55 protein-coding genes and 3 tRNA genes (1 of these 58 running past the window's edge) are annotated in these 55,706 nt (G+C 67.0%); 17 read left to right on the top strand and 41 right to left on the bottom strand.

The features are described from left to right. The 10 genes from ACFRAU_RS18175 to dxr form a co-directional block, all read right to left on the bottom strand. Positions 1-240, bottom strand: partial view of a pyridoxal phosphate-dependent decarboxylase family protein gene (locus ACFRAU_RS18175; protein WP_378000948.1) — the beginning only. The gene continues 1,227 nt to the left of window position 1, outside the view; only the first 240 of its 1,467 coding nucleotides appear in the window; it begins with the start codon at positions 238-240; its stop codon lies off the left edge, out of view. 48 nt (positions 241-288) lie between these two features. Continuing rightward, positions 289-1,083: a sulfite exporter TauE/SafE family protein gene (locus tag ACFRAU_RS18170; RefSeq protein WP_378000947.1), complete on the bottom strand. Its 795-nt coding sequence runs from the start codon at positions 1,081-1,083 to the stop codon at positions 289-291. A 15-nt stretch (positions 1,084-1,098) separates the two neighbouring features. Continuing rightward, the gene (locus ACFRAU_RS18165; protein WP_378000946.1) at positions 1,099-2,910 is read right to left on the bottom strand and encodes a proline--tRNA ligase; all 1,812 of its coding nucleotides are present in this window, start codon (positions 2,908-2,910) and stop codon (positions 1,099-1,101) included. A gap of 286 nt (positions 2,911-3,196) precedes the next feature. Continuing rightward, positions 3,197-4,084, bottom strand: coding sequence for a GNAT family N-acetyltransferase (locus tag ACFRAU_RS18160; protein WP_378000968.1), 888 nt, complete (start codon positions 4,082-4,084; stop codon positions 3,197-3,199). After that, positions 4,047-5,213, bottom strand: coding sequence for a flavodoxin-dependent (E)-4-hydroxy-3-methylbut-2-enyl-diphosphate synthase (gene ispG / locus ACFRAU_RS18155; RefSeq protein ID WP_377994196.1), 1,167 nt, complete (start codon positions 5,211-5,213; stop codon positions 4,047-4,049). The genes ACFRAU_RS18160 and ispG overlap by 38 nt, the downstream gene beginning before the upstream one ends. Before the next feature lie 39 nt (positions 5,214-5,252). After that, positions 5,253-5,546 carry a YciI family protein gene (locus ACFRAU_RS18150; RefSeq protein WP_377990890.1) on the bottom strand — a complete coding sequence of 98 codons (294 nt, stop codon included), beginning with the start codon at positions 5,544-5,546 and terminating at the stop codon, positions 5,253-5,255. Positions 5,547-5,571: 25 nt separating this feature from the next. Next, a complete protein-coding gene (locus ACFRAU_RS18145) occupies positions 5,572-6,093 on the bottom strand; it encodes a hypothetical protein (protein WP_377994195.1) in 522 nt (173 codons plus the stop codon). Continuing rightward, complete coding sequence (locus tag ACFRAU_RS18140) at positions 6,090-6,800, bottom strand: MarR family transcriptional regulator (protein WP_377994194.1); 711 nt, start codon at positions 6,798-6,800, stop codon at positions 6,090-6,092. The genes ACFRAU_RS18145 and ACFRAU_RS18140 overlap by 4 nt, the downstream gene beginning before the upstream one ends. Positions 6,801-6,887: 87 nt before the next feature. Continuing rightward, on the bottom strand, positions 6,888-8,219 hold the full coding sequence (locus ACFRAU_RS18135) for a M50 family metallopeptidase (RefSeq protein ID WP_377994193.1): 1,332 nt from the start codon (positions 8,217-8,219) through the stop codon (positions 6,888-6,890). 19 nt (positions 8,220-8,238) lie between these two features. After that, on the bottom strand, positions 8,239-9,453 hold the full coding sequence (dxr, locus tag ACFRAU_RS18130; protein ID WP_377994192.1) for a 1-deoxy-D-xylulose-5-phosphate reductoisomerase: 1,215 nt from the start codon (positions 9,451-9,453) through the stop codon (positions 8,239-8,241). A 231-nt stretch (positions 9,454-9,684) separates the two neighbouring features. Between dxr and ACFRAU_RS18125 the strand changes: the two genes are divergently transcribed. Continuing rightward, positions 9,685-11,130 carry a lipase maturation factor family protein gene (locus ACFRAU_RS18125; RefSeq protein WP_377994209.1) on the top strand — a complete coding sequence of 482 codons (1,446 nt, stop codon included), beginning with the start codon at positions 9,685-9,687 and terminating at the stop codon, positions 11,128-11,130. Positions 11,131-11,211: 81 nt separating this feature from the next. Here ACFRAU_RS18125 and ACFRAU_RS18120 read toward each other — a convergent pair whose 3' ends face one another. The 7 genes from ACFRAU_RS18120 to ACFRAU_RS18090 form a co-directional block, all read right to left on the bottom strand. After that, a complete protein-coding gene (locus ACFRAU_RS18120; RefSeq protein WP_377994191.1) occupies positions 11,212-12,042 on the bottom strand; it encodes an HpcH/HpaI aldolase/citrate lyase family protein in 831 nt (276 codons plus the stop codon). 15 nt (positions 12,043-12,057) lie between these two features. Continuing rightward, entirely contained in the window at positions 12,058-12,585 is a 528-nt protein-coding gene (locus ACFRAU_RS18115; RefSeq protein ID WP_377994190.1) for a MaoC family dehydratase, read from the bottom strand. Further along, entirely contained in the window at positions 12,582-13,322 is a 741-nt protein-coding gene (locus ACFRAU_RS18110; protein ID WP_377994189.1) for a CoA transferase subunit B, read from the bottom strand. The genes ACFRAU_RS18115 and ACFRAU_RS18110 overlap by 4 nt, the downstream gene beginning before the upstream one ends. Before the next feature lie 2 nt (positions 13,323-13,324). Continuing rightward, complete coding sequence (locus ACFRAU_RS18105; protein WP_377994188.1) at positions 13,325-14,167, bottom strand: CoA transferase subunit A; 843 nt, start codon at positions 14,165-14,167, stop codon at positions 13,325-13,327. A gap of 72 nt (positions 14,168-14,239) precedes the next feature. Continuing rightward, positions 14,240-15,415, bottom strand: coding sequence for an acyl-CoA dehydrogenase family protein (locus ACFRAU_RS18100; protein WP_377994187.1), 1,176 nt, complete (start codon positions 15,413-15,415; stop codon positions 14,240-14,242). 2 nt (positions 15,416-15,417) lie between these two features. Then, positions 15,418-17,613: an acetyl/propionyl/methylcrotonyl-CoA carboxylase subunit alpha gene (locus ACFRAU_RS18095; RefSeq protein WP_378000945.1), complete on the bottom strand. Its 2,196-nt coding sequence runs from the start codon at positions 17,611-17,613 to the stop codon at positions 15,418-15,420. A gap of 7 nt (positions 17,614-17,620) precedes the next feature. Then, on the bottom strand, positions 17,621-19,228 hold the full coding sequence (locus tag ACFRAU_RS18090; protein WP_378000944.1) for a carboxyl transferase domain-containing protein: 1,608 nt from the start codon (positions 19,226-19,228) through the stop codon (positions 17,621-17,623). A 144-nt stretch (positions 19,229-19,372) separates the two neighbouring features. On the opposite strand from ACFRAU_RS18090, the gene ACFRAU_RS18085 reads away from it, so the two are divergent. Next, positions 19,373-20,047 carry a TetR/AcrR family transcriptional regulator gene (locus tag ACFRAU_RS18085; protein ID WP_377994184.1) on the top strand — a complete coding sequence of 225 codons (675 nt, stop codon included), beginning with the start codon at positions 19,373-19,375 and terminating at the stop codon, positions 20,045-20,047. A 90-nt stretch (positions 20,048-20,137) separates the two neighbouring features. On the opposite strand, the gene ACFRAU_RS18080 is transcribed toward ACFRAU_RS18085, so the two are convergent. From ACFRAU_RS18080 to pdhA, 3 genes are read right to left on the bottom strand one after another with little or no spacing between them, the layout of a single operon-like run. Beyond that, positions 20,138-21,550 (bottom strand): dihydrolipoamide acetyltransferase family protein, encoded by a 1,413-nt coding sequence (locus tag ACFRAU_RS18080; RefSeq protein ID WP_378000943.1) that lies wholly within the window; start codon positions 21,548-21,550, stop codon positions 20,138-20,140. Further along, entirely contained in the window at positions 21,547-22,557 is a 1,011-nt protein-coding gene (locus ACFRAU_RS18075; RefSeq protein ID WP_378000942.1) for an alpha-ketoacid dehydrogenase subunit beta, read from the bottom strand. Before ACFRAU_RS18075 ends, ACFRAU_RS18080 begins: the two co-directional genes overlap by 4 nt. After that, on the bottom strand, positions 22,557-23,732 hold the full coding sequence (gene pdhA, locus ACFRAU_RS18070) for a pyruvate dehydrogenase (acetyl-transferring) E1 component subunit alpha (RefSeq protein ID WP_378000941.1): 1,176 nt from the start codon (positions 23,730-23,732) through the stop codon (positions 22,557-22,559). The genes ACFRAU_RS18075 and pdhA overlap by 1 nt, the downstream gene beginning before the upstream one ends. 196 nt (positions 23,733-23,928) lie before the next feature. Between pdhA and ACFRAU_RS18065 the strand changes: the two genes are divergently transcribed. From ACFRAU_RS18065 to ACFRAU_RS18050, 4 genes are all read left to right on the top strand, one after another. Continuing rightward, positions 23,929-24,402: an Lrp/AsnC family transcriptional regulator gene (locus tag ACFRAU_RS18065; protein ID WP_377994180.1), complete on the top strand. Its 474-nt coding sequence runs from the start codon at positions 23,929-23,931 to the stop codon at positions 24,400-24,402. A 141-nt stretch (positions 24,403-24,543) separates the two neighbouring features. Next, a complete protein-coding gene (locus ACFRAU_RS18060) occupies positions 24,544-25,257 on the top strand; it encodes a hypothetical protein (protein WP_378000940.1) in 714 nt (237 codons plus the stop codon). Positions 25,258-25,384: 127 nt separating this feature from the next. Continuing rightward, a complete protein-coding gene (locus ACFRAU_RS18055) occupies positions 25,385-25,789 on the top strand; it encodes a DUF4383 domain-containing protein (RefSeq protein ID WP_378000939.1) in 405 nt (134 codons plus the stop codon). Positions 25,790-25,807: 18 nt separating this feature from the next. After that, positions 25,808-26,419: a hypothetical protein gene (locus ACFRAU_RS18050; RefSeq protein ID WP_378000938.1), complete on the top strand. Its 612-nt coding sequence runs from the start codon at positions 25,808-25,810 to the stop codon at positions 26,417-26,419. Positions 26,420-26,557: 138 nt separating this feature from the next. On the opposite strand, the gene ACFRAU_RS18045 is transcribed toward ACFRAU_RS18050, so the two are convergent. Beyond that, complete coding sequence (locus ACFRAU_RS18045) at positions 26,558-28,174, bottom strand: cation acetate symporter (protein ID WP_378000937.1); 1,617 nt, start codon at positions 28,172-28,174, stop codon at positions 26,558-26,560. Continuing rightward, positions 28,171-28,566 carry a DUF485 domain-containing protein gene (locus ACFRAU_RS18040; RefSeq protein WP_378000967.1) on the bottom strand — a complete coding sequence of 132 codons (396 nt, stop codon included), beginning with the start codon at positions 28,564-28,566 and terminating at the stop codon, positions 28,171-28,173. Before ACFRAU_RS18040 ends, ACFRAU_RS18045 begins: the two co-directional genes overlap by 4 nt. A gap of 164 nt (positions 28,567-28,730) precedes the next feature. On the opposite strand from ACFRAU_RS18040, the gene ACFRAU_RS18035 reads away from it, so the two are divergent. Genes ACFRAU_RS18035 through ACFRAU_RS18020 form a run of 4 tightly spaced genes read left to right on the top strand, consistent with a single transcriptional unit; the run spans position 28,731 to position 32,528 of the window. Then, positions 28,731-29,945 (top strand): sensor histidine kinase, encoded by a 1,215-nt coding sequence (locus tag ACFRAU_RS18035; RefSeq protein ID WP_378000936.1) that lies wholly within the window; start codon positions 28,731-28,733, stop codon positions 29,943-29,945. 15 nt (positions 29,946-29,960) lie between these two features. Continuing rightward, positions 29,961-30,680, top strand: a complete 720-nt coding sequence (locus ACFRAU_RS18030) for a LytR/AlgR family response regulator transcription factor (protein ID WP_377994173.1) — start codon at positions 29,961-29,963, stop codon at positions 30,678-30,680. Further along, a complete protein-coding gene (locus ACFRAU_RS18025; protein ID WP_378000935.1) occupies positions 30,677-31,039 on the top strand; it encodes a hypothetical protein in 363 nt (120 codons plus the stop codon). The genes ACFRAU_RS18030 and ACFRAU_RS18025 overlap by 4 nt, the downstream gene beginning before the upstream one ends. 22 nt (positions 31,040-31,061) lie before the next feature. After that, positions 31,062-32,528, top strand: coding sequence for a cation acetate symporter (locus ACFRAU_RS18020; RefSeq protein ID WP_378000934.1), 1,467 nt, complete (start codon positions 31,062-31,064; stop codon positions 32,526-32,528). Positions 32,529-32,556: 28 nt separating this feature from the next. Here ACFRAU_RS18020 and ACFRAU_RS18015 read toward each other — a convergent pair whose 3' ends face one another. From ACFRAU_RS18015 to rpsB, 6 genes are all read right to left on the bottom strand, one after another. After that, the gene (locus ACFRAU_RS18015; RefSeq protein ID WP_378000933.1) at positions 32,557-33,144 is read right to left on the bottom strand and encodes a DivIVA domain-containing protein; all 588 of its coding nucleotides are present in this window, start codon (positions 33,142-33,144) and stop codon (positions 32,557-32,559) included. A gap of 63 nt (positions 33,145-33,207) precedes the next feature. Further along, positions 33,208-34,131, bottom strand: coding sequence for a phosphatidate cytidylyltransferase (locus tag ACFRAU_RS18010; RefSeq protein ID WP_378000932.1), 924 nt, complete (start codon positions 34,129-34,131; stop codon positions 33,208-33,210). Continuing rightward, a complete protein-coding gene (gene frr, locus ACFRAU_RS18005; RefSeq protein WP_377994168.1) occupies positions 34,131-34,688 on the bottom strand; it encodes a ribosome recycling factor in 558 nt (185 codons plus the stop codon). The genes ACFRAU_RS18010 and frr overlap by 1 nt, the downstream gene beginning before the upstream one ends. A gap of 97 nt (positions 34,689-34,785) precedes the next feature. Continuing rightward, positions 34,786-35,523, bottom strand: a complete 738-nt coding sequence (pyrH, locus tag ACFRAU_RS18000) for a UMP kinase (protein ID WP_236807821.1) — start codon at positions 35,521-35,523, stop codon at positions 34,786-34,788. A 124-nt stretch (positions 35,524-35,647) separates the two neighbouring features. Next, the gene (tsf, locus tag ACFRAU_RS17995) at positions 35,648-36,484 is read right to left on the bottom strand and encodes a translation elongation factor Ts (protein ID WP_377994167.1); all 837 of its coding nucleotides are present in this window, start codon (positions 36,482-36,484) and stop codon (positions 35,648-35,650) included. A 126-nt stretch (positions 36,485-36,610) separates the two neighbouring features. Beyond that, complete coding sequence (gene rpsB / locus ACFRAU_RS17990) at positions 36,611-37,495, bottom strand: 30S ribosomal protein S2 (RefSeq protein WP_377994166.1); 885 nt, start codon at positions 37,493-37,495, stop codon at positions 36,611-36,613. 423 nt (positions 37,496-37,918) lie between these two features. On the opposite strand from rpsB, the gene ACFRAU_RS17985 reads away from it, so the two are divergent. Next, positions 37,919-38,452, top strand: coding sequence for a M23 family metallopeptidase (locus ACFRAU_RS17985; RefSeq protein WP_378000931.1), 534 nt, complete (start codon positions 37,919-37,921; stop codon positions 38,450-38,452). 31 nt (positions 38,453-38,483) lie between these two features. On the opposite strand, the gene ACFRAU_RS17980 is transcribed toward ACFRAU_RS17985, so the two are convergent. The 7 genes from ACFRAU_RS17980 to ACFRAU_RS17950 all read right to left on the bottom strand — a co-directional run bounded on the left by ACFRAU_RS17980 (position 38,484) and on the right by ACFRAU_RS17950 (position 44,261). Beyond that, the gene (locus ACFRAU_RS17980; RefSeq protein WP_377994164.1) at positions 38,484-39,674 is read right to left on the bottom strand and encodes an acyl-CoA dehydrogenase family protein; all 1,191 of its coding nucleotides are present in this window, start codon (positions 39,672-39,674) and stop codon (positions 38,484-38,486) included. 108 nt (positions 39,675-39,782) lie between these two features. Beyond that, positions 39,783-40,109: a hypothetical protein gene (locus ACFRAU_RS17975; protein ID WP_378000930.1), complete on the bottom strand. Its 327-nt coding sequence runs from the start codon at positions 40,107-40,109 to the stop codon at positions 39,783-39,785. Positions 40,110-40,235: 126 nt separating this feature from the next. Beyond that, a tRNA-Ile gene (locus ACFRAU_RS17970) sits at positions 40,236-40,309 on the bottom strand. 180 nt (positions 40,310-40,489) lie between these two features. Beyond that, positions 40,490-41,686, bottom strand: a complete 1,197-nt coding sequence (locus tag ACFRAU_RS17965; RefSeq protein WP_378000929.1) for a glycosyltransferase — start codon at positions 41,684-41,686, stop codon at positions 40,490-40,492. A 106-nt stretch (positions 41,687-41,792) separates the two neighbouring features. After that, complete coding sequence (locus ACFRAU_RS17960; RefSeq protein WP_377994161.1) at positions 41,793-42,701, bottom strand: DMT family transporter; 909 nt, start codon at positions 42,699-42,701, stop codon at positions 41,793-41,795. Further along, the gene (locus tag ACFRAU_RS17955) at positions 42,701-43,324 is read right to left on the bottom strand and encodes a CDP-alcohol phosphatidyltransferase family protein (protein WP_377994160.1); all 624 of its coding nucleotides are present in this window, start codon (positions 43,322-43,324) and stop codon (positions 42,701-42,703) included. Before ACFRAU_RS17955 ends, ACFRAU_RS17960 begins: the two co-directional genes overlap by 1 nt. Positions 43,325-43,379: 55 nt before the next feature. Then, positions 43,380-44,261 (bottom strand): phage holin family protein, encoded by an 882-nt coding sequence (locus tag ACFRAU_RS17950; protein WP_378000928.1) that lies wholly within the window; start codon positions 44,259-44,261, stop codon positions 43,380-43,382. A gap of 180 nt (positions 44,262-44,441) precedes the next feature. Between ACFRAU_RS17950 and ACFRAU_RS17945 the strand changes: the two genes are divergently transcribed. The 3 genes from ACFRAU_RS17945 (at position 44,442) to ACFRAU_RS17935 (ending at position 46,460) form a co-directional block, all read left to right on the top strand. Further along, complete coding sequence (locus ACFRAU_RS17945) at positions 44,442-45,662, top strand: multidrug effflux MFS transporter (protein WP_377994158.1); 1,221 nt, start codon at positions 44,442-44,444, stop codon at positions 45,660-45,662. Positions 45,663-45,774: 112 nt separating this feature from the next. Then, positions 45,775-45,954 (top strand): hypothetical protein, encoded by a 180-nt coding sequence (locus ACFRAU_RS17940; protein WP_102970802.1) that lies wholly within the window; start codon positions 45,775-45,777, stop codon positions 45,952-45,954. A gap of 98 nt (positions 45,955-46,052) precedes the next feature. Further along, positions 46,053-46,460, top strand: a complete 408-nt coding sequence (locus ACFRAU_RS17935) for a hypothetical protein (protein ID WP_377994156.1) — start codon at positions 46,053-46,055, stop codon at positions 46,458-46,460. A 111-nt stretch (positions 46,461-46,571) separates the two neighbouring features. On the opposite strand, the gene ACFRAU_RS17930 is transcribed toward ACFRAU_RS17935, so the two are convergent. From ACFRAU_RS17930 to ACFRAU_RS17905, 6 genes are all read right to left on the bottom strand, one after another. Further along, positions 46,572-46,644: transfer RNA gene (locus tag ACFRAU_RS17930), tRNA-Asn, on the bottom strand. 125 nt (positions 46,645-46,769) lie between these two features. Next, positions 46,770-46,842, bottom strand: a tRNA-Asn gene (locus tag ACFRAU_RS17925). Between the two features lie 56 nt (positions 46,843-46,898). Continuing rightward, a complete protein-coding gene (dnaG, locus tag ACFRAU_RS17920; RefSeq protein ID WP_378000927.1) occupies positions 46,899-48,953 on the bottom strand; it encodes a DNA primase in 2,055 nt (684 codons plus the stop codon). Between the two features lie 72 nt (positions 48,954-49,025). Further along, positions 49,026-50,339, bottom strand: a complete 1,314-nt coding sequence (locus tag ACFRAU_RS17915; protein ID WP_377994154.1) for a deoxyguanosinetriphosphate triphosphohydrolase — start codon at positions 50,337-50,339, stop codon at positions 49,026-49,028. Next, positions 50,323-51,504: a tRNA dihydrouridine synthase DusB gene (dusB, locus tag ACFRAU_RS17910; RefSeq protein ID WP_377994153.1), complete on the bottom strand. Its 1,182-nt coding sequence runs from the start codon at positions 51,502-51,504 to the stop codon at positions 50,323-50,325. The genes ACFRAU_RS17915 and dusB overlap by 17 nt, the downstream gene beginning before the upstream one ends. 124 nt (positions 51,505-51,628) lie before the next feature. After that, a complete protein-coding gene (locus ACFRAU_RS17905) occupies positions 51,629-53,077 on the bottom strand; it encodes a YibE/F family protein (protein ID WP_378000926.1) in 1,449 nt (482 codons plus the stop codon). A 110-nt stretch (positions 53,078-53,187) separates the two neighbouring features. On the opposite strand from ACFRAU_RS17905, the gene ACFRAU_RS17900 reads away from it, so the two are divergent. From ACFRAU_RS17900 to ACFRAU_RS17890, 3 genes are all read left to right on the top strand, one after another. Then, positions 53,188-53,949, top strand: a complete 762-nt coding sequence (locus tag ACFRAU_RS17900) for an alpha/beta hydrolase (RefSeq protein ID WP_378000925.1) — start codon at positions 53,188-53,190, stop codon at positions 53,947-53,949. Between the two features lie 69 nt (positions 53,950-54,018). Then, positions 54,019-54,834, top strand: coding sequence for a DUF1295 domain-containing protein (locus tag ACFRAU_RS17895; RefSeq protein WP_378000924.1), 816 nt, complete (start codon positions 54,019-54,021; stop codon positions 54,832-54,834). A 15-nt stretch (positions 54,835-54,849) separates the two neighbouring features. Continuing rightward, positions 54,850-55,668: a lysophospholipid acyltransferase family protein gene (locus ACFRAU_RS17890; RefSeq protein WP_378000923.1), complete on the top strand. Its 819-nt coding sequence runs from the start codon at positions 54,850-54,852 to the stop codon at positions 55,666-55,668. Positions 55,669-55,706: the final 38 nt, after the last annotated feature.

Genomic DNA, 55,706 nt, shown 5'->3' with positions numbered 1-55,706 from the left:
GCCGAAAAAGCGTCCGGACGGCATGGCCATGAGGCCCGGTTCGGCGTGACTGGCCAGGTAGTCCACTACGTCGGCCGGGGCCATGCCGGACTGTGGCAGCGCTCCGTCGAACGCTGCGGCAAGTTCCCGGGCTGCCTTCTGCGGACCTACCCGGCGGCTGGGCTGGCTTTCCAGCCAGCGCATGGCGTGCCGGACGGCTGCGGCCAAGGTGTCCCGGTACGGTTCCGCACCTGCTGACATAGAGGCATGCTACGCCGTCCCGGGACCGCCCGCGAGGACGCGTTCAGCTCAGGCGAAGTTCTCCTGCCAGACATCGAAGGCGAGCTTGACGATCAGGGCAAAAACCACCACGAGGAACACCACGCGCACGAATTTGCTGCCCTGCTTCACAGCAGTGCGCGCGCCGAGGTAGCCACCGGCCATGTTCGCCGCGCCCAGCAGCAGGCCGACCCCCCAGAGCAGGGAGCCGTGCGGGAGGAAAAATATGAGCGCCCCGGCGTTCGTGGCCACGTTGACGATTTTCGCCTTGGCACTTGCCTCCAGGAACGCATACCCCATCGCCGAGACCAGCGCGATCACCAGGAACGATCCGGTGCCCGGTCCAATCAGGCCGTCGTAGAACCCGATGACGGCGCCGATGGCACAGGCCACTACATAATGCGTGTGACCGTCGTGCCGGAGCTCGGTGACGTGGCCGGCGTCGGGCTTAAGAGCCGTGAACAGCGCGACGGCGACCAGGGCCACCACGATGATCGGCTTGAACACCTCCGCCGGCAGCCGGGTGGCCAGCAGCGCCCCGCCAAAGCTGCCGGCCAACGCGATCACGGCCATCGGCAATGCCGTCCGCAGATCGGGTCGGACGCGGCCGTAGTAGGTCACGGCGCTGGTGGTGGTGCCGAAGATGGAGCCCATCTTGTTGGTGCCCAATGCCTGTACCGGGGTGATCCCCGGCACGAGCAGCAGCGCCGGCAGCTGCAGCAGGCCGCCGCCGCCCACGACGGCGTCCACCCAGCCTGCGGAGAAGCCAGCCACCACTATCAGGACGATAGTGGCGAGCTGGATCGATTCGAACCCGGAAACCACTTAGGGGGTCGGGCGTCAGTTGCTGCGGACGGCGTTGACCACGTAGTCAACGGCCTTGTCCACGGCCACGTTCTCAGCCTCGCCGCTGCGGCGGTCCTTGATTTCGACGACGCCGTCCGCCAGTCCCTTACCGACGGCAAGGATGGTGGGCACGCCCACAAGCTCGGCGTCGCCGAACTTGACGCCCGGGGACACCTTGGGCCGGTCGTCGTAAATGACCTCCAGGCCCGCGCCTTCCAGCTCGAGGGCGAGCTGCTCAGCAGCGGCGAAGATCTCCTCGCCGCGGCCGACTGCGACGACATGCACGTCGGCCGGAGCCACGGAGCGGGGCCATACGAGGCCCTTGGCGTCGTGGTTGGATTCCGCCAGGGCGGCCACGGCACGGGTAACGCCCACGCCGTAGGAGCCCATGGTGACCACCACCTGCTTGCCGTTCTGGTCAAGGACCTTCAGTTCCAGCGCTTCGGCGTACTTGCGGCCCAGCGCGAAGATGTGTCCCATCTCGATGCCGCGTGCAGTCTCGAGCGGTCCGGAGCCGTCCGGGGCTTCGTCACCGGCGCGCACTTCGGTGCATTCGATGACGCCATCCCAGGTGAAGTCGCGTCCCGCGACGAGCCCGAACACGTGCTTGCCGGCCATGTTGGCGCCGGTCACCCAGGCCGTGCCGTTGACGACGCGCGGATCCACCAGGTACAGGAGCTTGGCGGCGCCTTCCAGGCCAAGGAGGGGGGCGTTCTGGGACATGCCCGGGCCGAGGTAACCGCGCACGATGAGCGGGTTGCGGGCCAGGTCCTCCTCGCCCGCGGCTTCAACGGCGATTTCACCGGCGACAGGGAGGTAGGCGCCGATGCTGGCCTCGACGCGCTTGAGGTCGACACCCCGGTCGCCGGGGACGCCGAGGACCACGATCTGGCGCTCCCCGGTGGGCAGGGTGACGGCGAGAACAACGTTTTTGAGCGTGTCAGCGGCAGTCCAGGGACCGCCGTCGGCCTCGCTGCGCGGCACGAGTTCGTTGGAGGCAGCCACGAGCGTGTCGATCGTGGGGGTGTTCGGGGTATCGCGGATTTCCGCCGCCGGAGCATTGGTGAAGTCGATCTCGGCCGGAACCACCGTGGTCACGGCTTCGACGTTGGCGGCGTAGCCGCCGGCCGACCGCACGAAGGTGTCCTCACCGACGTCGGTGGGGTGCAGGAATTCCTCGCTCTTGGAGCCGCCCATGGCACCGGCCGTGGCCGTCACGGGAATCACTTCCAGGCCCAGCCGCTCGAAGATCTTCAGGTACGCCGCCCGGTGGGCGGCGTAGCTGGCGTCCAGCCCGGCGTCGTCGACGTCGAACGAGTACGAGTCCTTCATGATGAATTCGCGGCCGCGGAGGAGGCCGGCGCGCGGACGTGCCTCGTCGCGGTACTTGTTCTGGATCTGGTAAATGCTCAGTGGCAGGTCCTTGTACGAGGAGTACAGGTCCTTGACCAGAAGAGTAAACATCTCCTCGTGCGTGGGGGCCAGCAGGTAGTCGCCGCCCTTGCGGTCCTTCAGCCGGAACAGCCCTTCGCCGTATTCGGTCCAGCGGTTGGTGGCCTCGTAGGGTTCCTTCGGGAGCAGCGCGGGGAAGTGGACTTCCTGGGCGCCGATTTCTGCCATCTCTTCGCGGATGATCTGTTCCACCTTCCGCAGGACGCTCAGTCCCAGCGGCAGCCAGGTGTAGATGCCCGGAGCCGCGCGGCGGATGTAGCCCGCGCGCACGAGCAGCCGGTGGCTGGCCACCTCGGCGTCGGCGGGGTCTTCACGCAGGGTGCGCAGGAAAAGCTTGGAGAGTCGAAGAACCACGGGTAGGTGTCCGTTTCTGGGGGAAGTGCTGATTGTCTGGGTACTAATCTACCGGCTGGGCAGCAGTACAGGTTTCCGGACCCTGTGGCTGCTGAACAGAAAAGCCACGCCCCGCAGGAGAAGCCCCTGGCCGCTTCCGGCTGGTCATCCCTGTGGTGGCGTGGCTTCGCGGCCGGTCATGCCGCTAATTCTCTGAGACCACCCGAGTCCGAAAACGCGGTTAGAAAGAACCTATGTGATAGCGGTCACCGATTCAAATCCGGTTTGGCCGGGGTCTTGGCCGCAGCTAGAAGAGAACTGTGGCGAAGGTCCCCACCTGCCGGAAACCTACGCGTTCGTACGTCGCCCTCGCCCGGGAGTTGTAGTCGTTGACATACAGGCTGGTCACGGGCGCCATTTTCTGGGCCAGCAGCACCACGGCCGCCATGTAGCCGGCGCTCAGCCCGAGTCCACGGTGGCCGGGGTTCATCCATACGCCCTGGACCTGGGTGACCTCGGCGGTGACAGCACCCAGCTCGGCCTTGAACACGACTTCGCCGTCCTTCAGGTGGACCAGGGAGTGTCCCTGCCGGATCAGGCCTGCCACCCGGCGGCTGTAAAAGTCGCGGCCCCCAAGGTAGGGCGAGTAACCAACCTCTTCCTCGAACATCGCTGCACAGGCAGGGAGGATGGCGTCGAAATCTGCGTACTGCCCGTACCCCAGCGCCCAGTTCGGTTCAACGGCCGGGGGGCCGGAAATGGTCATGAGGGGCTGGTCGGGCCGTACCTCGTGGGCCACGTGCCCCAGCTCCTCCAGCCGGCTGTGCAACGCAAGCACCGTTCCGGCCGGTCCGAAGATCGACGCGTACCGGCGCCCGGAGCGGTGGGCCGCATCAGCCACCGGTCCGGCAAGCTCGGGGTCGAGCTGGACGGGGACCAGATTGGCGCCTGCCCAGCAGGCGCCAACCAGCACGTCGTCGTCGAAAACGCCCAGGACGTTGGCTCCGCCCGGGGTGGGCGCGGCAGAGTCTGTTGACTCCAGGTGCGCCAGGATGAACACGTTGGCAACGGGATCGATTTCTGCCAGTTCGCGCAGTTGTCGGGTGTCCCCAACACCCAGTACCCGGACGGTGGCACCGTCCGGGGCGGCGCCGTCCTTATGAGACGCTAACCACGGGGCTACCCTTGACAGCATCTTCGCCATCGGCCTCCCCCATCTCTTCCGCGATACGCATGGCCTCTTCGATCAGTGTCTCAACAATCTGGCTCTCGGGGACAGTCTTGATGACCTCGCCCTTCACAAATATCTGGCCCTTGCCATTGCCGGAGGCGACGCCGAGGTCAGCTTCCCGTGCTTCGCCCGGACCATTGACGACGCAGCCCATGACGGCGACGCGCAGCGGGATCTCCATCCCCTCGAGGCCGGCGGTGACCTGCTCGGCGAGGGTGTAGACGTCAACCTGGGCGCGCCCGCACGACGGGCACGAGACGATTTCCAGCTTGCGGGGGCGCAGGTTCAGCGACTGCAGGATCTGGTTGCCCACCTTGATCTCCTCGACGGGAGGGGCGGACAGGGAGACGCGGATGGTGTCGCCGATGCCTCGCGAGAGCAGGGCGCCGAAGGCTGTGGCTGACTTGATGGTGCCCTGGAACGCCGGGCCCGCCTCCGTGACGCCCAGGTGCAGCGGCCAGTCGCCCTTCTCGGCAAGCATCTCGTACGCCGCCACCATGATCACCGGGTCATTGTGCTTCACGGAGATCTTGAAGTCGTGGAAGCCGTGTTCCTCGAACAGTGAGGCTTCCCAGACCGCGGATTCCACGAGGGCCTCGGGGGTTGCCTTGCCGTACTTCTTCAGGATGCCCGGTTCCAGCGAACCTGCGTTCACGCCGATGCGGATGGACGTGCCGTGGTCCTTGGCCGCCTTGGCGATCTCCTTGACCTGGTCGTCGAACTTGCGGATGTTGCCCGGGTTGACGCGCACCGCAGCGCAGCCGGCCTCGATGGCCGCGAAGACGTACTTCGGCTGGAAATGGATGTCGGCGATGACCGGGATCTGCGACTTCCGGGCGATGATCGGAAGCGCTTCAGCGTCATCGGCGGACGGGCAGGCCACACGGACGATGTCACAGCCGGAGGCCGTCAGCTCGGCAATCTGCTGCAGCGTGGCGTTGATGTCCGTGGTGGGCGTGGTGGTCATCGACTGCACGCTGATGGGGAAATCGGAACCGACGCCGACGGAGCCTACCTTGATCTGACGCGTCTTGCGTCGCGGGGCAAGGACGGGCGGCGGTGCGGATGGCATTCCCAGGCTGACCGAGGTCACGTGGACTCCTTGAATTCGAAAATCGGTGGTGCGGGGCGGCTAGGCTGCGTGCTCAGCCAGGAGACCGGTCACGGGTGCCCATTCGGTGGTTCGCGTGCCGGAAATGACGCCAGCTGCCGCGAAGGGATCCTGCCGGAGGATCTCGTTGAGTGCGGCTTCGTCGGCCGCCTTGAAAATGAGCAGGGCGCCTGCGCCGTCGCCGTAGGGTCCGCTGGCAAGAAGGGTGCCGTCCTGCGCCAGTCCTGCAGTCCACTCACGGTGTGCGGGGCGGGTGGCCGCGCGCGTTTCGGAGGACTCGGCGTCGTATACGTACTCAACAGCAAAAACAGTCATAGAGACACCCTATCCCGCAGCAGGGCTAGCCGAGGAGCACGACCTTTGTGAAGGCGGCAACTCCCGCCGCCCAGAGCATGGAGGCCAGGGTGCCGATGATGAACCGCTCCGCAGCCACGGGCGTTTCCTTGAGCTCCGCGAACCGGCCCAGGCCCTTGATGGCCACCACATACGCGATGGCCACGGGCTGCCCGGCGAGGATGGCCAAGCAGACAGCCAGCCGCTCGAGCACTCCGATGATGGCCCCGCCCCGGAGAATCCGTGTGGCCGGAGCCGCGCCTCCGGGTTCCGGCGCGGCGGCGCTCCCGGCGTCCACCGTGATGTCACCGTTCACCGTGTTGCCCCTATCGTCTGCGGCCCGGCTGTCGGCAGTGGCGGGACTGTCCACGGTCACGTCCGCCGACGGATCGTCAGCGCCGTCCCTGCCTGTGGCGGCGGCATCGGCTTTGTCGTCGATAGTGCGGGCCAGGCGGAAAACCAGCGCTGTGACAGGCCAGCCTACGAACCCGGCCGTCAGCAGGGCGGCTGCGATCCAGACAGCGTTCACGGTTCTCCTCGGTTGTCGTCGCCGTCCTGGTTTCCAGAGATGGGGTTCTCGGGGGTGGGGTTCTCAAGATTGAGGCGGTGGGCGGTCGCCAGCAGCATTTTCACCGCTGGCCTTGCCGCCCATTCTTCCTGCCAGCCCGACCGGAGGACGGCCCGGCTCACCGACTGCTCACTGATTCCCAGTTCCCCGGCGGTCTGTTTCTGCAGTCCGTGGCGTCCAGGACCCTGCTCGGTGCCGGCCCCGCCCTTCGCCCGGAGGGCATCCACCACACGCCACTGGGCCTCAGTCCGCTCCTGCACCAGCCTCCCGACCAGCCGCAGCACCGCCTCGGCGTTGGCGCACGCCTCGGCCGCCTCGTGCCCGCGGCTCCCCGCAACCACGGCCGCGGGGACATGGCTCGCGGCCGACTTGGCCCGTTCCACCGCCCTCCGCGCCGCGACAAACGCGGCTCCGGATCCTTCCCGGGGGCTGGCATCCGGTGGCAGGGTTCCCGGACCCACGCCGATTCCCACGTACCAGTGGCCGCTTCGCAGGGCCTGCAGCGCCACGTCGACCACGAGGGCCGGGTCCTGCAGAACCCCCTGCACTTCGTCGCCGACGGAGCGTTCAAAGCGGACACCGGGATGGCCAGCGAGGGCTCCGAGGAGCTCGGGCACACGGTCCACGTCATTGGTGCTGCCACGCTGGTCGATGGTTAGAACGTACATGACTAAACCGTATCCGGCTTATATTCACAGATCAATCATTTCGAGCTGATTTTTGATAATCAGCCGGAAAGAGCTTATAAAAAAAGATCAGCCGAAGAGATTCACCGGCTTAACGATGTCCGCATAGATCAGCAGCGCGCCCATTCCCATGAGCAGCGCGGCCACCACATAGGTCACCGGCAGCAGCTTCGCGATGTCAAACGCGCCCGGGTCGGGTTTGCCGAACAGCTTCGCGACCCGCCGCCGCACGGCCTCGAAGAGTGCGCCGGCCACGTGGCCGCCGTCGAGCGGGAGCAGCGGGATCAGGTTGAAAACGGCAAGGGCAAAGTTCAGCCCGGCGAGGAGTCCCACCAAGGCGGCAAGCCGCGCCTGGGCCGGCACTTCCTCCATTGCGGCCACCTCGCCCGCCACGCGGCCCACGCCCACCACACTGATGGGGCCGTTGGGGTCGCGGGGTTCTTCGCTGAACGCCGCCTTGGCAACTCCAACTACCCGGGCCGGCAGGTTGAGCACCACCCCGGCCACCTGTTTGATGTTCTCCCCTGCCATGGGCAGGACGGACGACGCCGGCTGGGGAACCAAGGCGGTCTGCGCACCGATGCCCAGGAAGCCGACGTCCTGGTACAGGAGCTTTCCGGCGTCGTCCTTCGCCTGGCGACCGTCCGCCCCGACCACCGGGCGTGCGGACAGCACGGGGGTGACGGTGCTGGTCACCGGCGAGCCGTTGCGCACCACGGTGATGGACACTTCCTTGCCGGCGGAAGCACGGATCCAGCCCGTCAGCTGGTCCCAGCTGGTGACGGTTTTCCCGTCGAAGGCGGTGATGACGTCGTTGGGCTTGAGCTGGGCTGCAGCTGCCGGTGTCGGCTTGCAGTCCGCCGAGTTTGGATCGACGGTCTCCCCCACCTTCACCTGGCACTTGGAGACATCGGCGATGGTGGTGGTGGGCTCGGAAATGCCGAAGCCCATGAGGAGCACCGCCGTGAGTACGAGGCCGATCAGCAGGTTCATGGCCGGGCCGCCGAGCATGATGATGATCTTCTTCCAGACCGGGAGCCGGTAGAACACGCGGTGCTCATCCCCGGGTCCCACATCCTCGTGCGCCATGGAACGGGCCTCGCTGGCCAGCGTCTGGAACATGCCGGTGCTGGACGGGCGCACGGAACCGTCCACCTTGTTGGGCGGGTACATGCCGATCATCGACACATAACCGCCAAGCGGAAGCGCCTTGAAGCCGTACTCGGTCTCACCCTTTTTGGTCGACCAGATGGTGGGACCGAAGCCGATCATGTACTTGGTGACGCGCACCTTGAACAGCTTGGCGGGCACCAGGTGGCCCACCTCATGCAGCGCAATAGATACCGCGATGCCGACCGCCACAAAGACGACACCAAGGATAAAGAGAATGACGGGACTCATGCTTGAGATCTGCTGCTTCCTAGAGACTGCTCACTGCTAAACGTTCGTGGGTGCGCGCACGTGCCCATTTCTCAGCATCGAGCACGGATCCGACCGTCAGCCCGGAGGAACCCGAGTGTTCGCTGAGGACGGCCTCGATGGTGTCCACGATGTCCGTGAACCGGATCCTGCCTGCGTGGAAAGCCACGACGGCTTCCTCGTTGGCGGCGTTGAACACTGCGGGATAGGTGCTTCCCAGTCCCGCGGCGTCCTTGGCAAGCCGGACGGCGGGAAAGGCTACGGCGTCCAGCGGCTCGAACGTCCAGCTGGTGGCACGGGTCCAGTCGCAGGGCGTGGCCGCGCTGGGCACCCGGTCCGGCCAGCCCAGGCCCAGCGCAATCGGCAGGCGCATGTCCGGCGGCGACGCCTGGGCAATGGTCGAACCATCCACGAACTGCACCATCGAGTGGATCACGGACTGCGGGTGGACCACCACGTCGATCCGGTCCAGGGGAATGTCGAACAGCAGGTGCGCCTCAATGACTTCCAGGCCCTTGTTCACCAGGCTGGCCGAGTTGGTGGTGACCATCAGGCCCATGTCCCAGGTGGGGTGGGCCAGCGCTTCTTCGGGGGTCACGGCGAACAACTCTTCGCGGGTACGGCCGCGGAAGGGCCCGCCCGAGGCAGTCAGGATGAGCTTGTCCACCTCTGCGGCGGTCCCGGAGCGCAGGCATTGCGCGATGGCCGAGTGCTCGGAGTCAACCGGCACGATCTGCCCCTCCGCTGCGGCGGCCTTGACCAGCGACCCGCCAACGATCAGGGATTCCTTGTTGGCCAGCGCCAGGGTTGCGCCGGATTCCAGTGCGGCGAGCGTGGGCGCCAGCCCGATCGAGCCCGTAATGCCGTTGAGCACCACGTCCGCCTTCACGGCAGCGATCCTGGCCGAGGCGTCGGGGCCGGCGATGATCTCGGGACGGTACTGTCCGATCCCCGCTGCGCGCGCGGCGTCATTGATCAGGTCCCGGAGGCGCCCGGGATCGCCGTCGGCGATGCCCACGGCACCGGCCCGCGTATGCACGGCCTGCCGGGCAAGAAGTTCGAGGTTGCCGCCCCCGGCGCTCAGCGCCACAACCTCGAAAAGGTGCGGGGCGCCGTCGACGACGTCAATCGCCTGGGTGCCGATGGAACCGGTGGATCCGAGAATGACGATGGTGCGCGGCTGGCTGGCTGGACGGCTGGAGCCGGAAGTCTGCATGCCTTAAGTATCTCGCACCGCCGCCGGCCGCCGAACGCGGAGCGCTTCCACGGCCGGCGTAGCTGGGTGTTGATCGAATTGCCATAAAGGGCCGCAGGAGGGACTTGCGGAGCGGCCATTTTTGGCAATGTGGTGAGCATCCTCCGAGCCGCAACACCAACGGCAGGGAAGCCCATCCAGGGCAACCGGCAGCACCTTGACGCGCTTCCGGGCCGGGGTAACGTGGTGCCCGTGGACTGGGCCGCGTGGTTCGATGCGCCGGACTATGAATTCGCCCGGCAGGTGCTGCAGCGCGGTGTCGCCGCACTCTATCTCGTTGCGTTCCTCTCCTCCCTCAACCAGTTCCCCGCACTTCTCGGCGAGCGCGGCCTCCTTCCGGTTCCGGACTACCTCAAATCGTTCAGCCGGATGCGCAGGCCAACCCTGTTCCGCTGGCGTTACTCAGACCGGCTGTTCCGGGCCGTCTGCGCAATGGGGCTGGCCATCTCCGGCCTCCTGGTTCTCGGCCTCCCCCAGCTGGGCCCGCCATGGCTGCCGCTCATCGCGTTCCTGGCGCTGTGGCTGCTCTACATGTCGGTGGTCAACGTGGGGCAGACGTTCTACGGGTTCGGCTGGGAGATGCTGCTGCTGGAGGCCGGCTTCACCGTGGCCTTCCTGGGCTCCGACCAGACCGATCCGCCCCGGACCATCCTGATCCTCGTGGCCTGGCTGGTGTTCCGGCTGGAATTCGGTGCCGGCATGATCAAGATCCGCGGCGGCCGGGAGTGGCGTGACCTCACGGCCCTGTACTACCACCACGAGACCCAGCCGATGCCGGGCCCCCTAAGCCGGCAGGCGCACCTGCTGCCGAAGCCATTCCACCGGCTCGAGGTGGTGGGCAACCACTTCGCCCAACTGGTGGTGCCGTTCTTCCTCTTCGCGCCCCAGCCGCTGGGCAGCATCGCGGCGGGCGTCATCATCTTCACCCAGCTGTGGCTGGTGTCCAGCGGCAACTTCGCGTGGCTCAACTGGATCGCGATCGTGCTGGCCTTCGCCGGCGTCAGCGACTCCGTGGCGCATGCGGTGCTGCCGATCATTCCGCTGGACTGGCACACCACCGGGGAGACGCCGCTGTGGTGGCTTCTCATCACGCTGGCCGCCTCGCTGCTCCTGGTGGTCCTCAGCTACTGGCCCATCCGCAACCTGTTCTCCCACTACCAGCTGATGAACGCCAGCTTCAACCGCTGGCAGCTGGTGAACACGTACGGCGCGTTCGGCACCGTGACGAAGCAGCGCATCGAAGTGGCGGTGGAGGGCACCCTGGACGACGAACCGGACGACGCCGCCGACTGGCGCGAGTACGGCTTCAAGGGAAAACCCGGCGACGTGCGCCGGCTGCCCCGCCAATGGGCTCCCTACCATCTGCGGCTGGACTGGCTCATGTGGTTCCTGCCCCTGCGCACCATCCACGAGGAATGGTTTTACGCTTTCCTGGGCAAACTGCTGGAAGCTGATACAGCGATGCTGCGGTTGCTGCGCCGTGACCCGTTCGACGGCGAACGCCCCCGCTGGGTACGCGCCCGCACCTACCTCTATCGCTTCGCCACCCGGGCGGAGTTCCGGGAGACCGGCCAGCGCTGGATCCGGACGCCGCTCTACGAGGCGATCCCGCCCATTTCCCTGCGGGCAGGGAAATGATGGCGTTCCAAAGATAGCGGGGCCGACGGCGGCCTGCCGGGCCCTGATACACGGCTCACGGCAGGCTACCGGGCCCTGGGGCTACTTTGATCTGCGCAGCACCGACTCCGCGTGCCGAAGGATGGGGCCGTCGATCATCCGGCCCTGGTACTGGAACACGCCCGCCCCGGCTTGCTTTGCTGCCTCCAGCAGGTGCGTGGCGGCGGACACCTCCTCGCCCGAGGGTGCGTAGGCGGCCCGGACGGCGGCCACCTGGCTGGGGTGGATGCAGGCCTTGGAGCCAAACCCGGACGCCGCGGCGTCCCGGGCTTCCGCGGCGAGCCCGTCAAGGTCGGGGATGTTCACGTAGACCGCGTCCACGGCCTGCTTGCCGGCTGCGCCCGCTGCCAGGAGCACCGAGGAGCGGGCGTGCAGCGCAACAGCGCGGTAGCCGCCGTCGTCGTTCCTGCTGGACGTGCCGCCGAGGAACGCAAGCAGGTCCTCCGCCCCCCACATCATGGCCACCACGTTGGGTTCGGCGGCAATGGCGGGTGCGTGGACCACACCCGCGGCCGTCTCGCACAGGGCTATCACGTGGAAGTCCGGAAGGGCCCGGAGTTGGCTGGCGCTCTCCGCCTTCGCCAGCATGACGGTGCGGTAGGGGGTGTGGGCCAGGCAGTGCAGGTCCTTTTCGAAGTCCTCGGTGCCGGCCGGGTTGATCCTGATGATGGTGCGGCTGGGATCCAGCTCCGGGCCCTCGCCGGAGCCGCCGAGCTGGGCCAGGATGGCGCCCCGTGCCCGCTGCTTGTCCGGCGCCGCTACGGCGTCCTCGAGGTCCAGAATGACGGCGTCGGCGCGTTCGGCGGCCTTTTGGAAGCGTTCGGGACGGTCGGCAGGGCAGAAAAGCAGGGCGGGGCCCATCACAAAAGTCATAGACTCATTGTCCGATTATTTGCCCCGCTGCGCCTCTATATGCGCATCGCGCGTCCACATGAGGCAGCTCCGCGTGGCCAGCGCCACCACCGTTCCGCCCTGGTTGCGCCCCGTGTGCTGCATGGTGACTACGCCCTGCCCCGGCCGTGAGCCGGACAGCCGTTTCCCGGTAATGACGGTCTCCGTATAAAGCGTGTCACCGTGATAGAGCGGGTGCGGGAAGGAGACGTCCGTCAGCCCCAGCTGCGCAATGATGGTGCCCTGGGTCAGCTGGCCGACGGACTGCCCCACCACCGTCGCCAGCGTGAACATCGAGTTCACCAGCCGCTGGCCGAAGGGCTGGCCCGCGCTCCAGGCCGCGTCCAGGTGCAGCCCCTGCGTGTTCATGGTCATGGTGGTGAACAGCACGTTGTCCGTCTCCGTGACGGTCCGACCGGGTCGGTGGGCGTAAACGACGTCTTCCTCGAGCTCCTCGAAGTAGAGCCCGCGCTGCTCGATGACACGCGCACCGCCGGTGGTTGAGCCTGTCGAAACCGCGCTCATACGGTGAGTTCCTGGTCTTCCTCGAACAGCTCCGCACCGGTGGCCGCGGCAACATCCTCCGCCGACACGTTCGGGGCCAGTTCGCGCAGGACCAGCCCGTCGGGGGTGACGTCCAAGACAGCGAGGTCGGTGATGATCCGGTCCACGCAGGCCTTGCCCGTCAAAGGCAGCGAGCAGCGTTCCACGATCTTCGGTTTCCCGCTGCGGTCCACGTGCTCCATCATGACGATCACCTTTTTGGCGCCAAAGACCAGGTCCATTGCCCCGCCCATCCCCTTGACCATCTTTCCGGGGATCATCCAGTTGGCGAGGTCCCCGTTGGCGGCCACCTCCATGGCGCCGAGCACTGCCACATCCACGTGGCCGCCGCGGATCATGCCGAAGGACTGCGCGGAGTCGAAGAACGCGGCGCCCTTGTTAACGGTGACGGTCTCCTTGCCGGCGTTGATGAGGTCCGGGTCCACCTCGTCCTCGCCGGGGTAGGGGCCGACGCCAAGGATGCCGTTTTCGGAGTGCAGGACCACCTCAACGCCGGCCGGGATGTAGTTGGGAATCAGGGTGGGCATGCCGATGCCGAGGTTCACGTACTGGCCGTTGCTCAGCTCCTGGGCCACCCGGGCGGCGAGCTCGTTGCGTGTCCAGCCCTTGCCCTCGGGGTGGGAGGATGCTGCACGCCGGTACTCGTGACGGACGGCCTCGGGGCGCGGGGGCGCCCCCTGCGAGCTGTTCGACTCCATGGCTACGCTCCTGCCTGTTCGCTGGTTCCTGTGCTTCCTGCCGTGCCGGTGGTTTGTGCCGTGCCGGTGCTGCCCGGCTGGGCTGCGGATGCCGCGGACAGCGCCACCGTCCGCTTCTCAATGCGTTTCTCGGACTCGGGCACCACCACCACCCGCTGGACGAAGATGCCGGGCAGGTGGACGTGCTCGGGATCCAGTTCGCCCGGTTCCACGAGTTCCTCCACCTCCGCGATAGTGATCCGTCCTGCCATGGCGCAGAGCGGGTTGAAGTTCATGGCTGTGGCGTGGAAGACCAGGTTCCCGTGGCGGTCGCCCTTCCAGGCGTGGACCAGGCCGTAGTCAGGGGTCAGTGATTCCTCGAGGACGTAGTCGACGCCGTCGAAGCTCCGCACTTCCTTGGCCGGGGATGCGATGGCGATGCCGCCGTCGGCGTCGTACTTCTGCGGCAGGCCGCCGTCGGACACCTGCGTCCCCACCCCCGCCTTCGTGTAAAAAGCGGGGATGCCGGCGCCGCCTGCGCGCAGCTTCTCGGCCAGGGTGCCCTGCGGGGTGAGGACCACCTCCAGTTCGCCGGCGAGGTACTGCCGGGCGAACTCCTTGTTCTCCCCCACGTACGAGCTGACAGTCCGGCGGATCCTGCCGTCCCGGAGGAGTATTCCCAGCCCCCAGTCGTCAACGCCGCAGTTGTTGCTGACAGTCTCCAGGTCCCTGGTGCCATGGCGGTGGAGGGCATCGATGAGCGCCACCGGGATCCCGCACAGTCCAAAACCCCCGACGGCGAGCGACGCGCCGTCGGATATGTCGGCGACCGCTTCGTCAGCGCTGGCAACAACCTTGTCAATCATCGTTGATCCTTTCGGCGTCTCCACAGACCTTCGACAAACACAGACTCCCGGCAGACACGGCCACCGGGGCCGCTAGAGCCCCAGTTCCCGGGCGATCAGCATCAGCTGGACCTCCGTGGTGCCCTCCCCGACCTCCAGGATCTTGGAGTCCCGGTAGTGGCGCGCCACGGTGAACTCATTGATGAAGCCATAGCCGCCGAATACCTGGGTGGCATCCCGCGCGTTGTCCATGGCCGCCTCGCCTGCGACCATCTTAGCTATGGCCGCCTGCGTCTTGAACGGCTTGCCGGCGAGCATCCGGGCGGCCGCATCGTAGTAGGCAAGACGGGCCGTATGGGCCCGTGCCTGCATGCGGGCGATCTTGAAGGCGATGGCCTGGTGCTTGCCGATATTGGTCCCGAAGGCGCTGCGGTCCTTGGCGTAGCGGACCGACAGATCCACGCAGCCCTGCGCGGCGCCGGTGGCCAGGGCCGCGATGGCGATCCTGCCTTCGTCCAGGATGGACAGGAAGTTGGCGTAGCCGCGGCCCCGCTCCCCCAGCAGGTTCGCCTCGGGTACGGTGACGTCCCGCAGTGTCAGCGGATGCGTGTCCGAAGCATTCCAGCCCACTTTGTTGTAGGCCTTCTCAGCTTTGAAGCCGGGCGTGTCGGTGGGCACCAGGATGGTGGAGATCTCCTTCCTGATGCTGCCGTCCTTGCGTTCCTGCTGGCCTGTGACGGCGGTGACCGTGACCAGCTTGCTGATGTCCGTTCCCGAGTTGGTGATGAATTCCTTGTTGCCGTTGATGACCCAGTTTTTGGCGTCTGCGTCGCCTTCGAGCCGGGCCGTGGTCTTCGTGCCGCCGGCGTCGGAGCCCGCCTCCGGCTCGGTCAGGCCGAAGCCGGCGAGCGCCTTGCCGGATGCAAGCAGCGGCAGCCATTCCTGCTTCTGTGCCTCCGTGCCGAAGCGGTAAACGGGCATGGCGCCGAGGGACACCCCTGCCTCCAGCGTGATGGCGACGGACTGGTCCACCCGCCCCAGCTGTTCCAGGGCGAGGGCCAGGGCGAAATAGTCGCCGCCCATGCCGCCGTACTCCTCCGGGAACGGCAGTCCGAACAGCCCCATGTCCGCCATCTGCGCCACCACCTCGTAGGGGAAGCTGTGTTCCTCATCGTGCTTGGTGGAGACGGGGGCCACCACCTCGTCGGCGAACTCGCGGACGGTCTTGCTGAGGTCCTGGTATTCCTCGCTGAGGTCAAAATCGGCCACGGCTAGGCCTCCTTACGTTCTTCTGTTGGATCCTGGGTTGCGGAGCCCGCCGTTTCGGGGCCGGCTGGCTGGTCCGCGTGAATGGTGGCAACGACCTGGTCGGCCTTGACCAGGTCCCCTGTGGTGACGGTGATATGGGCGGTGCCGGCGACCTCGGCCACGAGCTGGTGCTCCATCTTCATGGCCTCCACGGACAGCAGCACCTGTCCCGCCGTCACCGGGTCGCCGTCGTGCACAGCGACGGAGACGACGGTCCCGGGCATGGGTGACCGGACTTCCGGATCGGCTGCGCCCTCTTCCCGTTCGACGGCGGCAAGCACCCGCGCCAGGCGGGACTCGCGGGTGAGCACCTCCAGCCGGCAAGCCCAGCCACCGCTGCCCAGGAAGAGCTCCGTCGGCACCGTGTTGTCGGGACCCGGGGGTACGGGCCCCTTGTGCACCGGGGCGAGCGAGTACACCCGGGCTTCGTGGCCCAGAGTCAGCTCTGCGTGGTGGCGTTCCGGGAAACGAAGTGAGGCCGTGCGCTGCGGTCCGCCGTCGACGGCCACTGCCGCGGTGCCTTGCCCTACTGAGCCGTACACCTCAACCGTGGCGACACCGCCGCCGGGCGTCCCCAAACTGATGCGCAGTGGGGCTTGGGCGCCAAGCCTCCACCCGTCGCGGCGCTTCCACGGGTTTGTCCCGGCGGCCTGGGCGTCTTGCTCCTGCGCAGCAGCGACATAGACGGCAACCGCTGCTACCTCCATGTCGCCTGCACGGCGGAAGGAGAACTCCGGCATCTTGCGCTCGATAAGGCCGGTGTCGAGGCGGCCGGCGCGGACGTCGTCGTCATCGATCAGCAGCCGCAGGTATTCCACGTTGGTATCGATGCCAAGGACGGTGTACCCGGCGAGCGCCTCGTCCAGGGTGTCGAGGGCGGCGGCGCGGTCCTCACCCCACGCGATGACCTTGGAGATCATCGGGTCATAGCTCGAAGAGATTTCGAGGCCCTCCAGCAGCGCCGAGTCCACCCGGACGCGTCCCCGGGCTGTTTCGGCTTCGACACGGACGGGGGCGCTGGAGCGGGGCGCCGGCCCAGGCATCTCATCCAGCAGGAGCACGGTTCCCGTCGACGGCAGGAAGTTCTTCTCGGGGACCTCGGCGTACACCCGCGCCTCCACCGAGTGCCCGGCGAGCACGACGTCGTCCTGCTGGACTGTCAGCTCCTCGCCGGCGGCGGTGCGCACCTGCCACTCGACGAGGTCGATGCCGGTGACCATTTCCGTCACGGGATGCTCCACCTGCAGCCGGGTGTTCATTTCCATGAAGAAGAACTCATCCGGGGACTCGTCCGAAACGAGGAACTCCACGGTGCCGGCGCCGGTGTAGTGGACGCTGCGGGCGGCGTTGCAGGCGGCCTCACCGATCTTCGCCCGGACGGCCTCGCCGTCGGGCAGCGACTCCAGCAGCGGGGACGGCGCTTCCTCGATGACCTTCTGATGGCGCCGCTGCAGGGAGCATTCACGTTCCCCCAGGTGGATAACGTTTCCGTGCGTATCGGCCAGCACCTGCACCTCGATGTGCCGCGGGGACCTCACCAGCCGTTCCAGGAACAGGGTGTCGTCTCCAAATGCGCCCGCAGCCACTCGCCGCGCGGTGGCCAGGGCGGACGGCAGGTCCTCCGGGCGCTCCACGGCATGCATTCCCTTGCCCCCGCCGCCGGCAGAGGGCTTGATGAGCAGCGGAAAACCCACGCCCGGGGCGGCCGCCATCAGTTCCTCGTCGGTCATGCCGGGCTCGGCGATGCCCGGGACCACGGGAACGCCGTACCCTGCCACATGGTTCTTCGAGCGGATCTTGTCGCCCATGACGTCCAGGGCCTCCACCCCGGGGCCGATGAAAGTGATGCCGGCGGCCTCCAGTGACCTGGCGAAGTCCGCGTTTTCGCTCAGGAACCCGTAGCCGGGGTGCACCGCCTGGGCGCCGGTTTCCTGGCAGGCCCTGATGATCGCGTCAATGTTGAGGTAGCTCCGGGCCGCCGCGGCGGGGCCGATCCGGACTGCGGCGTCAGCTTCGCGCACGTGGCGGGCACCGGCGTCGGCATCGCTGTAGACCGCAACCGAACGGATGCCCATGGCACGCAGGGTTCTGATCACCCGGCAGGCAATCTCGCCGCGGTTGGCCACGAGGACGGTATGGAACATTGTTTCGTTGGTCATCTCGGGCTCACATTCGGAAGAGGCCGAAGGAGGTCTCCGGCAGCGGGACGCGGGAGACGACGTCGAGGGCCAGGCCCAGTACGGTGCGGGTGTCCGCGGGGTCGATCACGCCGTCGTCCCAGAGCCGCGCCGTGGAGTAGTAGGGGCTGCCCTGGTCCTCGTACTGCTGCCGGATGGGGGCCTTGAAGGCTTCCTCATCCTCGGCGGACCACTCCTGCCCGGCCGCCTCGAACTGGTCGCGCTTGACGGTGGCCAGGACACTCGAGGCCTGGTTCCCGCCCATGACCGAGATCCGGCTGGCCGGCCACATCCACAGGAAGCGCGGTGAATAGGCCCGGCCGCACATCGAGTAGTTGCCGGCACCGAAGGACCCGCCGATCACCACTGTCAGCTTGGGCACGCGAGTGGTGGCCACCGCGGTGACCATCTTGGCGCCGTTCTTGGCAATCCCGCCCTGCTCGTAGTCCTTGCCCACCATGAAGCCGGAGATGTTCTGCAGGAAGAGCAGCGGAATGCCGCGCTGGTCGCACAGCTCAATGAAGTGGGCGCCCTTGAGTGCCGACTCGCTGAACAGCACCCCGTTGTTGGCCACGATGCCCACGGGATGTCCGTGAAGCCTGGCGAATCCGGTCACCAGGGTGGGGCCGTAGTTCTTCTTGAACTCGTGGAAGCGGCTGCCGTCCACCAGCCGGGCGATCACCTCGCGCACGTCGTACTGCGCGTTAACGTCGGTGGGGACGGCGCCGTAGATCTGGCCGGGCTCGGCAACGGGTTCGACGGCGGTGTCCACCTCCCAGGCCGGCGCGGCAGGCCGCGGCAAGGTGGCGACGATGTCGCGGACGATCTGCAGGGCGTGCTCATCGTTTTCGGCCAGGTGGTCTGTGACGCCGGAGATCCGGGAGTGCACGTCGCCGCCCCCGAGCTCTTCAGCGCTGACGATCTCGCCGATGGCGGCCTTCACCAGGGGCGGGCCGCCCAGGAAGATGGTGCCCTGGTTGCGGACGATGACCGTTTCATCGCTCATCGCCGGAACGTAGGCGCCGCCTGCGGTGCAGGAGCCCAGAACGGCGGCGACCTGGGGAATTTTGGCCGCGGACATTCTGGCCTGGTTGAAGAAGATCCGGCCAAAATGCTCCTTGTCCGGGAAGACCTCGTCCTGTTTGGGGAGGAAGGCCCCGCCCGAGTCCACGAGGTAGACGCACGGCAGCCGGTTTTCGAGCGCGATCTCCTGGGCCCTGAGGTGCTTCTTCACCGTCAGGGGATAGTAGGTGCCGCCTTTGACGGTGGCGTCGTTGGAAATCACCAGCACGTGGCGGCCGTGCACCAGGCCGATGCCCGCGATGATGCCGGCGCCCGGTGAATCGTCGTTGTACATGCCGTTAGCCGCCAGCGGGGCGATCTCCAGGAAGGGGCTGCCGTCGTCGAGAAGGCGGTCGATGCGCTCCCGCGGAAGCAGCTTGCCACGCGCCATGTGCCGCTCGCGGGATCTTTCCGGCCCGCCCAGCGCCGTGGTGGCAAGACGTTTCCGCAGCTCATCCGCGAGCGCGCGCTGCGCGAGGCTGTTGGCCTCGAATGCGCTGCCGGCGGTATCCAGCCGGGTGGCGAGTGTCTCCATTGACCGCTTCCATTCCCGGGCACCTCCGGCGGCAGTCCTGCCGCATTTCGGTTAGTGCCTCGTAACTGAGTTTAGGTTAGTCTCTAGTAACTGTGATGTCCAACACAGGATGTTGGTAGAGTTCTTGGGTTCCGAGGAGGAAATGTGCCCACCACAGATCACGGAGAGCTCGCCGCTCCTGTCCAGGCCGCAGCCGGCACTGAGACATCCGTCCGTACGCAGCGCAGCCGGGCGAAGGAGTCACGCCGGCAGGCCCTCCTGTCCGCCGCAGCCACGCTCTTCGCTGTCAACGGGTTCAACCGCGTGTCCCTCGAGGACCTCGGCGCCGCGGCCGGCGTGAGCGGGCCAGCCGTGTACCGCCACTTCCCCGGAAAGCAGGCCGTGCTGGGTGCGCTGCTGCTCACCGTCAGCCAGGACCTGCTCGACGGCGGCCGCCACGTGGTTGCCGACGCCGCCGATCCGTCCGCGGCACTGGCCCGGCTGGTGCAGTTCCACGTGGACTTCGCCCTCAGCAACCCCGACGTGATCCGGGTGCAGGACAGGGATTTCAGTAACCTGACCAGCGAGGACCAGGCACAGGTGCGGGCCCTGCAGCGCAGCTACGTGGAGGTGTGGGTGGACGTGCTCGCGGGCATCCACGGCACAACGGACACGGCCGACCTTCGCATGCGCGCCCACGCGACGTTCGGCCTGATCAACTCCACACCGCACTCCGTCCGTAACCACGGCCGGCGGATGGCCATCAAGTCGGCCCGCCCGCTCCTGGAGAACATGGCGCTGGCGGCGTTGCTGGTGACTGCCAGTCCGCTGGCCGAGTAACCCTGCTGGCCCATATTGGCTGCAGGCTGCCCGCCGCTCAGGGATGCGAGCGGTAGGCAGCCTGCAGAAAACCGAGCCGAAACCCTGTGGTTAGGTCATCGCGAAGGCCATAGCGGGGTCCGCGAGCAGGGCGCCGATGCCGGCCAGGAACCTGGATCCCTGCTCGCCGTCCACCAGCCGGTGGTCGAAGGACAGGCTCAGCGTCATGACCTGCCTCAGCGCGACCTCACCCTGGTACTCCCAGGGGGTTTTCCGCACGGCGCCCATGGCGAGGATAGCGGCCTCCCCCGGGTTGAGAATGGGTGTGCCGGCGTCGATGCCGAAGACACCGATGTTGGTGATGGAGATGGTGCCGCCGGAGAGGTCTTTCGGGCCGGTCTTGCCGGCCCTGGCACTATCCGTCAGTTCCGCGAGCGCCGTGGAGAGGTCGATGAGCGTCAGGCGGTCGGCATCCTTGATGTTGGGAACCGTGAGGCCGCGCGGCGTGGCGGCCGCGATGCCGAGGTTCACGTAGTTGAACTGGACGATCTCCTGGTTGGCCTCGTCCCACCTGGCATTCAGGCCGGGATTGCGCCGCAGGGCGATCAGGACAGCCTTGGCCACGAGGGTCAACGGCGTGAGCTTGTGGCCGGCAAAGGCCTTGCTTTCCTTGAGCCTGGCCAGCAGTTCCATGGCCGGAGTGACGTCGACCGTCAGGAACTCCGTCACATGCGGGGCCGTGAAGGCGCTGCTGACCATGGCGGCCGCGGTGTACTTGCGGACACCCTTGATCGGCGTACGCACTTCACGATCACCCTGTGCCTGCTGGGGTGCCGTTTCCTGTGCTGCGAGTACCTGGGCTGCCGCGGGAAGGTCCCCGCCGCCCACGAAATGGCTCACGTCCTCACGGGTGATCAGGCCGCTGGGGCCGGTCCCCGCAACCCTCTCCAGGTCCACGCCGAGGTCCTTGGCCAGCTTGCGGACGGGTGGCGTGGAGCGGGGCCGCCCGGCGGGATTGGTCTCCGGGGATGTGGTTTCGACAGGCTCAACCACCGGGGCGTTGGTTTCTGCAGGCCTGGTTTCGACAGGCTCAACCGCCGGGGCTTTGGTTTCGACAGGCTCAACCGGCGGGGCGGGCTCAACCAGCGTCCGCTGCCGGCGGACGGGACGACCGGTGCTTTCGACGACGGCGCCGTACCCCACGAGGTTGGGTTCCCTCTTGGGGAGCGGCGCCTCAGCCGCACCGGCGGCGCCGGGCTGGTTACCGGCGTCGTCCTTTACCTCGAACGAGACGATCGGCTTGCCCACCTCCACCACGGTTCCCGGCTGTTCGTGCAGGGCCGTGATCACGCCCGCGAACGGTGAGGGCAGTTCCACCACTGCCTTGGCGGTTTCCACTTCGGCGATGATCTGGTTCAGGCTGACGGTGTCCCCGACCCCCACTTTCCAGCTGACGATTTCGGATTCGGTCAGTCCTTCGCCGAGATCGGGCAGCCGGAATTCCTTGATCATGGTGGCGGTCATCCTTCCAGCCCGCTCAGCGAATTCGGCCGGCCCAGCGCGCGGTCCACGCCGTCCAGAATCCGGTCCAGGTTCGGAAGGTGGTGCATCTCCACCTTCGAATAGGGGTAGGGCACATCAAACCCGGTGATGCGGACGGGTGCCGCCTCCAGGTGGTAGAAGCAGCGCTCGGTGATGCTGGCCGCAACCTCCGCCCCCAGCCCGCCCGACTGGCCGGCCTCGTGCGTGATCACCAGCCGTCCCGTCTTGCGGACCGAGGCCTCCACGGTGGCGAAGTCCACGGGGGCCAGCGACCGCAGGTCGATGACCTCAACCGAGACGCCCTCGTCCGCGGCGGCTGTGGCGGCATCGCGGGCCGTCTTGACCAGCGGTCCGTAGGCAATGAGTGTGACGTCGCTGCCGTCCGCCACCACCCGGGCCTGGCCCATCGGCGGGGCTGAATTGGGATCCAGCGCCTCGTCCACCTCGCCTTTGTCGTGGTAGCGGCGCTTGGGCTCAAAGAAAATCACGGGGTCATCGCAGGAGATGGCCTGCTGGATCATGGTGTGGGCGTCCTGCGGGCTGGCGGGGGTGATCACGCGAAGGCCGGCCGTGTGGGCGAAGTAGGCCTCGGGCGACTCGGAGTGGTGCTCCGGAGATCCGATGCCGCCGCCGAAGGGGATGCGGATGGTGATGGGCATCTTCACGGCGCCCCGGGTGCGGTAATGCATCTTCGCCACCTGCGAGACGATCTGGTCGAAGGCGGAATAGACAAAACCGTCGAACTGAATTTCCACCACCGGCCGGTAACCGCGGTAGGCCAACCCCACAGCGGTGCCGACGATCCCGGATTCGGCCAGGGGCGTATCAATGACCCGGTGCTTGCCGAAGTCCTTCTGCAGACCGTCGGTTACGCGGAAGACACCGCCCAGCGTGCCGATGTCCTCGCCCATGAGGACCACTTTGGGATCATTCTCGAGGGATTTGCGAAGGCCGGAGTTTATGGCCCGCGCAAAGGTCAGCTGCGTCATCAGCGTGCACCTTCTTCTTGGGTTGCCGCTTCGGGATCACCGAAGCCGGCAAGGTAACGGGAGTACTGGTCCTGCTGGCGGTCCAGCCAGGAGTGGGGGGTGCTGTACACGTGCTTGAAGACGTCCAGGGGTTCGGGATCCGGCATGCCGACGCAGCCTGCACGCAGCTCCCGGGCGACGGCGTCCGCCTTGGTCCGCACGGAAGATTCGAACTCCTCGGTGAACAGGCCTTTCCGGTCAAGCAGCGCATGGACGCGGCCGATCGGGTCCTTTGCCGCCCAGTCCTCGAGTTCGTTGGCGTCGCGGTACCGGGTGGGGTCATCCGCCGTCGTATGCGGTCCCATCCTGTAGGTGACGGCCTCGATGAAGGTGGGACCGCCGCCGCGGCGGGCGCGGTCGAGGGCAACGCGCGTGGCAGCCATGACCGCCAGCACATCGTTGCCGTCAACGCGCATGCTGGGCATGCCAAAGCCGCTCCCCCGATCCGCAAGATGGGTATGGGACTGCAGACGCACAGGTTCGGAGATGGCCCAGTGGTTGTTTTGGCAGAAGAACACCAGCGGCACCTGGTAACTGGCCGCAAAGACCATGGCCTCGTTGACGTCCCCCTTGCTGGTGGCTCCGTCGCCGAAGTACGCAATCGCCGCGGAATCGGCGCCGTCGTTCTGGATTCCCATGGCGTAGCCGGTGGCGTGCAGCGTCTGCGCCCCAATGACGATCTGTGGAATCGCCATGTTGACCGTGTACGGGTCCCAGCCGCCGGAGGCAGCACCGCGCCAGACACGCAGGATGTCCGCCAGGTCCACCCCGCGGCAGTAGGCCACGCCGTTCTCGCGGTAGCTGGGGAAGATAAAGTCGTCATCGCGCAGCGCCCGCACGGATCCCACCTGTGAGGCCTCCTGGCCCAGCAGCGGCGGCCAGAGGCCCAGTTCGCCCTGGCGCTGCAGCGCGGTGGCCTCTTGGTCGATCCGCCGGATCACCACCAGGTCCTCGTAGAGCGAGCACAGCTGCTCGTCTGACACGTCCTTGACCCAGGGATCATACTCCGGATGGCTGACACGCTCCCCTGCGGGGGTAATCAGCTGAACCATGCTGTGGCCTGCGCCACCCTGGTGCCCTGTCTTGTTGTCCCGGCCGGCGGCTGTTCCGCCCTGGCCCGCATCGTCTGTCACCACTGTTGCCGCAACCTTCTGACGTCGTGTAACCATCCCGCGGCAGGACTCGTGATTCCGCCGCATTCCGGCCTCCCGGGCGCCTCTGCCCCGGTTAATTGTGACCATACTCACAATGTTCAGGTGGTACAACCGCCGCGGCAAAAACTGAGCACAATGCACTGTCTGGCGGCTCCAGACCGTGCTAGCCTTGCGCATTATGCAAGCTTTGGATGGCACAGACACCCGGCTGCTCTCCGCCCTGGCACAGGATCCGCGCCGCACCGTGGTGGCCCTGGCCCAGAAGCTCGGCCTCTCCCGCAACACTGTCCAGGCGCGGATGGCCCAGCTCGAGAAGAAGCACGCTTTCCTCTCGTTCGAGCGGCGCATCAACCCGGCGTCCCTGGGCTATCCGCTGATGGCTTTCATCTCTGTGCATGTCCAGCAGCAAAAGCTCGGTTCCCTCGCCGAGGAACTGGCGGCCGTGCCGGAGATCCTCGAGGGCTACGGACTCACGGGCTCGGCCGACCTGCTGCTGCGCGTGGTGGCCCTGGACGCCGAGGACCTCTTCCGGATCAACGGGAAGATCCTGGCCTGCGACGGCGTTGAGAGGACTGATACGGCCCTGGCCATGGGTGAACTGATACCTTTCCGTATCCAGCCATTGCTTGAGCGCAACTCAGCTGAAGACTGACCGCAGGGGGCGGCCGTAACCACGGGACAACATCGCCGTTCCGGGCCGCCGGCCCTATAGGCTATTCCACAAAAGTGACCGGGCGCCGGCTGTGCCCTGTAAGTTGGAGCGCCGCTGGTGCGGTGCCGGAAAGGCCCACCCTTGAGCAATCCCCCGCTCCCCCCGCAGCAGCCCGGCGCACAACAGCCCGGTCCCCCGCATGCTGGTCCTGCGCAGTCTGGCCCGGACCAGCCGGAACCGTACAAGCCCGGCCCCTATCAGGCGGGTCCGTATCCATCCGGCCCGGACCAGCCGGGCCCGCAGCAGCCCGGCCCCTACCAGCAAGGCCCCCAGCAGCCCGGCCCCTACCAGCAGGGTCCGCAGCAGCCACCTGGCCGGCGGGCGCTCACGCCATCGCCGTTCGGTTTGCCCGGCCTGCCCCCGGCCAGGAGCCGCAAGGGCGTCTGGATCGTCGTTGGCATCGTGGCAGGTGTGCTGTTGCTGGTGGTCGTCGGGGTGCTGCTCCTGGTGAACCTCGTGGGCGGAGCCACGCGGCAGGCCGGGGACCTGGCGGACAGCTTCACCAAGCTGGTCATCGCCGGCGAGACGGACAAGGCCTACAACGACTACATGGACCCCAGCCTCAAGGAGCAGCTGAGCCGCGAGGAATTCGCTTCCGGCGTTAAGAGCCTCCAGTTGGATCCGTCCTGCACCACGGCGTATGACGACCTCAAAGTCAGCACCCAAAACGGCAGCAGCATCGCGGATGTCGCGGGGCTCATCAAATGCCCGGGCAAGGACATCGAACTCGTGTACCGCTTCGCCGGCAAGGACGGCCTGAAGCTGGTCACCATCAAGCTCCGGCCAAAGGCCTGACTCACATACAAACGCCCACCCATCCAAGCGCGCATCGGACCCGAATTGCTTCCGAGAGCCCCGACCGGGGCTCCGCAATCTGGCCGGGGCACCAGCCCCGGCCGGCAACCGGAAGGAATTTTGGGCCATGCGCAACTCACCGAACCGACTTATCGCCACAGTCTTCGGAGCCGTCTACCTGCTGGTGGGCCTTGTCGGCTTCGCCGTGACCTCGGGAGTCGGCTTCTTCTCCAATGAAGGCGCCAACCTGATCATCTTCGAGGTCAACCCGCTGCACAACGTGATCCACCTGGCCATCGGCGCCGCGCTGCTCTACGCCGGGATCAAGGACATCCAGCTTTCGCGCACCGTCAACACAGCAGTGGGTGCGGTGTACCTGCTGGTCGGCATCCTCGGCCTGTTCCTGCTCAGCTCGCCGCTCAACATCATTGCCCTCAACGGTGCGGACAACGTTCTCCACCTGGCGAGCGCCGTCCTGCTGCTCGGCGTCGGCCTGTCTTTGGACAAGCTCCCCGCCACGGCCCGCGCCTAGACGTCCCAGCGCCTCAAGATGACGACCAGCCAGGCCATCCCGGCAACCCCGGGACCCGCGGCAACGCAGGAACTGTCCCGGTCCGATGCCGTGCGGCTCTTCGCCGGCTTTGCCGGGCTCGGCGCCGCAGCGGTCAACCTCGCCGTGGCCTCCAGCCTGTTGGCCGCCGCCGACCCCGCCCTCCCGGTGAGGGCCGCCGGCGCCGCGGCCGCCCTGCTCTGGGGATCGGCCCTGCTGGGGTGGACCGTTGCCGGGCTGGGCAGGAGCAGGTTCCCGCTGCCGCGGGCCTCCACCGTCCTGCTGCCCGCCGCTGCCGCCGCGCATGTGGTTGCCATTGTTCTGGGCGCAGGCAGCGGCATGGCGGGCCTGGGCATCAGCCACCTCGCCGCACTTCTGCTGACCCTGATGATCATCGCGGCCACGTCCTGGCTCGGCCGCACGTCCCCCACACTTCCCCGCGGATCCGGACAGACCGCGTCGGCCCGGCTGGGTGCCGGGCCGCTGCTCGCGGCCGCCTTCGCCGGGGCGCTGCTGGTAGCCGCCATCACGACGCCGGGACTCGCCGCGTCGACGGCGGGCCAGTTCGCGGTGCCGCACAGTGGTCACACCGGAGGCCACCACTCGCCTTGAGCGGCAGGCTTACCCCCGACGGCGACTGGCACCGCCGCCGACTGGCACCGACGGCGGGCAATCCACAGCCAGGAGCCCCCGCGCACATGAACTGGTCACGTGCGCGGGGGCTCCTGCCCTGTGTGGCCGAGGTTAGCTTCAGTGCTCCACGGCCTTCTCCGCGCCTACCCCGGTCAGCGACCGGACCTCCATTTCGGCCTGCTTGCTGCGGTCCTCCTGCTTCTTGTCCAGGACCGTGCCGAGCCAGCCCAGCAGGAAGGCAAGCGGGATGGACACAATGCCCGGGTTGCTCAGCGGGAAGACGGCGAAGTTGGCGCCCTTGATCATGGAGGCGGCGCCGCCGGACACCACCGGTGACAGCGCGATCAGGATGATGGCCGACGCGAGCCCGCCGTACATGCTCCAGATGGCGCCCTGCGTTGTGAACCGGCGCCAGAACAGGGAGTAGATGATGGTGGGCAGGTTGGCGGAGGCCGCCACGGCGAACGCCAGGGCCACCAGGAACGCCACGTTCTGGCCATTGGCAAAGATCCCGCCCAGGATGGCGAGGATGCCAATCACAATCACAGTGCGGCGTGCCACCTTAACTTCAGTGCCGGCGTCGGCCTTTCCCTTTGCGATGACGTTGGCATAGATGTCATGGGCGAACGAGGCGGCGGCGGTGATGGTGAGGCCGGCAACCACGGCGAGGATCGTGGCGAAAGCCACGGCCGAAATGAAGCCCAGCAGCAGCGGGCCGCCCAGGTGGAAGGCCAGCAGCGGCGCCGCGGAGTTGACGCCGCCCGGGGCGCCCTTGATGGTGTCCGCCCCCACGAGGGCGGCGGCGCCGTAGCCGAGGACCAGCGTGAAGATGTAGAACAGGCCGATCAGCCAGATGGACCACACGACCGACTTACGGGCTTCCTTGGCGGTGGGCACGGTGTAGAAGCGCATCAGCACGTGCGGCAGGGCGGCCGTGCCCAGCACCAGGGCAAGGCCCAGGGACATGAAGTCCAGCTTGGACGTTTCCGTCTTGCCGTACTGCAGCCCGGGGTTGAGCACCGCCGGGTTGTTGGCCGCGTCGACCGCGCCGCCCAGCAGGTTGGACAGGTTGAACCCGTAGATGGCCAAAACCCAAAGGGTCATGACGGCGGCTCCGGCGATCAGCAGGATGGCCTTGATGATCTGCACCCAGGTGGTGCCCTTCATGCCGCCAATCAGCACGTACATGATCATCAGCGCGCCGACGACGATGATCACCAACGCCTGGCCGCCCCAGTCCCCGATGCCGAGCAGGAGTGAGATCAGGCTTCCGGCGCCGGCCATCTGGGCCAGGAGGTAGAAGAAGCAGACGGCCAGCGTGGAGATGGCAGCCGCGATGCGCACCGGGCGCTGCCGAAGGCGGAACGAAAGGACGTCGGCCATGGTGAACTTGCCGGTGTTCCGGAGCAGCTCCGCCACCAGCAGCAGGGCCACCAGCCAGGCGACCAGGAAGCCGATGGAGTACATGAAGCCGTCGTAGCCGTTGATGGCGATGGCCCCGGTGATGCCCAGGAAGGAGGCCGCTGACAGGTAGTCGCCCGCGATGGCCGTGCCGTTCTGGGAGCCGGTGAAGGAACGGCCGGCGGCGTAGTAGTCGGCGGCCGTCTTGTTGTTGCGGCTGGCCCGGAGCACGATGACCATGGTGACGGCGACGAACAAGGCGAAGATGCCCATGTTCAGGAGTGTGGTGTCCTTGAGCGCGGCGACGTCGACCGCTGTGGGGATGGTGATCATTTTGCTTCTCCGCTTGCTGGACTGCCCGGTGCGCTGCTGCCGGATTTGTCGTACCCGTGGCCTTCAATGCCGTGCCGGATGTCTGCGGCGATCGGGTCCAGGCGCCGGTTCGAGTAGCTGACGTACCAGCCGGTGATGGCGAACGTGGTCACGAACTGCAGCAGTCCCATGATGATGCCCACGTTGATGTTGCCCCACACCTTGGTGGACATGAAGTCCACGGCGTAGGCGGCAAGGATGACGTACGCGAAGTACCACAGCAGAAACGCGATCGCCATCGGGAACACAAAGCTGCGGTGGCGCTTGCGCAGTTCCTTGAACTGCTGCGAGGCCTGGACTTCCTCAAAGTCCGCGGACGGCGCCGCGTCCTTGGTTCGGGCATCGTTACCCATCATTCCTCCTCATTGAGACTGTCTTCCACACGGCCGCACCCCACCGGCCAATGTGACTGCCATCACTGTGCGCCGCTGCGTGGACGATAAGCCAGCGATTGCGCGCCGCCGGTCGGCCAACGGCGGCGACGCTGCGCCAAACGGCACGCGCTACGCTGGGCAGCATGCCGGATTCCCCTCTCTATTCCGCAGCCGCCGTGGCCGTTATCGCGTTGGCGGTGGCCGTCGTCGTCGCCGTGGGACTCAAGGTGCTGCGTTCCTTCCGCGAGTTGGGCACCGACGCCGAGCGGGCCACCTACAACACCCTGCACGCCGCCTCGAAAGCCGGGCGGCACCTGCGGACCGGCCTGAATCCCGCGGGCGCCGCCAAGGCCAGCCGCCAGCTGCGGGCCCTGCTTGGCTGTGACGCGCTGGCCATCCTGGATGTGTCCGGCGTGCTGGCCTGGGACGGGACCGCGGAGGAACTGCGTCCCGGGCTGATGGGGCTCGCCGCTGACGTGCTCTCCAACGGGAGGACCCAGGTTTTCAACGCCGCCGACCTGTTGCTCCACTCCCCCAGGTCCGGGCCGGTCTCCAAGTCCGGGTCTGTCGCCGCCGCCGTCGTGGCTCCAGTCCGGGCGGGCTCGCGCGTGGTGGGAGCGGTGGCAGCCTTCGCCCCTCAAGCGGGGGCAGGGCTGGTGCGCGCCACCACCGAAGTGGCCGACTGGGTGGCCGCACAGGTTGAGCTGGCCGAGCTGGACGCCTCCCGGACCCTCCTCATGGAGGCGGAGGTGCGGGCCCTCCGCGCCCAGATCAGCCCGCACTTCATCTACAACTCGCTGAACGCCATAGCTTCCTTCATCAACACCGATCCGGCCCGGGCGCGGGAACTGGTGGTGGAGTTCGCGGACTTCACCCGGTACTCGTTCCGGCGGCACGGGGATTTCACCACGCTCGCCGAGGAGCTGCGGTGCATCGACAGGTACCTGCTGCTGGAGCGGGCCCGGTTCGGCGAGCGGGTGCAGGTGAGCCTGCGGATCGCGCCGGAGGTGCTGAGCACGGTGATTCCGTTCCTGAGCCTGCAGCCGCTCGTGGAGAACGCGGTCCGGCACGGCCTCGAGGCAAAAGAGGGACCGGGCCACATCACCATCTGTGCCAACGATTCGGGCGCGTTCGCGGAGGTCACCATCGAGGACGACGGCGTGGGGATGGACCCGGTGCAGCTGCAGTCCATGTTGGCCGGCCACACGGACGGTGAGCACGTGGGCCTGCGGAACGTCGACGCCCGGCTCCGGCAGGTGTACGGCGACGAGCACGGCCTGGTGATCGAGACGGCTCCCGGCGAGGGCACGCTCATCACGATGCGGGTGCCCAAGTCCCAGCCGGACCATGATGCCTGAAGATAACCTAGGACCATGATTAACGTTCTCGTCGCCGACGACGAGCTGCCCGCGGTCGAGGAGCTGGCCTTCCTCCTGGGCCGGGATGAGCGGATCGGCACCATTCTCCGTGCCTCGTCCGGCGCCGAGGCGCTGCGGGCGCTCGAAGCAGAGGCGGTGGACGCCGTCTTCCTCGACATCCACATGCCGGCGGTGTCCGGCCTGGACATCGCACGCGCCATATCCCGCAGCAGCCGGCCTCCCGCCGTCGTCTTCGTCACCGCGGACGAGGACTGCGCCCTGGAGGCGTTCGAGCTTGCGGCCGTGGACTACCTGCTGAAGCCTGTTCGGGCCGAGCGGCTGGCCCGCTCCGTGGGCCGGATCAGTGAACTGATTCGCGACGGCGGTGCCGCGCCGGAGATGATCACCGTGGACCAGGGCGGCACCACCAGAATGATCCGGCGCGACGACGTCACGTACGTCCAGGCGCAGGGTGACTATGCCCGGCTCCACACCGCCGATGCCAGCTACCTGATCCGCGTGCCGCTTGCCGACCTGGAACAGCAGTGGGCCGACGCCGGTTTCATCCGCACGCACCGGTCCTACCTGGTGGCCCTCGCCCACGTCTCCCACCTCAAGCTCGCCGCCGGCCGCCCCGGCGTGTCCGTGGGGGACGCAGAACTGCCGATCAGCCGCCGCCACCTGCCGGCCGTCCGCGAGAAGCTTGAGGCAACCAGGATCCGGCCGCAGGCATGACGCGCGTCAGGGTCACGGCGCCCCGTTCGGCATACCGCGCTTCGGCGGACTCCCCGGCCGAACCGCGGGAGTCTGCCGAGGAGTCCGCCGTCGGCCAGGTCTTCGTCCGCTCGCTGATCCGGTCCCAGCTCCGGCTTGCCCTGGTGGTGGCCGGCGGCTTCCTGCTGATCCTCGGCGCGTTTCCGCTGCTGCTTGCCGCCATACCGGGCCTGGCGGAGGTCCGGATTGCCGGGATCCCGTTCGATTGGCTTCTGCTGGGCGCCGGGATCTACCCCGTGACCGGAATCAGCGCCTGGCTGTACATCCGCAGCGCGGCACGCAACGAGGCACGGTACCGCGACCTCGCCGGGGAAAAATGATGCAGCGGCACGTGATGTTCCGGTGAACCCGGCGGTGGGCATCGCGGCGGTAGCCGCCGTTTCTGTGGCGACGGCGGTGATCGGCTTCTACGGTCTGCGGATCTCCCGCACCACCGGCGACTTCTATGTCGCCTCCCGAACGGTGCCGCCGTGGTGGAACGCGTCAGCCATTGGCGGCGAGTATCTGTCGGCGGCCAGTTTCCTGGGCGTGGCCGGCCTGATCCTGCTGTCCGGCACGGATGCCCTGTGGTATCCGGTGGGCTACACCGCCGGGTACCTGATGCTACTGCTGTTCGTGGCGGCGCCGCTGCGGCGCTCCGGGGCCTACACCATCCCGGATTTCACCGAAGCCCGGCTCGATTCGCGGGCGGTGCGCCGCGTAACCAGCGTGGCTGTGGTCATCGTGGGCTGGCTCTACATCGTCCCGCAGCTGCACGGCGCTGCCCTGACGATCCGGACCACCACCGGGCTGCCGGCCTGGGCCGGCTCAACCGCCGTCGTGGTGGTGGTGTGCCTCACCGTGGTGGCCGGGGGCATGCGTTCGATCACCTTCGTCCAGGCCTTCCAGTACTGGCTGAAGCTGACGGCCCTGGCCGTGCCACTCATCTTCATCCTGCTGGTGCTGTCAGGCAACGGTTCGCCCTCGCTGACGGAAGCAGCCACAAACCCGGGCGGAGCGGATCCGGCCAGCCCCTACCAGAGCATCTCGCTCCTCGTTGCCCTGCTGTTCGGAACGCTGGGGCTGCCGCACGTCCTGGTCCGCTTCTACACCAACCCGGACGGACACACGGCCCGGCGGACCACGCTGATCGTGCTGGGCCTGTTGTCCGTGTTCTATCTCTTTCCGACGGCGTTCGGCCTGGCCGGCAGGCTGTTCGCCCCGGACCTGGCGCGGGCAGGGCAGGCGGATGCCCTGGTGCTGCTGCTCCCGGGCCGCCTCGTTGGAGGCCCGGCCGGCGAGCTGCTGTCCGCCCTCGTCGTGGCGGGGGCCTTTGCCGCATTCCTGTCCACGACGTCGGGGCTCGTCGTCTCGCTGGCCGGCGTGATCAGCCAGGACGTCCTCGGCGGGAGCGTGCGCGGCTTCAGGGTGGCGGCACTGATCTCGATCACCGTTCCGCTGGGCCTGGCGCTCATGACGGACTCGCTGGCACTGGCCGGCAGCGTGGGCCTGGTGTTCGCCTTCACGGCGTCCACGATCTGCCCGGTCCTGCTGCTTGGCATCTGGTGGCGGGGCCTGACCGATGCCGGTGCCATTGCCGGCATGGTGACCGGTGGCCTGCTGTGCGGCGGCGCCATGGTGGCGGGGACGGTGCTCGGCGTCACGGGGACGCCGCCGTGGCTGGCGCAGCCCGCGGCCTGGACAGTGCCGGCGGCCTTCACCGTGATGGTCCTGACATCGCGTGCCACCAGTTCCCGGGTGCCGCGGACCATCACCAGGGTGATGACCCGCCTGCACACGCCGGAGCGGCCGCTGGCCACGGAACGCTGAGCTGCCAGGCCGGCGCCCGGCCGGGCCGTCAGTCGATGGCGGCCATCAGCTCGACCACCCGGTCGAGGAAGGCATCCACCTGGGTCTCCTCGTATCCGTCCTTGCCGACGGCGGGCCGGAAGACGGCCCGGCGGACGTTGTCAACGCTGAGTGGCTTGTCGTGCTCCAGGTAACCGATCAGGTCCCGGCACAGGGTGTCCACGTCCCTGGTGTTGTAGCTGCGCGCCTTTTTCTTGACCGGGCGGCGGAACCTCTCGCCGTCGGGCCGGTGAAGGCGGCCGCGGAGTGTTCCGGACAGCTGCCCGATCTGCCGCAGCCAGGCGTCCTCGCCCCGTTCGGCGATGAGGTCGTCCCGCTCCCGGCGGGCGAAGGCGTCTTCCAGCCGGTCGAGGGCCGCGTCCACGGCCGTGGCCGAGTATCCGCCTTTGACGGGGTCGAAGGACACGGACCGGACATCAGCGCTTTTAATGGGGTGGGCGGCAGCCTCGGGCGTTTCCAGTGATACGCGGGCCTGCTGGAGGAACTGGTCCACCTGCTTGGCGTTGTAGCCGTAGTCGGTCCGCGCCACGCGTTCGAACGACGCGGGAATCTGACGCTTGCTGTCCACTCTCACCATGTTTCCTTCGATACTTCTTCGGCGGGTCGTAACCGCATTATTCTAGGGCGTTGCCCGGAAACCTCAGGCTCCGGAGAACAGGACGAACAGCATGAAGGCCACCGGCGAGGCGAACACGATCGAGTCCAGCCGGTCCATCACCCCGCCGTGTCCCGGCAGGATGCTGCTCATGTCCTTGACGCCGAGTTCGCGTTTGACCATCGATTCGGCGAGGTCGCCGGCGGTGGCGGCCGCGACCATGCCAATCGCCAGCACAACGCCCACCCACCAGGGTTTGCCCAACAGGAAGATGCTGGCCAGGACACCGACAAGCATGGCGCCCGCGATGGACCCGGCAAAACCCTCCCAGGACTTTTTCGGGCTGATCTTTGGCGCCATGGGATGCTTGCCCAAACGGGCGCCCACGAGGTAACCAAACGTGTCGTTGGAAACCACCAGGAGCAGCAGGATGACAATCTGCCAGGCGCCCTCCGGCACTGTTCCGCCGGGCCACGGGCCCACCGGGGAAGCACCGCCTTCGACGTGCAGCGGCAGTGCCGCGAAGCTGATCAGGAAAGGCACCCAGGCGAGGGTGAACACCCCGGCGAAGATGCTGCGGGCCGAGCCGGTTGCGCTTTCCACGGAGCGCCAGAGCAGCGCCGCCACGCTGCTGGCGAGCATCGCGAACAGCAGGCTTTCCAGCCCGCCGAAGTAGGCCGAGAACGGCATCGCCACGGTGCCCACCATGACCGGGACGATGGGCAGGCGTGTGCCGTTCGCTTCGAGTGCGCGGAAGACCTCCCACACGCCGAAGACGGCGAACGTGGTGACGACGGCGACAAATCCGAGCGGCAGGAAGAGCAGCCCGCCGAGCACCGCGAGGAGCATGGCCAGGCCCACGGCGATTGCAGCCGGCAGGTTGCGCCCCGCCCCGGGGGTGGGGTTGGGCCTTGGCTGGCGGGTCCGGGTTCGGGCCCGCGCACCGGGGGCCTGCTGTGCCTGGCCCATCAGACCTCGAGCAGCTCAGCTTCCTTGCGCTTGAGGAGCTCGTCGATTCCCTCGACGTGCTGCTTGGTGATCGCGTCGAGTTCCTTTTCGCCGCGGGTACCCTCATCCTCGCCGGCTTCGCCGTCCTTGACGAGGCGGTCCAGGGTTTCCTTGGCCTTGCGGCGGATGTTGCGGATGGACACCTTGGCGTCCTCGCCCTTGGACTTGACGATCTTGACGTATTCCTTGCGGCGTTCCTTCGTCAGCTCCGGAATGGTGATGCGGATGACGTTGCCGTCGTTGGACGGGTTGGCGCCGACCTCGGAGTCGCTGAGGGCCCGCTCGATGTCCCGCAGGGCCGTCTTATCGAACGGTGTGATCAGGATGGTGCGGGCGTCCGGGATGGCGAAGGAAGCCAGCTGCTGCAGCGGGGTGGGTGAGCCGTAGTAGTCCACCAGCACCTTGTTGTAGAGGCCCGGGTTTGCCCGCCCGGTGCGGATCGAGGCGAAGTCTTCCTTGGCTACCTCAACAGCCTTGTCCATCTTGTCCCCGGCTTCGAGCAAGGTTTCTTCGATCACGATCTCTCCTCAGAAATTGGTTCCCGGCCACCCGGGCATTTCACAATCCTGGTCCCGCCCAATGGGCGGAACCGTCCTAGAAATATCCTAGCTGTAACTAGGGCGTGACCAGCGTTCCCAGCTTTTCGCCGCGGATGGCGCGCGTGACGTTGCCTTCGCCTTCCATGCCGAACACCACCATGGAGAGCTTGTTGTCCTTGCACATGGTCATTGCGGTCTGGTCCATCACGCGGATGTCGCGGCGGAGGGCGTCGTCGTAGCTGAGGTTCTCCAGCTTCTCCGCCGTCGGGTCCTTCTTCGGGTCGGCGGTGTACACACCGTCCACGCCGCTCTTGGCCATCAGCACCACGTCGGCGTGCACCTCGAGGGCACGCTGGGCAGCCACGGTGTCCGTGGAGAAGTACGGCAGGCCTGCGCCCGCACCGAAGATGACCACGCGGTTCTTTTCCATGTGGCGGATGGCGCGGCGCGGAATGTAGGCCTCGGCCACCTGGCCCATGGTGATGGCGCTCTGGACCCTGGTCTCGACGCCGGCCTGCTCCAGGAAGTCCTGCAGCGCGAGGCAGTTCATGACGGTTCCGAGCATGCCCATGTAGTCGGCACGGGAGCGGTCCATGCCGCTCTGGGACAGTTCGGCGCCGCGGAAGAAGTTGCCGCCGCCCACCACGATGGCCACCTCGACGTCGGGAACGGCTGCGGCGATCTGCTTGGCTACTGCGCGGACGGTGTCCGGGTCGACGCCGAGTTTGCCGCCGCCGAAGACTTCACCGGACAGCTTCAGGAGGACCCGGCGCCTGCTCTTCTCTGACTGGACGGGAGTGTTGACGGCTTCCATGGTGCCTTCCGGTTGGTGAACTCTGAGCTAGGTTATCGCGCATCCGGCCAGCGCTCACATTCTTATGTGGCCGGTGCATGCAAAAGGGGCGGCCACCGAAGTGGCCACCCCCTTGCGTGTCAGACTAGGAGCCGACGCGGAAACGCGTGAACGCGGTTCCCTTGACGCCGGCCTCTTCGAGGACCTGCGCCACAGACTTCTTGGCGTCCTTGGCGAAAGCCTGGTCAACCAGGACCTCACCCTTGTAGAAGCCGGTAACGCGGCCTTCGACGATCTTGGTCATCGCAGCTTCGGGCTTGCCCTCGGCCTTTGCGGTTTCCTCGGCGATGCGGCGCTCGGACTCGACGAGCTCGGCCGGAACGTCCTCGCGGGAGAGGTAGTTCGGGGCCATAGCGGCGACGTGAACAGCAACGTCGTGCGCGGCGGTGGCAGCTGCTTCGCCTTCGCCGTCAACAGCGAACAGGACGCCGACCTGGGCCGGGAGGTCCTTGGAGGTCTTGTGCAGGTAAGCGTCGACCGTGGCGCCCTCGATGCGGGAGATGCGGCGGACAACGACCTTCTCGCCGAGGATAGCGCCCTCTTCGACGACAACCTCGGACAGCGGCTTGCCGTCAACGTCGGTGGCGAGCAGGGTCTCGAGATCGGCGGCGCCGGACTCGACGGCGATGGCCAGGACCTTGTCAGCCAGCTGGATGAACTTGTCAGCCTTGGCGACGAAGTCGGTCTCGCAGTTGACCTCGATCATTACGCCGACGCCGCCGTCGACCTTGGCAGCAACCAGGCCTTCAGCGGTGGAGCGGCCTTCGCGCTTGGTGGCGCCCTTCAGGCCCTTGATGCGGATGATCTCGATCGCCTTCTCGGCGTCGCCGTTGGCTTCGTCGAGAGCCTTCTTGACATCCATCATGCCGGCGCCGGTGCGCTCGCGCAGAGCCTTGATATCAGCGGCAGTGTAGTTCGCCATGTGAACCCCTCTGTCTAGAAAATTTTTGTGTGTACGGACCGACAGGACGGCAGCTCACTGGGTGAGCGGCCATCCTGTCAGTTGCCCGGGCGCTGCGGACAGCGACCGGAAATCCCGATGAAGTTGTTACTTCGCGGAGTCGGTGCCCTCGGCGTCAGCCGGGGCTTCCTCAGCGGGAGCAGCCTCGGCAGCCGGAGCAGCCTCAGCAGCGGGAGCAGCCTCGGCAGCCGGAGCTTCCTCGGCCTTGCTGCCTTCGAGGAGCTCGCGCTCCCATTCAGCCAGCGGCTCTTCCGGAGTCTCGGTGGTGCCGGTTGCGCGCTGGTTGCGGGCGATCAAACCCTCGGCAACGGCGTCAGCAACAACGCGGGTCAGGAGGTTCACGGAGCGGATGGCGTCGTCGTTGCCCGGGATCGGGAAGTCGACCTCGTCCGGATCGCAGTTGGTGTCCAGGATGGCCACAACCGGGATGTTGAGCTTCTTGGCCTCGTCTACAGCCAGGTGCTCCTTCTTGGTGTCAACAACCCACAGCACGGACGGTGCCTTGGTCAGGTTGCGGATACCGCCGAGGTTGGACTCGAGCTTCGTCAGCTCGCGGCGCAGGAGCAGCAGTTCCTTCTTGGTGTAAGCGGAACCGGCGACGTCGTCGAAGTCGATCTCTTCGAGTTCCTTCATGCGCTGGATACGCTTGGCAACGGTCTGGAAGTTGGTGAGCATACCGCCGAGCCAACGCTGGTTGACGTACGGCTGGCCAACGCGGGTGGCCTGCTCGGCGATGGCTTCCTGAGCCTGCTTCTTGGTGCCGACGAACAGCACGGTGCCGCCGTGGGCAACAGTGGCCTTGACGAACTCGTAGGCGCGGTCGATGTAGGACAGCGACTGCTGGAGGTCAATGATGTAGATGCCGTTGCGCTCGGTGAAGATGAAGCGCTTCATCTTCGGGTTCCAACGGCGGGTCTGGTGTCCAAAGTGGACGCCGCTGTCAAGCAGCTGGCGCATGGTTACGACGGGCATGCCGACGCTCCTTCCGGCAGGTCATTCATGAGAGCGGCCGCGGCCGCTCTTACCCTGCCAATAGTTGACGGTTATTTAGTCTTGCCCGGGCGGGCACAGACTCCTGGCATCCATTGCACATCTCATCAGGACCGTTGCCGGGCCTGACCGCAAGAGGCACAATCCTCCGCAGCAGGAAGCAATTGCTGACCGGTTGTGGAGGGCTGGATACGCGTAGTCAGATGCTGCTCCCCCGCACTCCTGAATGGGGCGTGCTGACGCGACCCACTAAGATGGAATGCGTTGAGGGCACAGCAAACTGCTCCACCAAGTGTACTACAGCGGCCCGCGGCAAATGCACCGGTTCTGCCGCGCCGGGCGGCGTTTTCCACATAGGGCGAAGGCCCCGTTCCGGCAGGCGGATCGGGCGCCCATGCTGGGGGCATGAAAGCTTACGCGATGGCGGCGCTGCTCCTGCTCACGACGGCGGCCGCCGCACCTTCCGCCGCTCCGGCACCGCCCGCCGTTCCGGCAGCTTCCCAACTTCGGGCCAGTTCGCCCGCCCCAGCCGGATGGAGCTGGCCGCTTGCGCCGCGGCCGGCGGTCCTGCGCCCGTTCGATCCCCCGGACAAACCGTGGCTGAGCGGGCACCGGGGCGTGGACCTTGGCTCAGCGTCCGACGCCGGCCCGGTCATCGCCCCCGCATCCGGAACCGTTAGCTTTGTCGGCGTCGTCGTGGACCGGCCGGTCATCACTATTGATCACGGCAATGGCCTCCGCAGCAGCTTCGAACCGGTGCGGAGCACGCTCAAGAAGGGCGCTTCAGTGGCCAAGGGTGCCGTGGTGGGCACCCTGCTGGCCGGCCACTGTGGCCCGTCCCCGTGCGTGCACTGGGGCGTCCGCCGCGGAGAGGAGTACCTCAATCCGCTGTCCTTCATCCTGGATCTGCGGCCCTCGGTGCTGCTGCCCCTGAACTGAACTGCCGGGACGGCTGCGTAAAGACGCCTGCTTAGACGATCGCGGAGATGCCGGTGATGGCCCGGCCCGCCACGAGAGTGTTCACTTCGTGGGTGCCCTCGTAGGAGTAGATCGCCTCGGCGTCGGCGAAGATCTTTGCCATCTCAAAGTCCGTCACAATGCCGTTTCCGCCGAGGAGGCTGCGGCCGATGGCAACACTCTCCCGCATCCGCGCGGTGGTGAACGCCTTAGCCAGGGCCGACTGTTCGTCCCTGGCCAGGCCTGCGTCCTCGAGCTGGGAGAGCCGCACCATCATGCCCATGGAACTGACCGCGTTCCCCAGGATCTGGACCAGCTGGCTCTGCACCAGCTGGAACGAGGCCAGCGGGCGCCCGAACTGGTGCCGCTCCACGGCGTAGCGCCGTGCCACGTCGAAGGCAGCGAGCTGCTGGCCCACAGCCTGCCACGCAACGGCGAGGCGCGTGACCTTCAGGACCTTGTTGGTATCGCGAAAGCTGTTGGCGTGCGCCAGCTTGAAGAAGTCCGGCACCGCCACGTTATCGAGGGTGATGTCGGCGTTCTGCACCGTCCGCAGCGAAATCTTGTTCTCGATCTTCGCCGCACCGAAGCCTGGCAGTGCCGTGTCCACGAGAAATGCCTTGACCTGGTTGTCGGCCACATCGCGGGCGTAGACCATCACCCAGTCGGAGAATGTTGCGTTGCCGATCCAGCGCTTGGCGCCGTTGAGGATCCAGCGGTCGCCGTCCCGCCTGGCAGTGGTGCGCGTGCCGCCGGCGACGTCGGATCCGCCCAGGGGTTCTGTCAGGCCGAAGGCCCCGATCTTGCGCAGCGAGTAGACGTCCGGCAGCCAGGCATCCTGCTGCTCCCGGGATGCCAGGGCCTCGATGGAACCGGTGAAGAGGCCATCGTGCACGCCCATGAAGGTGGCGATGGACGCGTCGGCGCGGGTGACCTCGGCGTGCACAATGCCGGCGAAGAGATTGGAATAGCCCTGGCGCCGCACCGGGCTGACGAGGTCGAGCTCTGCCAGCTTCGGAATCAGGTCGAGGGGAAATTCGCCGCGGTTCCAGCAGTCCACCGCAATCGGCCTGACTTCCCGGGCCAGGAAGGAGCGGACCTCGGCCAGCCTGTCCTGCTCCTTGGAACTGAGCAGCTGCTCGAAGGCGAAGAAGTCGCCGTCGGCGTAGGGCAGGCTGTTGATGTCAGGTGCAGCGGCGGACATGGCGCTCCTTCGCAGAGACCGGCGGCTGCGGCCAGGGAACCCGCCACAGGAAGTATGTTACTGGTCAGTAACATATCCCAACTGAACGGAGAAGGAAAGCAGTGGCCATCAGTCCTCCTCCCTGGCCACCCGCCCTTCCTCCTGCCGGAACATGCCCGCGAACAGCAGGGCGAGCACCCCCACGAGGTAGGCGACACTGGCGGCGATGAACCAGCTCAGCAGGGCGTTCTCTACCCTGGTCACAACAATCGCCAGGCAGGCGGCGAGTGCAAGGAGGTTGGCAACCACGGCAGCTTCCCGCCAACGCGTCAGTCTCCGCCGCCATTTCCGCCGCGGGATGTTGGATGGCGACAACCGGTCCTCGAGCGCCAGGAAAACGAGAAGGGCGGGGATGACCTCTGCCAGCACGCCGGCGGAGGAGACGTCGATCGTCATGGCCGAACACTATGCCCGCACCGGCCACGCAGGAAGAGTACTGGCTTAAGAAGACAGGCCGGCAGAAAACAGTCCGCAAAAAGGAAGGGCCCTGACCCGCGGCGACGCGGATCAGGGCCCTGACGGTAGGGCTACTCGGACTTGAACCGAGGACCTTAGGATTATGAGTCCCGCGCTCTAACCAGCTGAGCTATAGCCCCGTGCACCGGCCCCCTCGGCGGGGGCGCCGTACGCCCGGCCAGCGCCGGCCCGTGCGGGGCCCGTCGTCGGCGGGGCAGATTTACTCTAGCAAACCGGCGGAGGGATTCAGACCACATCAGTCAGCCCTGACGTCCGGAAACCGGGACACCAGCTGACCTTGAAGCCAGCTGATCCTGACGTTAGACGACCTTGTCCTCGTAGTTCGCCCCGTAGTACAGGTCCTCGAACGTCTGCAGGGTCCCCTGGATGCTGTGCGGTTCCACCATGCACCGGCTGGCGTTGCCCATGGCTTTCCGTTCCTCGGCCGGCAGGCGGAAAATCCGGGTCATTTTCCCGGCCAGGTCGGCATGGTCGTTCGGCGTGAACAGGTAGCCGTTTTCGCCGTCGCGCACCAGGTGCGGGAGGGCCATGGCGTCCGCAAGCAGCACGGGCGTCGACGCGGACATGGCCTCCAGCGTGACCAGTGACTGCAGTTCCGCGGTCCCGGGCATGCAGAACAGGTCGGCCCGGATGTAAGCCTCACGGAGTTCGTCGTCGCTGGCCAGGCCCAGGAACTTCACCCGGTTCTGCAGTCCGAGCCGTTCCACGAGGGCCTCGAGTGCCGGGCGCACCTCACCGCCGCCTACGATTTCAAGATGGACATTCAGGTCGGCAGGGGTGGCAGCCACGGCTTTTATCAGCACGTCGACGTGCTTCTCCTCGGCCAGGCGGCCCGCGAACAGCACGGTCGGGTGTTCGTGCGGCTCAATGACCTCGTCGGGCTTGGGCTCGTATGCTGCCGAGTCGATGCCGTTGGACAGCGGGAGCACCTTGCGCAGGAAGGCATGCTGGTGCATGGCCTTGGCGGCCAGCGGCGTGGGCGTGGTGACGACGTGCGCCTGGCCCATGACCGTCCCCATGTCCTTCCAGGAGATCTTTCCGATGATGTCCTTGAACCACTGCGGGAACGGCAGGAACGGGTTGAGGTTCTCCGGCATGAAGTGGTTGGTGGCGACGATGCGGATGCCGCGCTTCACGGCCTCATACAGGACGTGCTCGCCGATCATGTAGTGGCTCTGGATGTGCACCACATCCGGCTGGACCTTGTCGAACAGCAGGCTGATTTCCTTCTTGATCTCCCACGGGAGACAGATCCGGAAGTACTCGTGCGTGAAAACGCTGTGCGAGCGGAGACGGTGGACGGTGGCTTCGTCGCGGAACTCCGTAAAGCTCTTGCCCTTGTCCTGCCGGCAGGCCAGCACGTGGACGTTGTGTCCCCGTGCCGTCATGCCCTTGGCCAGCCGGTAGCCGAACTGGGCGGCTCCGTTAACGTGGGGCGGGTACGTGTCCGCCGCGATGAGGATGGTCAGGGGACGCTGGGCGTCGGGCATGGTCACGTAGAAAGCTCCTGGTGGTCATGGTGGTCGGCTGCGGCTGACCACACCGGCCGGCGCCGGCACGTGATGCGCCGGCACATTCTTGCCTGGTCCGCAGTAAAACCGGCTAGTGGGACGCCCTGCCCGTGGCCTTCCGAACGTCCTTCTTCCGTTTGGTGACCTCGGGATGGTGTCTTGAAAGGGCGATTACCCCCACGATAGCAAGGGTTGCCGCCGTACCCATGGCAATCGCCTGAACGGCGTGGACATCGGGGCGCAGCTCGCCAAGGATCGTGATGCCGATCGCGATACCCACAATGGGGTCGACCACGGTGAGGCCCGCGATCACCAGATCCGGCGGACCGGTGGAGTATGCGCTTTGAACGAACCAGGAACCCAGTCCCCCGGCCGCGGCGATGGCCACCACCGAATACCACGGCACGTTCAGCAGGAACAGGCCGTTCGGGTCCAGCAGGTGTTTGCCGATGATCCGCGTCAGGACGGCCACGAAACCAAACAGGATGCCGGCACCCAGGATGTAAATGAACGCGCTCATGCGGTGCTTGAACATGGCGGCGAGGCTGCCGAAGATGCCCACCGCCAGAGAAAGCAGCAGCACAATCGTGAGTTCATCCTCAGGCGTGACGTGGTGGCTTTCCTGCGTGACATTGACGGCCAGCAGGACGAACAGTGCCGATCCCGTCACGCACGCGGTGATTGCCACCACGGTGGCGCGGTTAATGCTCAGGCCCTGGTCTTTGGTGTTGACCACGGTGGTGATCACCAGGGCAATGGCGCCGATCGGCTGAACCACCGTCAGCGGTGCTGTGACCAGCGCCACGGCGTTCATCGCCATCCCCAGGCACAGCAGGAGGAGGCCGAAGACCCACCTGGGGTTCCGCAACAGGCGGAGGAATCCGTTGGAGCTCAGCGCCAGGCCGCCGGTATCCGCCTTGACCGCACTGCCCTGGCGCTGGGCACCAAAGGCGAGGCAAAAGGCGCCCATGACCGCGAGCAAAACCGCAACCCAGACCATCAGCCGTTCCCGCCGTCGTCGGCCGCCAGCATTTTTCCCTTGCGTTGGATCGCCCAGAAATAGTTGTAGGCAGCAATCCAGTGGCCGACGAGCCCCAGCCCCAGAACCACCCAGGCGGCGACAAACCATGCTCCGGCGAACGGAACGGGCAGCTTGGACAGCACCAGGAGCGGAGTTCCGAGCAGGAGCAGGCCGGTGCGGGCCTTGCCTACGAGGCTGACGGGAAGGTCCGGGTGGCCACGGAAGTAGAACAGCGACATGCCCAGCAGGACGGCGTCGGGAACCACCAGCGCTGCCAGGTACCACCATTGAACGACGCCGGCGATCACCAGGGTGACCGCTACAGCAATCATGGCCAGCCGGTCCGCGATGGGGTCCAGAACGCGTCCCAGTTTGGAGGTCTGGTTGAAGCGCCGGGCAACGTAACCGTCCACCCAGTCAGTGCTGCCCATGATGGCCAGTACCAGCACGGCCAATCCATATTCCTTCTGGGCCAGCACAAGCCAGATGAAGATCGGCACGCCCATGAAGCGCAGTACCGTGAGGAGGTTGGGGACGGTGTAGACCAGATCGCGATCGACATGCGGCTGCCCGGGACGGGAACCAGCGCCGATGAATCTCATCAGGCCTCCCTCTCCGCGGCCGGCGGCCTCTTACAGTCTTCGTTCAGGGCAAGGCTCAGCTCTTGAAGAGTTTCCGCAGCAGGGTGAGCAGGACGGCGGTGGAAGCGGCGAGGGCAAGGAGCGGCTTCCACCGCGCCTCGAGCTGCCCCGGCAGGGAGCCTTCCGGCGCACCGGAACGGGCCGACGCCGACAGGGCGGCAAAGTGTTCGGCCGCACGTACGCGGGCTTCCTGGAACTTCTCGTTGCCTTCCGCAGCGCGGTGCCTGGCGATGCCGAGCAGGGCCTGGGCCTGGGTCTTGACGTCCAGTTCCTCGCCAAGCTCATCGCGCACACCGGTCAGGTGTTCGCGGCGCTGCTTCAGGCGGCGGCGGAGTTCGGGCTCGGTGGCCACGGGAACGTCCACGGCCTCGGCAGCCTTCTTGGCTTCCCTGTCCGCCTTCTCCTTGGCCTTCTCCGCGGCCTTTGCTTCCGCGGCGGCCTTCGCCTGGGGCGAGTTGGGATCAAGCACGGCGGCGTCGAAGTCCGAGCCCTCCTTGGCGATGCCCAGGTCGTGCTTGAGGCCGCGGACGGTGTCTTCCGGAATCAGCGGCATGGCCTGCTTGAACTTCCGGAGGCCGATGAGCCCGCCAATGAGCGCAATGAGCAGGAAGACCGCGCTGACCAGCAGAGCTGCCAGCCACGCGGGCATGATGGTGGCCAGCCCCATGATGGCGGCGACGACCATACCGGTGATGAGCAGGGCAAGGAAAACGGCGGCCACCCCGAAGAAGGCACCAGCGACACCAAGCTGCTTTCCTTTGCGCTTTGCCTCAATCTTGGCCAGCGCGATCTCATCGTTGAGTTGGCGGGGCACAAGCTTGAACACGAGTTTCAGGGTTTTTGGCAGCGCAGTGATACGCAGTCCTTGGTTGGTCCGCCCGCTGTGACGCCCGCTCATAGGTTCCGCCTAACTGGTTCCGTCGTCGATTTTTCTTCGCTGCCGAGGGGGTTTCCGGTGCGTCCGCGCGCCCCCGCTGACAAAACTATCATTCAGGGTCTGCCGGAACTTCTGGAAGTAGCCCCGGCGAGCCCTCCAACGCTGTAAAAGTCTGATCTGTCAGCCCTAGGATGGTTCTCTGTGACCACCACCAACCCGGGCGATGCGCTCAGCCGCCGGCAGAAATTCCTCTACATCCTTCTACTCGGCGCCCTGACCGCCCTCGGGCCGTTCACGGTGGACCTCTACCTCCCCGCGTTCCCTGCCCTGGAGGCGAGCCTCAACGTCTCGGAGGCCGCCGTCCAGCTGACCCTGACCGGCACCACCGTGGGCTTTGCCCTGGGGCAGTTGGTGGTGGGGCCCTTCAGCGACAAGTTCGGGCGCCGGCTCCCGCTGATCCTGGCGACCGCCCTGCACATCGCCGCTTCGCTCGGCGCGGCGCTTTCCACCGACATCGCCACACTCGGCGTGTTCCGGGTCCTGATGGGCATCGGCGCAGCCGGCGGCGGTGTGGTGGCGATGGCCATGGTCCGCGACCTGTTCAGCGGCTATGCCATGGTCCGGATGTTCTCCCGGATGGCATTGGTCAACGGGCTCGCGCCCATCCTGGCGCCCGTCATCGGGTCCCAGCTTCTCCTTGTCATGCCGTGGCCGGGCATCTTCGTGTTCCTGGCCTGCTACGGCACCGCGGTCATTGTCGCCGCGATCGTGCTGGTCCGGGAGACGCTGCCACGGGAGAAACGGGGCCAGTCCGGCCTGACGGCCCGGCAGCGGTACGGCGTGCTCTTCTCCGACCGGATCTTCGTGGGACTGCTGATGCTGGGCGGAATGAACTTCGGCGGCCTGTTCACCTACCTGTCCGCATCCCCATTCCTGTTCCAGGACGTCTTCGGGTTTTCACCGCAACAGTACGGCCTGCTCTTCGGTATTAACTCGCTGGGCATCGTTGCGGGCGTCCAGACCAGTTCCCGGCTGATCAGGCGGGTCCCGCCGCAGTGGATCCTTGCATGCTCCACCGCCTGGATGTTCCTGATGGCCGTGCTGATCGTCGTGTTCGACCAGCTGGGGTTCGGGCTCTGGGGGGTCATGGTTCCGCTGTGGTTCTACATCCTGGGCACCGGTTTCACGTTCCCTTGCGTGCAGGTCCTGGCGCTGGCCAGCCACGGGGCCCAGGCCGGCACGGCCGCGTCCCTGCTCGGCGCGTCCACCTTCCTGATGGCGGGCATCATCTCCCCCGTCGTGGGCTGGCTGGGAGGACACTCTGCCACTCCCATGGGCGCCGTCCAGGCCTGCTGCATCTTCCTCGCAGCGGCCGCCCTGTGGCTCGTGGTCCGGCCCCGGACTGTGCCTTCCATCCACTGAGTCCTTCCACCCGCCGAGTTTCCGCCGGGTTGCCGGCGGACTTCTTAGGCCGGGCTAGCAGGGAGGCGCATCCAGCCACGGGCGCTGCGGCCACGGCGGGTAGGCTGGCACCATGACCCGCAAACCCCACAGAAACGGCCGAGGGCTGTTCCTCGGCGCCATCCTCGGCGCCGTGGCGGGCTTCTTCGCCGGCAGGATGATGGGCAACGCAGCGCTGGGCATCCTGGTGGGCGCCGTCGTCGGTTCTGCTCTCCTGTACCGCGTCAATCCCGGGCCATGGAACAGACCCTGACCCGCCGCTTCCCCGGAGCCACGCGGTGCCTCCTGGCCGGGGGGCGGTCGACGCCGGGCCATCTGTTCGCGTGGGTAGCTGAGCGATAAAGTTGTTACGTGCCCCACTGGCAGGATCATCCCCCACTCCCGGCCACGTGGCAGCGGTGCGACTCCGGCATTCTGCCGTTGTGGTGGGACCGGCTGTGTACACAGACCAGTGCGCAGTCGGCAGCGCTCTATGCGGCGGGACTTTTCACCGAGGACCGGCGCCGGCCCATAGCCCAGTGGTTCAACCCGGCTTTCAAGGCCGCCCTGCTGGTGGCACCCGAGACCTCCCCCGAATGGCCCGTCCAGCGGTTCGGCATCTTCTATGCACCGCCCGACGGCGGCTTCACGCGAGTGCACTCCTCTCCCCACGAGTGGCACCCCCGAGAACCGCGGAAGTCCCCCACGGAGCGGGAGGCGTTCGAGGCTGCCATAGCCGAGGCAGAGCGCTTCCTGCAGGTGGAGATGGATTTCGTCTGACACTGCCGTTTCTGACATTGCCCGTCCGTCGTTGCCGCCTGGCCAGCCGCCGAGTCACATAAAACAAAAAAGTCCCGCGGCCGGCTCTGGGGCCAACCGCGGGACTGTGCGCTCCTCCTGCTGGACTTGAACCAGCAACCCTTCGATTAACAGTCGAATGCTCTGCCAATTGAGCTAAGGAGGAATGAAGCAGGTATGACATTAGCAAACGTTCGGCCGCAATGTGAAATCGGCGCCAACACTGGGCGCAAATACCCCTCCGGGGTATAAAAAAGTCCCCGTTCCGGAACCCGGAACGGGGACTGTGCGCTCCTCCTGCTGGACTTGAACCAGCAACCCTTCGATTAACAGTCGAATGCTCTGCCAATTGAGCTAAGGAGGAATGAAGCGGGTACTAGCCTAGCAAACACCCGGCCCGGAAACGAAATCGGCGTTTTTCTAGTTGTCGGAGCGGAGCGCGCGGCGCTCCATTTCAAGCATCATGAGCTCCCGGTTCAGCTGCTGGAACTCCTCGGGGTGGGCCGCGGCATCCAGCCGCTGCAGCTGCCCCAGCTTGTCCGCCTTCACACGGGTGATCTGCAGCTCGAACAGCCTGGCGAGGATGTCCCGGCAGTACTTCTGCACCGCTTCCGCGGTATGGGCCGGCAACGGAACCACCGCGAGCTCCGAAACCAGCGGCTGCAATGGCTCGGGTACCTCCTGCCGCAGGGCTTCCACCCATTGCACGGCGTCGCCGGAGAAGCCGGGAGCCGTGGCACGGATGGCATCGTGGATGGCCTGGTAGGCGGGCGTAGCGAACCGGGCGGTTGCGAACCGTTCCCAGGCTTCGCCGCCCAGCATTGCCGGCTCCTGCAGCGCCACCTCGAGGGCCTGCCGCTCCATGGATGCCACCGGGTCCCGGGGATCCGGACGGTGGAAGGACGGCAGGACGCCCGACGGCGGGAGCGCCGCTACGCCGGGCACGTTCTGGCCGCTGCCCTGGGCTGCGTTGTAGCCGGCACCGTTTGATCCAGCCCCGTTTGATCCGGCCCCGTTGTATCCGGCACCGTTTGATCCGGCCCCGTTGTATCCGGCACCGTGGGAGCGGCGCGCCGCCCCGCCGGCTTGCGCTCCGCCACCCGCTGCACCGGGCGCCTGAGCCCCGGCCGCCGGTGTACCCGGTGCCCCGCGTTTGGCGGCGGCCGCCACAGCGCGGCTGACGTCCTCAATGGGCATTCCCAGCCATCCCGCCAGTTCCCGGGCATAGCCGGGCCGGATTGCCGCGTCCCGGATCTGGGCCACTACCGGTGCGGACTCCCGCAGGGCGGCCACGCGGCCTTCGACAGTATCCAGGTTGTGGCGCCGGAGCGAGGCCTTGATGGCAAACTCGAACAGCGGCTTCCGCGAGCTGATCAGATCGCGGACGGCGGCGTCACCACGCGTCTGGCGAAGGTCGCAGGGGTCGGCCCCGGTGGGTTCGACGGCCACGTAGGTCTGGGCCACGAAGCGCTGATCCTCTTCAAAGGCCCGCAGGGCCGCCTTCTGGCCGGCTGCGTCACCGTCGAAGGTAAAGATGACCTCTCCCCCGGTGCCGTCGTCGGACAGCAGGCGGCGGGCAATCTTGATGTGGTCGGCGGCGAACGCCGTACCGCAAGTGGCCACCGCCGTCGGAATGCCCGCGAGGTGGCAGGCCATGACATCCGTGTAGCCTTCCACCACCACCAGCTGCCGGTCCCTGGCGATATTCCGCTTGGCAAGGTCGATCCCGTACAGCACCTGGGATTTCTTGTAGAGCGTGGTTTCAGGGGTGTTGAGGTATTTGGGGCCCTGGTCGTCCTCGTAGAGCTTGCGCGCGCCGAAGCCGATGGTGTCGCCGGCGATGTCCCGGATGGGCCAGATCAGGCGGCCCCGGAAACGGTCGTAAATGCCCCTGTTGCCTTCAGAGAACATCCCGGTGAGCTTCAGCTCGGGATCGGTGAATCCACGGCCGCGCAGGTGCTTGAGCAGCGCGTCCCAGCCCTGCGGTGCATAGCCGACGCCGAATTGATCGGCTGCTGCCCGGTCGAAGCCACGCTGCTGGAGGAACTTCCGGCCCTCGGCCGCGCCTGCCGTGAGCAGCTGGGCGCGGAAGAACTCGTCGGCGATTTTGTGGGCGTCCAGGAGCCGCTGGCGCTTGCCGACTTCCTCTCGGCTGGGGCCGGTGCCGCCGTCCTCGTAGCGGAGCTCGTACCCGATCCGCGCGGCCAGCTTCTCCACGGCCTCGTGGAAGGAGGTGTGGTCCAGTTTCTGCACAAAGGAGATGACGTCGCCGTCCTCGCCGCAGCCGAAGCAGTGGTAGCGGCCCACCTGCGGGCGGACGGTGAACGACGGCGAGCGCTCGTCATGGAACGGGCACAGGCCCTTGTAGGAGCCGAGGCCGGCGCCCTTGAGCGTGACGTAGCCGTCGACGACTTCCTTGATGTCCGTGCGCTGGCGGACCTCATCAATGTCTTCCCGTTTAATCAGCCCAGCCACGAAGCAATCCTAGTCTTTGGCAACGCGGCAGGATCCCCGGATCCTGCCCTATGTGGACTGGTGCGTCCAATCTCACCACAGGGACGGCAGGCTGCCCACGAGCCGTTCGTACATGGCCAGCGCGGAGCCGTCCGTCAGCGATGCCACCTGGTCGATGACCACGCGGAGCCGGGCGCCGTCGTCGGGCGCTTCCCGCCAGTCCGCCGCGAACATAGGCTCGAGGTGGCGGTCCCCGGAAGCGTTCAGCGCCGTCACCAGGGCGTGGAGCACCTCGCGCTGGCGTTCGTAGATGGGCTGCCTGTGGTCCGTGGTCATCACGAAAGTGGTGGCCAGGCCCTTCATCACCGCGATCTCCAGGACGGTCTCCTCCGGAACCATGAGCTCGGCGTTGTACCGGGTCAGGTTCGCAGGACCGTAGACGGCGCGGGTGGTTTCAAGCGCGCTTTGGCAGAACCGGCCGATGAGCTGGCTGGTCATGTCCTTCAGCGCCGCCATGGACTTGCGGCTGCCGTCCGCCTCGCGCACCCAGACGTCGGTGGCCTCCAGCCTTGCCAGCGCTGCGTCGATGGCAGCAGGATCGTTGTGCGGCAGGTACCACTGCCTGGCGTAGCCCACCACGCGCGCCCGGTGGTCCGGGTTGTCCATCCAGCGCAGCTGGAAGTGGCCGGCCACGATCGCGTCCTCAACGTCGTGAACCGAGTAGGAAATATCGTCCGCGAGGTCCATGACCTGCGCTTCGAGGCAGGAGCGCCGTTCGGGGGCGCCTTCGCGGATCCAGCTGAAGATGGGCAGATCGTCCTCGTATGCGCCGAACTTGCTGGTGCGCTGGCCGTGGATCACCGGGGCGTCCAGGGCGGACCACGGGTACTTCGCGGCCGCGTCCAGGCTTGCCCGGGTCAGGTTGAGTCCGGCAGGCCTGCCCTCCGGGTCGAGGACCTTCGGTTCGAGCCGGGTGAGCAGGCGCAGGGTCTGGGCGTTGCCTTCAAATCCGCCGATCGCGTGGGCCATCTCGTTGAGCGCCGATTCCCCGTTGTGCCCGAACGGCGGGTGGCCGAGGTCATGGCTGAGGCAGGCGGTATCCACCACATCGGGATCGCAGCCCAGGGTGCGGCCCAGTTCACGGCCCACCTGCGCCACTTCGAGGCTGTGCGTCAGCCGGGTGCGGACAAAATCGTCGGTGTCCGGTGCCACCACCTGTGTCTTGGCACCGAGCCGGCGCAGCGCCGAGGAGTGCAGCACGCGGGCGCGGTCGCGCTCGAAGTCCGAGCGGTACGTGCTCTTGGGCGGTTCCTCCACCCAGCGGGCGGAATCGTGGGCTTCGTAGCCCGGCAGGGCCTGCGGGGTGGTGCGGGCGTCCGCCAGCCGGATTTCAGCCACCTGACACATCCAGTTCCGCCGCGGCGATGTCGCGCGACTGGTCCTCGTTCAGCTGGCGGCTCAGCAGCCAGTCCTTGGGCAGGGCCGGTCTCTTGGGCGAGCCTGCGCGGCCCCGCGGCCCTTCGGAATCGATGCCGGGATACGGCAGGTCCATATCCAGCTGCGCCAGCAGTTCGCGGAGCACCTCAAGCGTCGGCACGGTGGCCAGCTGGGCCCGCAGTTCGCCGCCCACCACGTAGCCCTTGAAGTACCAGGCCATGTGCTTGCGGATCTCGCGCAGCGCCTTGTATTCGTCGTTGCCAAAGGTTTCCACCATGAGCTCTGCGTGCCGGTACACGCCTTCGGCGACCTCGCGCAGTCCGGGCCGGTGCCGCTTGTCGCTGCCTTCGAACGCCGCCTGCAGGTCGCCGAACAGCCAGGGCCGGCCTTGGCAGCCGCGGCCCACCACGACGCCGTCGATGCCGGTCTCGCGGACCATGCGGACGGCGTCCTCGGCGGACCAGATGTCTCCGTTGCCCAGCACCGGGATGTCCGGCAGCGCCTCGCGGAGACGGGCGATGGCGGACCAGTCCGCCTGGCCGGAGTAGAACTGCGCCGCTGTGCGGCCGTGAAGGGCGACGGCGGCAACACCGGAGTCGCGCGCGATCCGGCCGGCGTCGAGGTACGTCAGGTGGTCATCGTCGATGCCCTTGCGCATCTTGATGGTCAGCGGGATCCCGCCCTTGGACGCTTCGCGGACGGCCGTCTGGACGATGGAGGTGAAGAGGTCGATCTTCCAGGGCAGGGCCGACCCGCCGCCGCGCCGGGTGACCTTGGGCACGGGGCAGCCGAAGTTGAGGTCGATGTGGTCCGCCCGGTCCTCCTCCACCAGCATGCGCACCGCCGCGCCGACTGTTACGGGGTCCACGCCGTAGAGCTGGACGGAACGGACTTTCTCGTCGTCGTCGTGCGAGATAATGCGCAACGATTCCGGCGTACGCTCCACGAGGGCACGGGAGGTGACCATCTCCGCCACGTACAGCCCGCCGCCGTATTCACGGCAGAGCCTGCGGAAGGCAGTGTTGGTGATTCCGGCCATGGGCGCGAGCACCACCGGGGTGTCCACGGTGATGGGGCCGAGTTTCAGCGGCGGAAGTTCCAGCCGGGGGGCGGGAGGCGTTGCTACAACAGTCACCCGTCCATTGTCTCAAAGTCGGGCAAATCGGGCAGAATTCCGGGCAGGATGCCCACGGCGGCAACTCATCGCCCTCGATTTAGCCCAGCTGTATTAGATCCCGATGCGTCTAATCACGCTGCCGCTAATCACGCTGGGCGGCACGCCGTCCCCGCCGGGTCGCCGGCGGCGCGTCCGTTTCGGCACGTTCCCGGCCAGCCACCGCCGCCGCGGCCGCAAGCGCGCCGGTGTCGTCGACGTCGTCGGCCGTTATGGCAGCAGTGCCGCCCGGCCGGTGACCAGCATCTGAAGGGCGTGGCAGTTCAGCTGACCCGGGCAGTTCAGCAGGCCGGGGCAGTGCGGCCGGCCGCACACCCGTGGCCTTGACCACCAGCACCGCAATCAGCGTGGTGACCGGAATCGCCAGAACCAGGCCGATCGAGCCGACCAGCGTCCGGATGACCTCCTCGGACAGCTCTGCACTGGTCAGCGCCTCCCCCAGCGGACGGTTGTAGAGCATCACGATGATGAGGATGGGCAGGGCGGCGCCGGCGTAGGCGAAGGCAATCGTGTAGACGGTGGAGGCGATGTGGTCGCGGCCGATCCGCATGGCCGACGAAAAAAGCTTCCGTGCACTCGTGTTGGGTGCGAGTTCGTACAGTTCCCACACCGCGGAGGACTGCGTGATGGTGACGTCGTTCAGGACGCCGAGCCCGGAGATGATGAGGCCGCACAGGATGATGCCGGAGATGGAGATGTTGTCCGAGATGTTCACGAGTGTGGCGGCGTCGTGGCTTCCGACGCCTGCGAGGTTCGCAGCGTCGGTGGCCCAGGCCGCAAGAAGCGAGGTGATGCCGAGCCCGAAGATGGTGCCCAGCAGCGCCGTCGAGGTCCGCGCCGAGAATCCGTGCGCGAAGTACAGGACCCCGATCATGATCACGGTGGAGCCGACGAGCGCCAGCAGAAGCGGCGGCTTGCCCTCCACGAGGCCAGGGAGCATGAAGCTGACCAGCACGAAGTAGGCGCCGACGAGGCCGATCAGGGCACGCAGCCCCCGCCAGCGCGCCACGGCCACCACCACGACGGCATAGAGGATTGCCAGCAGGATGATCGGCGTGGTGCGGACAAAGTCCACGAAGATGTACGACGGCGACCCCTGGGCCGCCGGGGCATCGGCGCCGGTGGCGGCCGCCTGGGCGTGGGACAGGTTCAGGTAGCGGATGTTGTCACCCACCTTCACGCCGTGCGACTTGGCGATGTCCGGGTTGATGACCACCTTGACCGGGTTGCCGCCCTTGTCCGGCTCGGTGAAGGCGAAAGTGCACTGCGAGCCGCCGCCGGTGTTGCCTTGGGCTGTACCGTCCTGCGCCGCCGCGTTGTCCTGCGCTGTGGCCGGGGTGCAGCTCTCCGTGACCACGCGCTGGATCCGCCCGGTGTCGAAGGTGACGCCAGGAGCGGCGGCATACGGGTTGGCCAGGGTCAGGCCTTCCCTGTTCCCCGAGGGCCACAGCGCCGCCATGGCGGCGAGCGTCAGGAGGGTCAGCGGAATCAGCACCGCAGCCAGAATCCTGTTTGCTTTCCTGCGGGCAGCCATCGCTTCCGCCGTTGGCTCCGAATGCCCTGTATGACCGTGGGAGTGACCTGCACCCATCAGCAGCTAGACCTCATGCTTGAACTCTACGGCGGCGGCCATAGGGTTGATAAATGGACGACGAAGTGTCGGAGGATGCAAGAGTGAGCCAACACCGGACCCACCACCAAGCGGTGCTGACGGTTTTGGCCCCGTCCGGACCCACCCGCGGCGTGGCCCTGGTGCTGCATGGCGGCAAGTCGCACAGCTTCCAGCCAGTCCAGGCCAGGCACCTGAGCCCCGCGCGGATGGTGCCGTTTGCCCGCCACCTGCACGCCGCCGGCCGGAAACACGGTCTGGCGGTCTGGATTCTGCGGAACAGTGTGCGCGGCTGGAACGGCGAGGACATGACCCCGCTGAAGGATGCCCGCTGGGCGCTGGCCAGGATCCGCGCGGAGCACCCCGGCGTGCCCATCTACCTGCTGGGGCATTCGATGGGCGGCCTGACCGCGATCTGCGCCGCGGACGAACCGAACGTGGACGCCGTGGTGGCGCTGGCCCCGTGGCTCGATGATGCCACCCCCGCCTCCGCCGTCACCGGGCGGAAGGTCCTGATCGTGCACGGGGACGAGGACCGGTGGACGAGTCCGTCGGCCTCACTCCGGTTCGCGCGCCGGGCGGCGGCGGAAGCGGCGGAGTTGCGGTACGTCTCGCTCCGCGGGGCCGGGCACTTCATGTTGCGTCGGGTCGGACTGTGGCACAGGCTGGCCACCGGGTTCCTGATGAAGGCCTTCACCGAACGGACCGGATTTCCCGGGGCGGGGTCCCCAGCCTCCGCCGCCGCCCTGGACAGGGTGCTTCCCCCGTCCGGGGAGGCATTGCCGTTGGTCCTCTGAGAATTGGTGTCCCGTGAGAGTTGTGAAGGGCCGCGGTGAGGCGGCGATTTTCGTGACCGGACTGGCTTCATGAGCCCGTTTCCGCTGGCGGCGTTCCTTGCCAGCCTGCCCTGGGCGGCGCTGGGTGTGGTGCTCGTGCTTGCCGTCACGTACGCCGTGGCCATCCATCCCGCGGCCGGTGGCCAAGCGCGACACTCGGTGATGGACGTGGCCTGGGGCCCCGGCTTCGTCGTGATTGCGGTGATCTCCTTTGTCCTCTCGGCCGGGGAGGGCGACGGCGGCAGGCGTGCGCTTCTGCTGGTGCTGACGGGCATCTGGGGAATCCGGCTCGGCACCCACATCGGCCGCAGGGCCCGCGGCGGCCATGAGGACCCCCGCTACGTGGCGCTGCTCAAAGGAGCGCCCGGGTCCCGGAACGCCTACGCTCTCCGTCGCGTCTACCTGCCACAGGGCCTCGTGATGTTCTTCGTCTCGCTGACCATCCAGGCGGGAATGTTCGCCACCGGTCCGTTGGGGCCTCTCGCCGCGGCGGGTTCGGCGGTGTGGCTGACCGGGTTCATCTTCGAGTCCGTCGGCGACAGGCAGCTGGAGCAGTTCAAGGGCGACCCCGCCCGAAGGGGAACCGTCCTGAACACCGGCCTGTGGCGCTACACGCGGCACCCCAATTACTTCGGCGACGCCGCCGTCTGGGCGGGGCTGTTCCTGATCGCTGCCGAGTCCTGGCCCGGCGTGCTGACAGTCCTCTCCCCCGCACTGATGATCTGGACGCTGGCAGCCAAGACCGGGAAGCCGCTCACCGAGAAGGCCATGTCGGGCCGGCCTGGCTACCGCGAATACGTGGAGTCCACCAGCGGTTTCTTCCCATGGCCGCCGCGGCGGCACTGACGCGGGGACACTCACATGCCATGGACCCCAGCCGCCAGCGACCGCTTCTACCGCCTCCTCGTCCGGACCGGCCTGTTCCTGCAGTGGCTGTTCCGGATCCGCCTGATGGTGACCGGGCAGGAAAACCTGCCGGACAGGAAAGCAGGCGCCGTCGTCGCCATCACTCACTTTGGCTACCTGGACTTCGCGGCCGCCGAACTCGTGTTGTGGCGCCACAACCGCGGGAAGCTGCGGTTCATGATCCATCAGGGAGCCGCGGACCACTGGCTCGCGGGTCCCTTCATCAGCGCAGCGGGCCAGGTGGTGGTGGGCTACGGTTCGCGGACCGGCGCCTATGACGCCGCCGTGGCAAGGCTCCGCGCCGGTGAGTATCTGGCCGTCATGCCCGAGGCCGGCGTCAGCCGCAGCTTCAAGGTCCGCGAATGCAGGACGGGGGCGGTGCGGATGGCGGCCAAGGCGGGCGTGCCGCTGATTCCGGTCTCGGTCTGGGGCGCCCACCGGATACTGACCCGCGGCAAGGGCCTTCCGCTGCACCGCATCCGGCGCGCGCCGGTCCGGGTGCATATCGGTGAGCCGTTCCATCTGCCCGCGGACCTGGACCCGGAGCGGGAAACGTCGCGGCTCCGCGGGACGCTCCAGGCGGGAATCGACGCCGCCATCGCCAGCTTTCCCGTGGCGGCGCGGCCCGGCGACTGGTGGATGCCGGCGGACCTCGGCGGCGGCGCCATCTCCGAGGCGGAACGCCAAAGGCTCGATGCGGCTGATCTGGCGAGGGACCGGCGTCGTACTTCCCGAACAACAGCGGCCCCAAGGGTAAATCCCCCAACCCAGTAGCAGCACAGGGCGTTCCCAGGTCTGGGAACGCCCTGTGC

This window comes from Arthrobacter sp. NPDC056691 (genome assembly GCF_042791415.1).
GTDB lineage: Bacteria > Actinomycetota > Actinomycetes > Actinomycetales > Micrococcaceae > Arthrobacter.
The sequence above is the reverse complement of the archived record's forward strand: the minus strand, read 5'-3'. Positions and strand labels throughout refer to the sequence as shown.

Coding starts and splice junctions, on each gene's coding strand:
- ACFRAU_RS18095 (WP_378000945.1), bottom strand. CDS start 17,613: ATGACCAACGAAACAATGTTCCATACCGTCCTCGTGGCCAACCGCGGC.
- ACFRAU_RS18090 (WP_378000944.1), bottom strand. CDS start 19,228: ATGGAGACACTCGCCACCCGGCTGGATACCGCCGGCAGCGCATTCGAG.
- ACFRAU_RS17955 (WP_377994160.1), bottom strand. CDS start 43,324: ATGAGATTCATCGGCGCTGGTTCCCGTCCCGGGCAGCCGCATGTCGAT.
- ACFRAU_RS18080 (WP_378000943.1), bottom strand. CDS start 21,550: ATGACCGCCACCATGATCAAGGAATTCCGGCTGCCCGATCTCGGCGAA.
- ACFRAU_RS18105 (WP_377994188.1), bottom strand. CDS start 14,167: ATGATTGACAAGGTTGTTGCCAGCGCTGACGAAGCGGTCGCCGACATA.
- ACFRAU_RS18025 (WP_378000935.1), top strand. CDS start 30,677: ATGACGCGCGTCAGGGTCACGGCGCCCCGTTCGGCATACCGCGCTTCG.
- ACFRAU_RS18150 (WP_377990890.1), bottom strand. CDS start 5,546: ATGACTGTTTTTGCTGTTGAGTACGTATACGACGCCGAGTCCTCCGAA.
- rpsB (WP_377994166.1), bottom strand. CDS start 37,495: ATGCCCGTCGTAACCATGCGCCAGCTGCTTGACAGCGGCGTCCACTTT.
- ACFRAU_RS18050 (WP_378000938.1), top strand. CDS start 25,808: ATGACGACCAGCCAGGCCATCCCGGCAACCCCGGGACCCGCGGCAACG.
- ACFRAU_RS17905 (WP_378000926.1), bottom strand. CDS start 53,077: ATGGCTGCCCGCAGGAAAGCAAACAGGATTCTGGCTGCGGTGCTGATT.
- ACFRAU_RS18040 (WP_378000967.1), bottom strand. CDS start 28,566: ATGGGTAACGATGCCCGAACCAAGGACGCGGCGCCGTCCGCGGACTTT.
- ACFRAU_RS17895 (WP_378000924.1), top strand. CDS start 54,019: ATGAGCCCGTTTCCGCTGGCGGCGTTCCTTGCCAGCCTGCCCTGGGCG.
- ACFRAU_RS17980 (WP_377994164.1), bottom strand. CDS start 39,674: ATGTCCGCCGCTGCACCTGACATCAACAGCCTGCCCTACGCCGACGGC.
- ACFRAU_RS17890 (WP_378000923.1), top strand. CDS start 54,850: ATGCCATGGACCCCAGCCGCCAGCGACCGCTTCTACCGCCTCCTCGTC.
- pyrH (WP_236807821.1), bottom strand. CDS start 35,523: ATGGAAGCCGTCAACACTCCCGTCCAGTCAGAGAAGAGCAGGCGCCGG.
- ACFRAU_RS18030 (WP_377994173.1), top strand. CDS start 29,961: ATGATTAACGTTCTCGTCGCCGACGACGAGCTGCCCGCGGTCGAGGAG.
- ACFRAU_RS17940 (WP_102970802.1), top strand. CDS start 45,775: ATGACCCGCAAACCCCACAGAAACGGCCGAGGGCTGTTCCTCGGCGCC.
- ACFRAU_RS18120 (WP_377994191.1), bottom strand. CDS start 12,042: ATGACTTTTGTGATGGGCCCCGCCCTGCTTTTCTGCCCTGCCGACCGT.
- ACFRAU_RS18110 (WP_377994189.1), bottom strand. CDS start 13,322: ATGGAGTCGAACAGCTCGCAGGGGGCGCCCCCGCGCCCCGAGGCCGTC.
- ACFRAU_RS18045 (WP_378000937.1), bottom strand. CDS start 28,174: ATGATCACCATCCCCACAGCGGTCGACGTCGCCGCGCTCAAGGACACC.
- ACFRAU_RS17985 (WP_378000931.1), top strand. CDS start 37,919: ATGAAAGCTTACGCGATGGCGGCGCTGCTCCTGCTCACGACGGCGGCC.
- ACFRAU_RS18075 (WP_378000942.1), bottom strand. CDS start 22,557: ATGACGCAGCTGACCTTTGCGCGGGCCATAAACTCCGGCCTTCGCAAA.
- ACFRAU_RS17975 (WP_378000930.1), bottom strand. CDS start 40,109: ATGACGATCGACGTCTCCTCCGCCGGCGTGCTGGCAGAGGTCATCCCC.
- ACFRAU_RS17915 (WP_377994154.1), bottom strand. CDS start 50,339: ATGTGTCAGGTGGCTGAAATCCGGCTGGCGGACGCCCGCACCACCCCG.
- ACFRAU_RS18010 (WP_378000932.1), bottom strand. CDS start 34,131: ATGGGCCAGGCACAGCAGGCCCCCGGTGCGCGGGCCCGAACCCGGACC.
- ACFRAU_RS18055 (WP_378000939.1), top strand. CDS start 25,385: ATGCGCAACTCACCGAACCGACTTATCGCCACAGTCTTCGGAGCCGTC.
- tsf (WP_377994167.1), bottom strand. CDS start 36,484: ATGGCGAACTACACTGCCGCTGATATCAAGGCTCTGCGCGAGCGCACC.
- ACFRAU_RS18115 (WP_377994190.1), bottom strand. CDS start 12,585: ATGAGCGCGGTTTCGACAGGCTCAACCACCGGCGGTGCGCGTGTCATC.
- ACFRAU_RS18135 (WP_377994193.1), bottom strand. CDS start 8,219: ATGAGTCCCGTCATTCTCTTTATCCTTGGTGTCGTCTTTGTGGCGGTC.
- ACFRAU_RS17950 (WP_378000928.1), bottom strand. CDS start 44,261: ATGAGCGGGCGTCACAGCGGGCGGACCAACCAAGGACTGCGTATCACT.
- ACFRAU_RS18015 (WP_378000933.1), bottom strand. CDS start 33,144: ATGGTGAGAGTGGACAGCAAGCGTCAGATTCCCGCGTCGTTCGAACGC.
- ACFRAU_RS18140 (WP_377994194.1), bottom strand. CDS start 6,800: ATGTACGTTCTAACCATCGACCAGCGTGGCAGCACCAATGACGTGGAC.
- ACFRAU_RS18160 (WP_378000968.1), bottom strand. CDS start 4,084: ATGCTGTCAAGGGTAGCCCCGTGGTTAGCGTCTCATAAGGACGGCGCC.
- ACFRAU_RS17900 (WP_378000925.1), top strand. CDS start 53,188: ATGGACGACGAAGTGTCGGAGGATGCAAGAGTGAGCCAACACCGGACC.
- ACFRAU_RS18035 (WP_378000936.1), top strand. CDS start 28,731: ATGCCGGATTCCCCTCTCTATTCCGCAGCCGCCGTGGCCGTTATCGCG.
- dxr (WP_377994192.1), bottom strand. CDS start 9,453: ATGCAGACTTCCGGCTCCAGCCGTCCAGCCAGCCAGCCGCGCACCATC.
- ACFRAU_RS18065 (WP_377994180.1), top strand. CDS start 23,929: ATGCAAGCTTTGGATGGCACAGACACCCGGCTGCTCTCCGCCCTGGCA.
- ACFRAU_RS17960 (WP_377994161.1), bottom strand. CDS start 42,701: ATGGTCTGGGTTGCGGTTTTGCTCGCGGTCATGGGCGCCTTTTGCCTC.